Source organism: Pseudoclavibacter sp. JAI123 (genome assembly GCF_013409665.1).
Classification (GTDB): Bacteria; Actinomycetota; Actinomycetes; order Actinomycetales; family Microbacteriaceae; genus Pseudoclavibacter.
Genome location: NZ_JACCCM010000001.1, coordinates 1,710,929 through 1,766,452 on the forward strand (window position 1 = coordinate 1,710,929; position 55,524 = coordinate 1,766,452).

General features: G+C 68.4%; 53 protein-coding genes, 1 tRNA gene and 1 other RNA gene (2 of these 55 only partly in view). 35 read left to right on the forward strand and 20 right to left on the reverse strand.

The genetic code is table 11. The features are described 5' to 3' along the window. Positions 1–538, forward strand: partial view of a DUF817 domain-containing protein gene (locus HDC34_RS08030; RefSeq protein WP_179556490.1) — the 3' portion only. 353 nt of this gene lie to the left of the window's left edge; 538 of the gene's 891 nt are visible here — the last part of the coding sequence; its start codon lies beyond the left edge, outside the window; its stop codon occupies positions 536–538. On the opposite strand, the gene HDC34_RS08035 is transcribed toward HDC34_RS08030, so the two are convergent. Together HDC34_RS08035 and HDC34_RS08040 are read right to left on the reverse strand one after the other, a co-directional pair. Then, the gene (locus HDC34_RS08035; RefSeq protein ID WP_104312276.1) at positions 535–2,064 is read right to left on the reverse strand and encodes a cell wall metabolism sensor histidine kinase WalK; all 1,530 of its coding nucleotides are present in this window, start codon (positions 2,062–2,064) and stop codon (positions 535–537) included. The two genes, HDC34_RS08030 and HDC34_RS08035, sit on opposite strands and share 4 nt — an antisense overlap. Further along, positions 2,061–2,840, reverse strand: coding sequence for a response regulator transcription factor (locus HDC34_RS08040; RefSeq protein ID WP_104253611.1), 780 nt, complete (start codon positions 2,838–2,840; stop codon positions 2,061–2,063). The genes HDC34_RS08035 and HDC34_RS08040 overlap by 4 nt, the downstream gene beginning before the upstream one ends. A 111-nt stretch (positions 2,841–2,951) precedes the next feature. Here HDC34_RS08040 and HDC34_RS08045 point away from each other — a divergent pair, with 111 nt between their 5' ends. Then, the gene (locus tag HDC34_RS08045) at positions 2,952–3,581 is read left to right on the forward strand and encodes a GNAT family N-acetyltransferase (RefSeq protein ID WP_179556491.1); all 630 of its coding nucleotides are present in this window, start codon (positions 2,952–2,954) and stop codon (positions 3,579–3,581) included. Here the strand turns inward: HDC34_RS08045 and dnaE are convergent. Further along, entirely contained in the window at positions 3,500–6,886 is a 3,387-nt protein-coding gene (gene dnaE, locus HDC34_RS08050; RefSeq protein WP_179556492.1) for a DNA polymerase III subunit alpha, read from the reverse strand. The genes HDC34_RS08045 and dnaE overlap by 82 nt on opposite strands. Positions 6,887–6,893: 7 nt before the next feature. Next, the gene (locus tag HDC34_RS08055) at positions 6,894–7,178 is read right to left on the reverse strand and encodes a hypothetical protein (protein ID WP_104312273.1); all 285 of its coding nucleotides are present in this window, start codon (positions 7,176–7,178) and stop codon (positions 6,894–6,896) included. Positions 7,179–7,353: 175 nt separating this feature from the next. Here HDC34_RS08055 and HDC34_RS08060 point away from each other — a divergent pair, with 175 nt between their 5' ends. After that, positions 7,354–8,502 (forward strand): mandelate racemase/muconate lactonizing enzyme family protein, encoded by a 1,149-nt coding sequence (locus HDC34_RS08060; protein ID WP_179556493.1) that lies wholly within the window; start codon positions 7,354–7,356, stop codon positions 8,500–8,502. Positions 8,503–8,598: 96 nt separating this feature from the next. Beyond that, on the forward strand, positions 8,599–9,285 hold the full coding sequence (locus HDC34_RS08065) for a FadR/GntR family transcriptional regulator (RefSeq protein WP_179556494.1): 687 nt from the start codon (positions 8,599–8,601) through the stop codon (positions 9,283–9,285). Positions 9,286–9,346: 61 nt separating this feature from the next. Here the strand turns inward: HDC34_RS08065 and HDC34_RS08070 are convergent, their stop codons facing one another. Then, entirely contained in the window at positions 9,347–10,087 is a 741-nt protein-coding gene (locus HDC34_RS08070; RefSeq protein WP_179556495.1) for an SOS response-associated peptidase, read from the reverse strand. A 69-nt stretch (positions 10,088–10,156) separates the two neighbouring features. On the opposite strand from HDC34_RS08070, the gene hisC reads away from it, so the two are divergent. Both hisC and HDC34_RS08080 read left to right on the forward strand, forming a co-directional pair. Then, positions 10,157–11,224, forward strand: coding sequence for a histidinol-phosphate transaminase (gene hisC / locus HDC34_RS08075; RefSeq protein ID WP_179556496.1), 1,068 nt, complete (start codon positions 10,157–10,159; stop codon positions 11,222–11,224). After that, positions 11,221–12,510, forward strand: coding sequence for an ATP-binding protein (locus tag HDC34_RS08080; protein WP_179556497.1), 1,290 nt, complete (start codon positions 11,221–11,223; stop codon positions 12,508–12,510). Before hisC ends, HDC34_RS08080 begins: the two co-directional genes overlap by 4 nt. 193 nt (positions 12,511–12,703) lie before the next feature. Here the strand turns inward: HDC34_RS08080 and HDC34_RS08085 are convergent, their stop codons facing one another. After that, entirely contained in the window at positions 12,704–13,087 is a 384-nt protein-coding gene (locus tag HDC34_RS08085; protein WP_104312267.1) for a hypothetical protein, read from the reverse strand. A 147-nt stretch (positions 13,088–13,234) separates the two neighbouring features. On the opposite strand from HDC34_RS08085, the gene HDC34_RS08090 reads away from it, so the two are divergent. Then, entirely contained in the window at positions 13,235–14,104 is an 870-nt protein-coding gene (locus HDC34_RS08090; RefSeq protein ID WP_179556498.1) for a carbon-nitrogen hydrolase family protein, read from the forward strand. Between the two features lie 4 nt (positions 14,105–14,108). Here HDC34_RS08090 and HDC34_RS08095 read toward each other — a convergent pair whose 3' ends face one another. Further along, on the reverse strand, positions 14,109–15,314 hold the full coding sequence (locus HDC34_RS08095) for an aminotransferase class I/II-fold pyridoxal phosphate-dependent enzyme (RefSeq protein WP_179556499.1): 1,206 nt from the start codon (positions 15,312–15,314) through the stop codon (positions 14,109–14,111). Positions 15,315–15,454: 140 nt separating this feature from the next. Here HDC34_RS08095 and HDC34_RS08100 point away from each other — a divergent pair, with 140 nt between their 5' ends. After that, complete coding sequence (locus HDC34_RS08100) at positions 15,455–16,771, forward strand: S1C family serine protease (protein WP_179556500.1); 1,317 nt, start codon at positions 15,455–15,457, stop codon at positions 16,769–16,771. A gap of 134 nt (positions 16,772–16,905) precedes the next feature. On the opposite strand, the gene HDC34_RS08105 is transcribed toward HDC34_RS08100, so the two are convergent. After that, complete coding sequence (locus HDC34_RS08105; protein WP_179556501.1) at positions 16,906–17,802, reverse strand: hypothetical protein; 897 nt, start codon at positions 17,800–17,802, stop codon at positions 16,906–16,908. Between the two features lie 131 nt (positions 17,803–17,933). Here HDC34_RS08105 and HDC34_RS08110 point away from each other — a divergent pair, with 131 nt between their 5' ends. From HDC34_RS08110 to HDC34_RS08120, 3 genes are all read left to right on the forward strand, one after another. After that, positions 17,934–18,989 carry an ABC transporter ATP-binding protein gene (locus HDC34_RS08110; RefSeq protein ID WP_306455467.1) on the forward strand — a complete coding sequence of 352 codons (1,056 nt, stop codon included), beginning with the start codon at positions 17,934–17,936 and terminating at the stop codon, positions 18,987–18,989. Further along, positions 18,965–20,536: a hypothetical protein gene (locus HDC34_RS08115; protein ID WP_179556502.1), complete on the forward strand. Its 1,572-nt coding sequence runs from the start codon at positions 18,965–18,967 to the stop codon at positions 20,534–20,536. Before HDC34_RS08110 ends, HDC34_RS08115 begins: the two co-directional genes overlap by 25 nt. A 78-nt stretch (positions 20,537–20,614) precedes the next feature. After that, a complete protein-coding gene (locus tag HDC34_RS08120) occupies positions 20,615–20,905 on the forward strand; it encodes a DUF3039 domain-containing protein (protein WP_104312608.1) in 291 nt (96 codons plus the stop codon). A gap of 95 nt (positions 20,906–21,000) precedes the next feature. Here HDC34_RS08120 and HDC34_RS08125 read toward each other — a convergent pair whose 3' ends face one another. Beyond that, positions 21,001–22,341 carry a nicotinate phosphoribosyltransferase gene (locus tag HDC34_RS08125; RefSeq protein WP_179556503.1) on the reverse strand — a complete coding sequence of 447 codons (1,341 nt, stop codon included), beginning with the start codon at positions 22,339–22,341 and terminating at the stop codon, positions 21,001–21,003. Positions 22,342–22,431: 90 nt separating this feature from the next. On the opposite strand from HDC34_RS08125, the gene murI reads away from it, so the two are divergent. Genes murI through rdgB form a run of 3 tightly spaced genes read left to right on the forward strand, consistent with a single transcriptional unit; the run spans position 22,432 to position 24,679 of the window. Continuing rightward, positions 22,432–23,265 (forward strand): glutamate racemase, encoded by an 834-nt coding sequence (gene murI, locus HDC34_RS08130; RefSeq protein ID WP_104253596.1) that lies wholly within the window; start codon positions 22,432–22,434, stop codon positions 23,263–23,265. Between the two features lie 59 nt (positions 23,266–23,324). Next, positions 23,325–24,056: a ribonuclease PH gene (gene rph, locus HDC34_RS08135; RefSeq protein ID WP_179556504.1), complete on the forward strand. Its 732-nt coding sequence runs from the start codon at positions 23,325–23,327 to the stop codon at positions 24,054–24,056. Next, the gene (rdgB, locus tag HDC34_RS08140; protein ID WP_179556505.1) at positions 24,053–24,679 is read left to right on the forward strand and encodes an RdgB/HAM1 family non-canonical purine NTP pyrophosphatase; all 627 of its coding nucleotides are present in this window, start codon (positions 24,053–24,055) and stop codon (positions 24,677–24,679) included. Before rph ends, rdgB begins: the two co-directional genes overlap by 4 nt. A 107-nt stretch (positions 24,680–24,786) precedes the next feature. On the opposite strand, the gene HDC34_RS08145 is transcribed toward rdgB, so the two are convergent. The 3 genes from HDC34_RS08145 to HDC34_RS08155 all read right to left on the reverse strand — a co-directional run bounded on the left by HDC34_RS08145 (position 24,787) and on the right by HDC34_RS08155 (position 26,965). Next, on the reverse strand, positions 24,787–26,163 hold the full coding sequence (locus tag HDC34_RS08145) for an aspartate aminotransferase family protein (protein WP_179556506.1): 1,377 nt from the start codon (positions 26,161–26,163) through the stop codon (positions 24,787–24,789). Positions 26,164–26,262: 99 nt separating this feature from the next. Continuing rightward, a tRNA-Leu gene (locus tag HDC34_RS08150) sits at positions 26,263–26,344 on the reverse strand. A gap of 99 nt (positions 26,345–26,443) precedes the next feature. Further along, a complete protein-coding gene (locus tag HDC34_RS08155) occupies positions 26,444–26,965 on the reverse strand; it encodes a hypothetical protein (RefSeq protein WP_179556507.1) in 522 nt (173 codons plus the stop codon). Between the two features lie 178 nt (positions 26,966–27,143). On the opposite strand from HDC34_RS08155, the gene HDC34_RS08160 reads away from it, so the two are divergent. The 11 genes from HDC34_RS08160 to smpB all read left to right on the forward strand — a co-directional run bounded on the left by HDC34_RS08160 (position 27,144) and on the right by smpB (position 35,266). After that, the gene (locus HDC34_RS08160) at positions 27,144–28,373 is read left to right on the forward strand and encodes a CpaF family protein (RefSeq protein ID WP_179556508.1); all 1,230 of its coding nucleotides are present in this window, start codon (positions 27,144–27,146) and stop codon (positions 28,371–28,373) included. After that, positions 28,370–29,233, forward strand: coding sequence for a type II secretion system F family protein (locus HDC34_RS08165; protein WP_179556509.1), 864 nt, complete (start codon positions 28,370–28,372; stop codon positions 29,231–29,233). The genes HDC34_RS08160 and HDC34_RS08165 overlap by 4 nt, the downstream gene beginning before the upstream one ends. Beyond that, positions 29,230–30,168, forward strand: coding sequence for a type II secretion system F family protein (locus tag HDC34_RS08170; protein WP_179556510.1), 939 nt, complete (start codon positions 29,230–29,232; stop codon positions 30,166–30,168). Before HDC34_RS08165 ends, HDC34_RS08170 begins: the two co-directional genes overlap by 4 nt. 23 nt (positions 30,169–30,191) lie before the next feature. After that, on the forward strand, positions 30,192–30,368 hold the full coding sequence (locus HDC34_RS08175) for a hypothetical protein (RefSeq protein WP_167516480.1): 177 nt from the start codon (positions 30,192–30,194) through the stop codon (positions 30,366–30,368). A 25-nt stretch (positions 30,369–30,393) separates the two neighbouring features. After that, entirely contained in the window at positions 30,394–30,780 is a 387-nt protein-coding gene (locus HDC34_RS08180; protein ID WP_218854926.1) for a TadE family protein, read from the forward strand. Then, complete coding sequence (locus HDC34_RS08185) at positions 30,770–31,207, forward strand: hypothetical protein (protein WP_104312254.1); 438 nt, start codon at positions 30,770–30,772, stop codon at positions 31,205–31,207. The genes HDC34_RS08180 and HDC34_RS08185 overlap by 11 nt, the downstream gene beginning before the upstream one ends. Positions 31,208–31,245: 38 nt before the next feature. Next, positions 31,246–31,671 carry a hypothetical protein gene (locus tag HDC34_RS08190; protein ID WP_179556511.1) on the forward strand — a complete coding sequence of 142 codons (426 nt, stop codon included), beginning with the start codon at positions 31,246–31,248 and terminating at the stop codon, positions 31,669–31,671. Positions 31,672–31,725: 54 nt separating this feature from the next. Further along, positions 31,726–32,841, forward strand: coding sequence for a peptide chain release factor 2 (gene prfB, locus HDC34_RS08195; RefSeq protein ID WP_104312252.1), 1,116 nt, complete (start codon positions 31,726–31,728; stop codon positions 32,839–32,841). Between the two features lie 107 nt (positions 32,842–32,948). Further along, positions 32,949–33,791 (forward strand): cell division ATP-binding protein FtsE, encoded by an 843-nt coding sequence (gene ftsE, locus HDC34_RS08200; RefSeq protein ID WP_179556512.1) that lies wholly within the window; start codon positions 32,949–32,951, stop codon positions 33,789–33,791. Beyond that, positions 33,788–34,699, forward strand: a complete 912-nt coding sequence (ftsX, locus tag HDC34_RS08205; RefSeq protein WP_179556513.1) for a permease-like cell division protein FtsX — start codon at positions 33,788–33,790, stop codon at positions 34,697–34,699. Before ftsE ends, ftsX begins: the two co-directional genes overlap by 4 nt. A gap of 90 nt (positions 34,700–34,789) precedes the next feature. After that, positions 34,790–35,266: an SsrA-binding protein SmpB gene (gene smpB, locus HDC34_RS08210; RefSeq protein WP_104241539.1), complete on the forward strand. Its 477-nt coding sequence runs from the start codon at positions 34,790–34,792 to the stop codon at positions 35,264–35,266. 98 nt (positions 35,267–35,364) lie between these two features. On the opposite strand, the gene HDC34_RS08215 is transcribed toward smpB, so the two are convergent. Beyond that, positions 35,365–37,473: a hypothetical protein gene (locus HDC34_RS08215; RefSeq protein WP_179556514.1), complete on the reverse strand. Its 2,109-nt coding sequence runs from the start codon at positions 37,471–37,473 to the stop codon at positions 35,365–35,367. Positions 37,474–37,644: 171 nt separating this feature from the next. Here HDC34_RS08215 and ssrA point away from each other — a divergent pair. Then, positions 37,645–38,013: a transfer-messenger RNA gene (ssrA, locus tag HDC34_RS08220) on the forward strand. 86 nt (positions 38,014–38,099) lie between these two features. On the opposite strand, the gene HDC34_RS08225 is transcribed toward ssrA, so the two are convergent. The 3 genes from HDC34_RS08225 to HDC34_RS08235 form a co-directional block, all read right to left on the reverse strand. Then, on the reverse strand, positions 38,100–38,714 hold the full coding sequence (locus HDC34_RS08225; RefSeq protein ID WP_218854927.1) for a DNA-3-methyladenine glycosylase I: 615 nt from the start codon (positions 38,712–38,714) through the stop codon (positions 38,100–38,102). 157 nt (positions 38,715–38,871) lie between these two features. Beyond that, positions 38,872–39,315 (reverse strand): septum formation family protein, encoded by a 444-nt coding sequence (locus tag HDC34_RS08230; RefSeq protein WP_179556515.1) that lies wholly within the window; start codon positions 39,313–39,315, stop codon positions 38,872–38,874. A 9-nt stretch (positions 39,316–39,324) separates the two neighbouring features. Next, on the reverse strand, positions 39,325–39,900 hold the full coding sequence (locus HDC34_RS08235; RefSeq protein ID WP_179556516.1) for a septum formation family protein: 576 nt from the start codon (positions 39,898–39,900) through the stop codon (positions 39,325–39,327). 162 nt (positions 39,901–40,062) lie between these two features. Between HDC34_RS08235 and HDC34_RS08240 the strand changes: the two genes are divergently transcribed. Continuing rightward, positions 40,063–41,607, forward strand: coding sequence for an MFS transporter (locus HDC34_RS08240; RefSeq protein ID WP_179556517.1), 1,545 nt, complete (start codon positions 40,063–40,065; stop codon positions 41,605–41,607). 31 nt (positions 41,608–41,638) lie between these two features. Here the strand turns inward: HDC34_RS08240 and HDC34_RS08245 are convergent, their stop codons facing one another. Genes HDC34_RS08245 through aroA form a run of 3 tightly spaced genes read right to left on the reverse strand, consistent with a single transcriptional unit; the run spans position 41,639 to position 44,989 of the window. Further along, positions 41,639–42,454 (reverse strand): inositol monophosphatase family protein, encoded by an 816-nt coding sequence (locus tag HDC34_RS08245; protein WP_104312183.1) that lies wholly within the window; start codon positions 42,452–42,454, stop codon positions 41,639–41,641. 25 nt (positions 42,455–42,479) lie between these two features. Next, complete coding sequence (rsgA, locus tag HDC34_RS08250; RefSeq protein ID WP_179556518.1) at positions 42,480–43,541, reverse strand: ribosome small subunit-dependent GTPase A; 1,062 nt, start codon at positions 43,539–43,541, stop codon at positions 42,480–42,482. Between the two features lie 2 nt (positions 43,542–43,543). Further along, complete coding sequence (gene aroA / locus HDC34_RS08255) at positions 43,544–44,989, reverse strand: 3-phosphoshikimate 1-carboxyvinyltransferase (RefSeq protein WP_179556519.1); 1,446 nt, start codon at positions 44,987–44,989, stop codon at positions 43,544–43,546. A gap of 149 nt (positions 44,990–45,138) precedes the next feature. Here aroA and HDC34_RS08260 point away from each other — a divergent pair, with 149 nt between their 5' ends. From HDC34_RS08260 to HDC34_RS08270, 3 genes are read left to right on the forward strand one after another with little or no spacing between them, the layout of a single operon-like run. Beyond that, entirely contained in the window at positions 45,139–45,774 is a 636-nt protein-coding gene (locus HDC34_RS08260) for a sigma-70 family RNA polymerase sigma factor (protein WP_104312180.1), read from the forward strand. After that, complete coding sequence (locus tag HDC34_RS08265) at positions 45,771–46,031, forward strand: zf-HC2 domain-containing protein (RefSeq protein WP_104253513.1); 261 nt, start codon at positions 45,771–45,773, stop codon at positions 46,029–46,031. Before HDC34_RS08260 ends, HDC34_RS08265 begins: the two co-directional genes overlap by 4 nt. Positions 46,032–46,062: 31 nt before the next feature. After that, positions 46,063–46,605 carry a hypothetical protein gene (locus tag HDC34_RS08270; RefSeq protein ID WP_104312179.1) on the forward strand — a complete coding sequence of 181 codons (543 nt, stop codon included), beginning with the start codon at positions 46,063–46,065 and terminating at the stop codon, positions 46,603–46,605. Between the two features lie 79 nt (positions 46,606–46,684). Here the strand turns inward: HDC34_RS08270 and HDC34_RS08275 are convergent, their stop codons facing one another. Then, the gene (locus tag HDC34_RS08275) at positions 46,685–50,398 is read right to left on the reverse strand and encodes a multifunctional oxoglutarate decarboxylase/oxoglutarate dehydrogenase thiamine pyrophosphate-binding subunit/dihydrolipoyllysine-residue succinyltransferase subunit (protein ID WP_104312178.1); all 3,714 of its coding nucleotides are present in this window, start codon (positions 50,396–50,398) and stop codon (positions 46,685–46,687) included. Positions 50,399–50,542: 144 nt separating this feature from the next. Here HDC34_RS08275 and HDC34_RS08280 point away from each other — a divergent pair, with 144 nt between their 5' ends. The 5 genes from HDC34_RS08280 to HDC34_RS08300 form a co-directional block, all read left to right on the forward strand. Beyond that, positions 50,543–51,982 (forward strand): GuaB1 family IMP dehydrogenase-related protein, encoded by a 1,440-nt coding sequence (locus tag HDC34_RS08280; protein ID WP_179556520.1) that lies wholly within the window; start codon positions 50,543–50,545, stop codon positions 51,980–51,982. Positions 51,983–52,054: 72 nt separating this feature from the next. Then, a complete protein-coding gene (locus tag HDC34_RS08285) occupies positions 52,055–53,401 on the forward strand; it encodes a hemolysin family protein (protein WP_104312176.1) in 1,347 nt (448 codons plus the stop codon). Then, a complete protein-coding gene (locus tag HDC34_RS08290) occupies positions 53,394–54,437 on the forward strand; it encodes a hemolysin family protein (protein ID WP_104312175.1) in 1,044 nt (347 codons plus the stop codon). The genes HDC34_RS08285 and HDC34_RS08290 overlap by 8 nt, the downstream gene beginning before the upstream one ends. A 66-nt stretch (positions 54,438–54,503) precedes the next feature. Continuing rightward, positions 54,504–55,439, forward strand: coding sequence for an ADP/ATP-dependent (S)-NAD(P)H-hydrate dehydratase (locus HDC34_RS08295; protein ID WP_179556521.1), 936 nt, complete (start codon positions 54,504–54,506; stop codon positions 55,437–55,439). 20 nt (positions 55,440–55,459) lie between these two features. Continuing rightward, positions 55,460–55,524 carry the beginning of a glycosyltransferase 87 family protein gene (locus HDC34_RS08300; protein ID WP_179556522.1) on the forward strand. Its footprint extends 1,291 nt past the window's final position, so the window shows 65 of its 1,356 coding nt (coding positions 1–65); its start codon is at positions 55,460–55,462; its stop codon lies off the right edge, out of view.

Sequence of the window (55,524 nt, forward strand, 5' to 3'; positions counted from 1 at the left end):
GTGGAGCTACGCGTCAGGGGGAGTGCTGCACATCGGCCCCGTGCCGCTCTACACGGGGTTCATGTACGCCGCCGTGGGCTCGTACATGTGCCGCGTCCATCGCCTCTTCGACCTGCGCTTCTCGAGGTACCCGCGCATCTGGCTGACCGTCATCGCTGCCGTCTTGATCTACGTGAACTTCTTCACGCACCACTACGCCTACGACTTCCGCTACGTGCTGCTGCTCTTCGTGGCGGTGCTGTGGGGTCGCACGTGGATGCACTTCCGCGTGTTCCGCAGGACGCTCCGCATGCCGCTGCTCGTCGCGTTCCTGCTCGTCGCGCTCTTCATCTGGTTCGCGGAGAACATCGGCACGCTCGCGGGGGCGTGGGTGTACCCGAACCAGGAGCACGGCTGGGAGCTCGTGTCGATCACGAAGCTGCTCTCGTGGTTCCTGCTCATGATCATCTCGGTGGTCATGGTGACGCTCGCGTACCCGCCGAAACCTCCGCTCGCCGGCGCGGCGGCATCGGGGCGGGAGGCGAGCGCGGCTCGCTAGTCCCAGGCCTTGGCGGCGGGGATGCGCACGATGAAGGCCGCGCCGTCATCTGACTCGACGGCGATCTGTCCGCCGTGGGCCTCGACGATGGACTTCACGATCGCGAGCCCGAGCCCGGTGCTGCCTGAGGCCCGTGTCCTGGCCGAGTCGCCGCGTGCGAACCGCGAGAAGAGGTCCTGACGCAGGGCGGCGGGGATGCCGGGGCCGTCGTCGCGAACCACCAGGACGGCTTCGCGCCCGGTCGCAGACGCGGTGGCGAGTTCGTAGCGGACGGACACGTTGACGTGGGTGCCTTGCGGGGTGTGCTGGCTGGCGTTCGAGAGGAGGTTCACGACGATCTGGTGCAGGCGCTCCCAGTCGCCGAGCACGGAGACCTCGCTCGGGGGGACGGTGGCGCTCCAGTGGCGGTCGGCGTCACTGGCCTGCGCGTCGCTGACGGCATTGATGACGAGCTCGGACAGGTCCACGGTGTCGAGCTGGAGGTCCTGGCCTTCGTCGAGGCGGGCGAGCAGCAGGAGGTCGTTGACCAGCGAGCTCATGCGGGTCGCCTCAGACTCGATGCGGGCCAGGGAGCGCTCGGTGGTGTCCGGCAGGGATGCGGAGTCCTGCCTGGTGAGTTCCGCGTAGCCCTGGATCGCTGCCAGGGGGGTGCGCAGCTCGTGGCTGGCGTCGGTGACGAAGCGGCGCATCCGCTGGTCGGCTGCGGAGCGAACCGCGAAGGCCTCGTCGACGTGCGCGAGGAGCTTGTCGAGCGCCTCGCTGACCTTGCCGACCTCGGTTCGGGGGTCGATGTCGTTGAGCTTCACGGCCTGGCGGAGTCCCACCTCGCCCGATGCGAGGGGCATCTGCGCCACGTTCTCGGCGGCGTTGACGACCCGGGAGAGGGGACGCATCGCGACGCGCATGACCAGGGCGACGAGGAGCACGATGAGCCCGATGCCCAGCGAGGAGAGCACGAGCGTGAGCACGGTCTGGTTGAGGGTCGCCTCTCGGGCGGTGTCGAGCGACACCGCGGAGATGAGGGCGTAGCTGGGGTCGCCCTCCCATTCGTGGATCATGACGCGGAAGTCGCCGGCGACGTCGTCGAGCTTGATGGTCTCGAGCAGGGAGTGCTGGACTGCGAAGTCGTCGGACTGCGCGAGGGCGGCGAGCTCGTTCTTGATGGTCTGGTCGCACTCGACCGCGGAGGTCTCGCTGAAGGACGCCGAGTCGATGATCTCGCCATTGTGCGCGAGGGCGATGATGGTGCCTGGCGCGTGTCCGACGAAGTTGATGAGCGGCTTGACCTTCGGGGCGCTTGTCTCGCCGTTCTTCGGCGGGTGCGGGTGGGTGCCGGGGATGTCGTCCCGGTACTTGTCGACGGAGTTCTCGAGCACCGACATGGAGGCGGCGAGCTGTGTGTTCACGACGCTCGTGATCGCCGAGTTGAGGGTGACGACGTTCATGATGCCGATGACGCTCATGACGAACGCGACCACGAGGGTGACGCCGACGATGATGCGCGCCCGGAGCGTCCACGGTCTCATTCGGCTGGCCTGATCACGTAGCCGACGCCGCGGACGGTGTGGATCATCGGCGTGCGCCCGGCGTCGATCTTCTTGCGCAGGTAGGAGACGTAGAGGTCGACGATGCTGGCCTTGCCGGCGAAGTCGTAGTTCCAGACGCGGTCGAGGATCTGAGCGCGACTCAGCACGCGCTTGGGGTTGCGCATGAAGTAGCGCAGCAGCTCGAACTCGGTTGTCGTGAGGGCGATCGGGTCGCTGCCGCGGCGCACCTCGTAGCTGCTCTCGTCGAGGAAGAGGTCGCCGACCCGGAGCTGCGAAGCGTCATCCGCGACGGCTTCGCCCGCTCGTTGGATGAGTCCGCGGAGCCTGGCGACGAGCTCCTCCAGGCTGAAGGGCTTGGTCATGTAGTCGTCGCCGCCCGCGGTGAGCCCGATGATGCGGTCGTCGATCGAGTCCTTCGCGGTGAGGAAGAGCACGGGCGTGGCGTGTCCTTGACCTCGGAGGTTCCTGAGAATGCTGAGGCCGTCGATGTCGGGAAGCATGATGTCGAGGACGACGACGTCGGGCCGTTCCGCCGTGAACTTCGCGAGCGCGTCGCGACCGTTGCTGGCCACGTCGACCTGCCAACCCTCGTAGGAGAGGGCCAGGCTGACGAGGTTCGTGAGCGTCTCTTCGTCGTCGACAAGCAGCACGCGGATGGGGGTGCCGTCCGGGCGGTGGAGACGGGGGAGCTGGGCGAGGACCGCCCGACGGCGCCCGGGCTCGATGATCGGGTCAGCGGAAGCAGAATCGGGCATTGAATCATCGTGTCACGAGCGGGCCCCGCGGGTGGTATGTGTGCCCGTCCTCATAGGAAGCTCAAATCTTCTCTTACCGAGGGCATGGAGGGAGTTCGTAACCTGCGACGCATGACACTCCAGCGAATTCAGCAGCCCGACCTCGGGAGCCGTGCGCCGGGGGTCAAGAAGGACCTGCAGGGTGGGCTGTTCCACCGTCCACGGTTCCTGCGCGGCCCCCGCACTGAGCGTCCGTTCGACGCGCCCCAGTTGTTCACGGAGCGCCTTGTGCTCCGTCCCCACACCGTCCGCGACGCGGGGGCGTGGCACGAGATCGTGTCGAACGCCGACGTGGTGCGTTACCTGCATTGGAAGCGGCGCGATCTCGCGGAGGCGACGGAGCATCTGAGCCGTCGCACCACGCAGACGCGGCTGTGGCAGTCGGGGGACTTCATGGCCCTCGCGGTCGAGCATGACGGTCAGCTCGTCGGCGACGTGTCCGTGCACCTGCGGGAGGTCGAGCCTGAGCATCGGTCGGCTGAGCTCGGGTGGATCATGCATCCGGGATTCGCCGGGCAGGGCTTCGCCACCGAGGCTGCGGATGCGCTCGTCGAGTACCTGCGCGACTATGTCGGGGTGAAGCGGGTGATCGCGGTCATGGACCTCGAGAACGAGGCGTCCTACGCGCTCGCGAGGCGTCTCGGCCTCACGGAGGTGTCCCGCTCCGACGATTCGAGGACCACGGCGCTCGATCTGGTCTGAGCGGGGTCGCTGCCGCGCATCCGCTGTGCACCGCCTGTGCTCGCGGGGTGCGACGCCGCCATGAGCTGCGCGACCTCCAGGAGGTCCCACGCCATGTCGCCGGTGACGGAGATTCCCCTGGCCCCTGATCTGCGTGTCGTGCCTCGAACGAGCATGTAGTGCGTGCGGAACACGCGATTGCCAGCCCGCTCCTGTGCGTCGTGGAAGAACACGGTCTGCGAGAGGCCGGTGCTGTCGTCGAGGGAGACGAACACCGTGCGGCGGCCCCCGCGCATCGGTGGCGTGTTCGTCGCACGGCGAACCCCGGCGATGAGCACCTCAGTGCCGCCGGGCAGGTCGATGAGCGTGCTCGCTGGCACGACGCCGAGCTGTCGGAACAGCGGGAAGAAGCGCTCCATCTGGTGACGGCTCACGCCGAGGCCGAGCTCCTGCAATTCGAGATCGGTCTGCGTCTTGCCGTGCAGGTCCATGGCGCTCACTCCCCGTAGCTGGGGGACGGGCAGCGCGAACGCGAACGCCTGCTGATGCTCCGGCACGCGTGTCGGGCTGCTGGTGAGCGAGCGGATGAACGCGAGCAGCTCGTGCCGCCTGCGAGGCTCGTAGTCGATGAAGGCGTCGAGCGCTCCGACCCTGGCCAGGGAGTCCAACGTGCTGCGACGGGGCCGCACTCGTGCCCGGAAGTCGGCGAGCGAGTCGAACGGCTGGTGCTCGGCGACCCTGTCGCGTTCCGCCGATGACATGCCGCGCACATCCGCGAGCGACATGCGCACCCCGTCACGCCCGTCAGGGAGCGGCTCGACCGTGTACTCGAGGCCGGATCGCTGCACGTCGATCGGCAGCAGCGGGATGCCGAGGTGCCTTGCCTCGGCGATGATCAGGTCCTTGCCCCACATGCCGGGGTCGTGGGTGAGGAGGCCCGCCCAGAAATGCGCGGCGCGGTGGGTCTTGAGCCACGCGCTCTGGAAGGTGGGCAGGGCGAACGCGGCGCCGTGGGCCTTCGCGAAGCCGAAGCTGCCGAAGCCGGCGAGCACCTTCCACGACCGTTCGATGATCTCGGGCGGGAACCCGCGCTCGGCGGCTTTGCCGCGCACCAGCTGCTCGATGCGCGGGACGAGGTCGGGCTTCGCGAGCCAGCGTCGGTACACGTCGGCCAGTTCGAGGCCGCACCCGGTGAGTTCATCGAAGATGCGCATCACCTGCTCGTGGAAGATGACGACGCCCTTCGTCTCGAGCAGGATGGGCTTGAGTCTCGGGTGGATGTAGTCGGGCATGACCTCCCCGTGGCGTGCCCTGAGGAAGTTGAGGGGCATGTTGTTCTGCATGGGGCCGGGGCGGAACAGGGAGATGTCGATGACGAGGTCGTTGAACACCTCGGGCTGCAGCTTCCCGACGAGTTCCATCTGGCCTGGGCTCTCGACCTGGAAGATGCCGAGGGTCTTCGTCGAGCGGATGGTCTCGTAGGTCGCTTCGTCGTCGAGGGGCAGCGCGTCGAGGTCGAGCTCCTCGCCTCGGGTGCGCTTCAGCTCCTTCACGGCGTGGGCCATGGCGCTCTGCATGCGCACGCCGAGGATGTCGAGCTTGATGAGGCCCATCGGGTCCATGTCGTGCTTGTCGAACTGGCTCATGGGCAGGCCGATGCCGGACATCTGCACTGGTGTGCGGTCGAGCAGGGAGATGTCGGAGAGGATGACGCCGCAGGGGTGCACGGAGATGTGCCTCGGCAGGGAGTCGAGTCGCTCTGTCGCCTCGACGAGCACGTCGAGCTGGCGCGAGCGGCGCACCTCTTCGGCGAACTCCCGAAGCTCCGGCTTCTCGGCGAGGGCCTGTCGGAAGCGCTTCGCGGAGAAGCGCCACAGCTCCTTGGCGATGCGGTCGACTTCCCCGTCGGCGAGCCCGAGCGCGAGTCCGGCGTCGCGTACGGCGCCTCTCGATCCGTAGGTGTTCACCATCGACATGAGTGTGACCCGCTCGCCACCGAACTCGTCGAAGATGCGGTGGTACACGCGGTGGCGTTCGGCGCTCTCCACGTCGAGGTCGATGTCCGGCAGCGTGCGTCGCTCGTCGGAGAGGAAGCGCTCCCAGATGAGTCCGAGGGAGACGGGTTCGACGTGGCTCGTGTACAGGAGGTAGTTGAGGAGCGAGCCGACCCCTGACCCCCTGGCCTGTACGCGGACTCCCATCTCCTTGATGAGTTCGACGACGTGCGAGACGGTGAGGAAGTAGGGGGCGAAGCCCAGCTTCCGCACGGTCTTCAGCTCATGGGCGAGGCGGTCGTGCAGCTCGCGCTCGTGGGCACTGGATGCACCGGGGTAGCGGGCGGGGATCGCGGCTTCGGCCTTCGCCCGCAGCACCTCGAACGGGTCGCCGTCGATGCCGAAGCGCGTGACTTCCGGCATGCGCGGGGTGCCGATCCCCGCATCCCGTTCGAGGTCGATGATGCAGGCTTCGGCGAGCGCTCTCGTCTGCGCGATGAGGTCGTCGGCGGCGGAGGTGTCGTGCCCGCCCGCATCCGCGACCATGCGCGCGACCTGCCGCATGAGGCTCGCAGGCTTGAGCCACGCCTGCGCGGTGGGGGCGAGCTCGATCTCGTCGAGCGCCCGCCGAGCACGGACGGCGTCTGCGATGTCGACCGTCGCCGCTTCCTCGGGGGAGGCGTAGCGGACCGCGTTCGTGAGCACCGCCCGCAGCCTGGACTCCGTGGCGAGACCGAGCATCCGCGTCGCAGCCGTGACCGAACCGGGAGTGCCTGGCTCTGCGAGGTGGCACACGACCTCCACGACCAGCGAGGAGTGGGGGAGTGCGTGCACCCACGCTCGCAGTCGCTCCCGCGCCAGCCCCAGCTGCGCCACGGAAGCCGCCGTGCCGACGTCGCTGCTCGGGCCGAGCATCACCGTCAGGCGGGTGGCCCCCTCTTCGTCCTCGGCGAGCTGGGCCAGGCGGGCGAGTGGGATGCTCGGCTCATGCACCCCCGTTGGGGCGCTCGCGGTGGTCTCGTGCGCTGCGGACACGGCCCGGCACAGTGCCGCATAGCCGGAGCCGCCGTCTCCACCGGTCGCGAGCACGACAACCCGCCCGAGGGGCTCGCCCCGTTCGTCGTGCACGGCGAGCTCGCTGCCGAGCACGGCCCGCAGCTTCGCGTCTCTGCAGGCGAGGAGGTGCTTGACCGCGCCGGAGATGCCGTCGCGGTCGGTGAGGGCGATCGTGTCGAGGCCCCGCTCGACGGCGGCCTGCGCGAGCACCTCGGGAGGGGAGACCGCATAGTGCGCGCTGAAGCCGGACGAGACGTGCAGGTGGGGGAAGCTCATCGTGTCCTCACTCCCAGCTCAGCGCCAGGAGCCAGCCGCCGGAGGCGCGGCAGAGGTCGTAGAGGTGTCCGTCGTGCTGCCCGTGTGCGCTGTCGCGGACCGCGGTGACGCGCCACAGCTCCTGGTCGATGCGCTCGGGGGATGAGCCTCCGTGCCACCACGGCGGGAGCCTGCGGAAGTAGGCCTGGGGTTGGCCCGTGACGGTGTAGAGGAAGCGCTGCCACACGAAGGAGACCGGCTGCCCGTCTGGGCTGACGGCGACGTCGATGGTGTCGTCGATGACGGTTGGCATGGTTCCCTCCTTCGCTGATTCGAATCTGTATTCGAATATGGATCAAGCGTAAATCGCACCACCGACAGTGGCAACCGCAAGTCTCAGTCAGAGGGTGAGGGTGTGCTGCAGCTAGACAGGTTCTAAAGCTGTCTGATAGCTTTCTGCAGAACGTCACCCTCAAGGACGAAGGCATATGACTCACACCCCAGACGCACTCCGCTCGGCAGACTCGATCCGCTCAATACGGCTCTCGACGCTCCGCCTCCCGCTCGCCACCCCCATCTCCGACGCGAAGGTCTTCACGGGCAGGCAGAAGCCCATGACCGAGGTCGTCTTCCTCATCGCCGAGATCCGCACCGAGCAGGGCCTCTCCGGCCACGGGTTCAGCTACTCGAAGCGTGCAGGCGGTGCCGCCCAGTACGCCCATGCGCGGGAGGTCGCCGAAGTCGCCCTCGGCGAAGACCCGAACGACATCCAGAAGCTGTACACCAAGCTGCTCTGGGCCGGCGCCTCCGTCGGGCGCTCGGGCGTCGCCACCCAGGCGCTCGCGGCGTTGGACATCGCGCTCTACGACCTGAAGGCCAAGCGCGCCGGCCTGCCGCTCTCGAAGCTGCTCGGTGCGCACCGCGACTCGGTGCGCACCTACAACACGTCAGGCGGGTTCCTCCACGCGTCGCTCGACGAGGTGCGCGAGCGCGCGACGCAGTCACTCGCAGAAGGCATCGGCGGCATCAAGATCAAGGTCGGCCTCCCGGATACGGCCGAGGACCTGCGCCGCGTCCGCGCGGTGCGCGAGCACATCGGGGCGAGCGTTCCGCTCATGGTGGATGCGAACCAGCAGTGGGACCGGGCGACGGCTCTGCGCATGGGCCGCCGCCTCGAGGACCTCGACCTCACGTGGATCGAGGAGCCGCTCGACGCCTACGACGCGGAGGGGCATGCGGATCTCGCGCGTGCGCTCGACACCCCGATCGCGACGGGCGAGATGCTCGCCTCGGTGGCCGAGCACCGTCAGCTCATCACCGCCCGCGCGTGCGACATCATCCAGCCGGACGCGCCGCGCATCGGCGGAATCACGAACTTCCTCCGTCTCATGACCCTCGCCGACGAGGCGGGCCTCGACCTCGCCCCGCACTTCGCGATGGAGATCCACCTGCACCTGGCCGCCTGCTACCCGCGCGAGCCGTGGGTCGAGCACTTCGACTGGCTCGACCCGCTCTTCGAGGAGCGACTCGAGACGCGAGACGGACGGATGATCGTGCCCGACCGTCCGGGCCTCGGGTTCACGTTCAGCGAGCAGGCGCGGGCCTGGACGACCGACAGCGTGACGCTCTCGGTCTGAGCGCGGGGTGGGGCGTCCAGCATGAAGCCAGCGAGTGGCTGAGCCCGGCACGGCGGGCCAGCTCTTGGCTCGCTTCAGGGATGGCACGATGTCTCCATGAGCATGACGCGCGCCGAGGAGATCGCCAGGGTCCTCGCCGACCGCATCGTCGAAGGAGTCATCGCCCCCGGTGACCGCCTGCCGAGCGAGGGCGGCCTCGTCGAGGAGTTCGGGGCGAGCAGGACGGTCGTGCGTGAGGCGCTGCACCGCCTGCAGTCGCGCGGCCTCGTTCGCACGCGCGTCGGCTCCGGAAGCTACGCGCTCACCCCTCCCGCGCCCACGGCGGGTGACGACTGGCTCGGGGCGCACACCGAGGCTGAGCGCGCGGAGCTGCACGCGTTCCGGATCGCCGTCGAGGTCGAGGCCGCCGCGCTCGCGGCGCGCTCCCCGTCGCCCCAGGAGACCGCCGAGATCGACGCAGCCCTCGACTCCCTCGCGAAGGCCACCCTGCCCAGCGAGACGGTGGATGCGGACTTCGCCTTCCACCGCGCGATCGCCGCTGCATCCGGCAACCGCTACTTTCTCACGGCCCTCGACCGCATGGGCGCACGCGCCATCATCCTGCCGCCGGCGCGCATCTCCGACAGAGAGCGCAACGCCGCGGACTCGGCCGCCGTGCTGGCCGAGCATCGAGCCATCGCCGACGCGATCCGCCTCAAGGACCCCGTCGCCGCCGCGGCCGCGGTGCGCACGCACCTCTCGGCATCGACGGCCCGACGAGCGGCGCGCGAGTCGAGGGCGTGACCCACACGGCGCTTCCGTCGCAAGCGCACCGGCCCGCAGGCCTGTGGAGCCGCGGGTCCGACTAGCCCTGGGACGACACCGGGGCCATGAGCTGCGGCCCTGAGCTCGCGACCCGACCCACCTCAGGGCCGACCTCGCGCATCACGAGTGTCGAGGCCAGCTCCACGCCCGCCAGGCTCGCCTCGTCGAGCAACCCCTGCGTGCCGACCACCGACTGGTCCAGCCACTGATCCCACAGCGCCCGCGGCAGCATGAGAGGCATGCGGTCGTGGATGCTCGCCAGCTCGCCCGTGGACCCTCGCGTCAGGATCGTCGTGGAGAGCACCCAGCGGGACGGGTCGTCGCCGGGCTTCGTCGGGTCAGCCCACCACGAGTACAGGCCAGCAAACGCGATCAGGTCATCGCTCCGCCCCGGGTGGATGAAGAACGGCGTCTTCGAACCCGCCTTCGTGCCATCCGCCGTCTTGCGCCACTCGTAGTAGCCGACCGCTGGCACGATCGCCCGCCGCTGCTTCACCGGGCCGCGGAACGTCGGCTTCTCCAGCACCGTCTCGATACGCGCGTTGAACGCCTTCGACGAGAAGCTCGGATCCTTCGCGAACGGAGGCAGCAGCCCCCACCTGGCGCGCTCGACGCGCCGCACCGCATTCCCGCCGCCCTTCGGCTCCGGCTCGACGACAACCGGCACCGGATCCGTCGGAGGAGTGTTGTACGACGGCTCCGGCAGGTCAGCGCCGAGCGCCTCGATGTCGAAGAGCGCCTCGACGTGCTCGACTGCTGGGGTGACGTAACGACCGCACATGACTCAACGCTACGACGCGGGGACCCACGACGCGCTCTCCAAGCTTCGGATTCTCTGTACGCTCAGATCATGGTCAAGCAGCGCAGCGCCCTCGAGCGCATCCCCGCGTACAAGCAGGGCGCCATGCCCAGCACCAGCGACGTCGTGAAGCTCTCCTCCAACGAGAACCCCTTCCCGCCCCTCGCCTCGGTTCGCGACGCGGTGGCCGCCGAGCTCGAGCGCATCCACCTCTACCCCTCGATGGCCGCCCCCGAGCTGACCGCACGCATCGCTGAGCTGCAGGGCGTCGAGCCGGAGAACATCGTCTTCGGAGCCGGGTCCGTCGAAGTGGCGACGCAGCTCGTGCAGGCCAGCGCAGGAGAGGGCGACGAGGTGATGTTCGCCTGGCGCAGCTTCGAGGCCTACCCGATCATCGCGATCGGGGCAGGCGCGACGCCCGTGCAGGTGCCGCTCACGCACGACGAACGCCACGACCTCGACGCCATGGCAGCGGCCATCACCGAGCGCACCGCCATCATCTTCGTCTGCAACCCCAACAACCCGACGGGGGCGAGCCTCACCCACGCCGAGGTGCGGGCCTTCCTCGACCGCGTCCCGAGCGACGTGCTCGTCGTGATCGACGAGGCCTACGAGCACTTCAACAGGGACGCCGAGACCGCCATCGGCATCGACCTCTACCGCGAGTACCCAAACGTCGCCGTGCTCCACACCTTCTCCAAGGCCTACGGCCTCGCTGGACTCCGCATCGGCTACGCCGTCGCCCAAGCCGACGTCGCAGCCAACCTCCGCAAGGTCGCCGTCCCCTTCGCCGTCTCCGCCCTCGCCCAGACCGCCGCCGCCGCGTCGCTCGACGCCGAAGCCGAGCTCGCCAACCGCATCGACGATATCGTCGCCGAACGCGCCCGCGTCACCTCCGAGCTCCGAGCCCAGGGGTGGAACATCGGAGACTCTCAGGCGAACTTCGTCTGGCTCAGGCTCGGCGACGACACCGCACGCATCGACGCCGCCCTCACCGAGGCCGGCGTCCTCGCCAGGGCATTCCCCGGCGAAGGCATCCGCATCACCATCGGCTCACCAGAGGCCAACAGTCGCGCGCTCGCCGCGCTCGCGGGAGTGCATGCGGGGGCACGGGGATGAGCACCTGGCGCATCCGCGACTTCCAGCCGACCGACATGGATGCGCTGCTGCGGCTCTGGGAGCAGCACCGCAGCTCGGGCAGCGAACCGGTGTACGGGCTGAGCGAGGTCATCGCGTCGACCCGGAAGGACACCGCCGTCGTCGCGGTCGCGGGGGAGAAGATCGTCGGCGTGGCCGTGGCGCGGGCAGCCCACGACCAGGGCTGGATCGTGTTCTTCGCGACTGACGACGAGTGGCGCAGGCGCGGCATCGGCGGCGCGCTGCTCGCCTCCCTCGAGCAGCGGATGGCCCAGCACGGCCTCCAGAAGCTCACGATCCTCGTGCCGGACGAGCAGACCCAGGTCGGCGCGCTCACGAAGGCCGGTTTCGCCGACAAGCGGCACCTGCGCTACTTCGAGCGGGAGATCCGGGTCAAGCAGCAGGAGATGGTCGCGCTGCGCGAGCTCGGCGGTCGCATCCTGCCACCCGACCGCTGGGACGCGATCGGCGGCATGCAGCACGAGAAGGACGTGCTGGAGCGGCGCCTCGTGCTGCCGCTCAGCGACCCAGACCTCGCGGAGGAGTACGGCGTCGTGCCACCACGCGCGATCGTGCTCTTCGGCCCTCCCGGCACGGGCAAGACGACGTTCGCCAAGGGCATCGCCTCCCGCCTCGGGTGGCCGTTCGTCGAGGTCTTCCCGTCCCGACTCTCGGCGTCGCCCAGGGGCCTCGCCGGCGAGCTGCGCGAGACGTTCGAGCAGGTCGAGTCGCTCGAGCACGCCGTCGTGTTCATCGACGAGGTCGAGGAGATCGCCTCGCACCGAGGGGGAGAGCCGCCGTCGCCCACGCAGGGCGTCACGAACGAGCTCCTCAAGATCATCCCGGCGTTCCGTGAGAAGCCGGGGCGTCTTCTCATCTGCGCGACGAACTTCATCCGAGCCCTCGACCAGGCCTTCCTGCGCCACGGGCGCTTCGACTACGTCATCCCCATCGGATTACCGGACGCCGCAGCCCGCCGGGCGATCTGGGAGCGATACGTGCCCGAATCGGTCAGCGACTCGGTCGACGTGCCGGCGCTGGTCGAGCAGACCAGCGGGTACTCGCCGGCTGACATCGAGTTCGCCGCTCGCCGCGCCTCGCAGGTCGCCCTCGAGCGCGCCGTCGCGGCCCGGAACTCGGGGGACGTCGTGCCCCTCGGGCCGACCACGGACGACTTCCTCGTCTCCGTCGCGTCCACGCGCACCACGGTCTCCTCCGACGTCGAGCGCGAGTTCGAGGAGGACATCCAGGCGATCGCTCGCGTGTAGCGCAGGATCGGTGCGAGGCTCGCTGTCCAACTTCAGTGCGATATTGCGGCGAACGCCGCGCTTCCGGGTCAATCGGCCGAATATCGCACTGATGCTGGTCAGAGGTGCGTCGGCCGGGAAGCCAGCGGCCTCTGGCGGGGACAGACGAGGGGCCGGATGCGATGCATCCGGCCCCTCGATCGTGCAGCTGAGGCTAGGCCTTCTTCGCTGCGGAGTCCTCGTCGTCCGAGGTGATGTCGAAGTCGTCGACCTCGTCGTCACCCTCCGGGTCGAGCTCGGCCTCGACGTCGTCGAGGTCGTCGTCTTCGTCGTCGGCGTCTTCGAGTTCGCTCTCGATCTCGTCGATCCACTCGTCGAGCAGGTCTTCAGCGGCTTCGTCGTCTGCGGCGGTCTGCACCTCGAGGGTGCCGTCGCCCCACAGGCGCGAGGAGACGCGGACGTCGTCGGTGTCCTCGACGGCGTCGTGAGCCTCGGATTCGTACTCGTTGGCGATCTTCGCGGCTTCGTCTTCGGATTCGGCTTCGATGACGAGCGCCGAGACGACTTCGTATTTCAAGAGCACGGCGTAGGTAGGCATGGGGCGACTCCTCGTGACTGCGAGCACACCGCTCGCAGAATGAAGGTACTCGTGACGGTGCGCGCAGACAAGCTGGGGTCGGTGCGTCGCGGGTGACGCGTTGGTGAAGACTTCCCGACCGAGCGCACCTCACCGTAGGCTCGCGTCATGCCTTCCGACGCTCGCACCCCCCTCCAAGCACCCCTCGGATCCCCTGACGGTGGGCAGAAGCGTCCGATCCTCGGTGTCGCGGTCGCGCAGTACGCGCCAGGTGCGGACCTTGTCGAGAACGAGCGGCTGCTGCGTGAGCACGTCGCCACGGCGGCCGGTCGGGGCGCGCAGCTCGTCGTCGTGCCCGAGTACGCGAGCTTCTTCCTCCCGGACCTCGGGGAAGAGCTCGTGCGCCAGGCGCAGAGCCTGGACGGGCCGTTCGTCTCGCTCATGCGATCGCTCGCCGTGGAGCATGGCGTTGCCATCGTGGCCGGCCTCGTGGCCGAGTCCGAGGATCCGGGCCGGTTCGCCAACACGCTCGTCGCGGTCGATTCGAGCGGCGAGGTCGTCGCCCAGTACCGCAAGGTGCACCTGTACGACGCGTTCGGCGCGAAGGAGAGCGACTGGGTTGTCCCTGGTGAGATCTCGGTGCCGCAGACGTTTGTCGTCGGCGGCGTGCGGGTGGGCCTGCAGACCTGTTACGACCTGCGGTTCCCCGAGGTGTCGAGGACGCTCGTGGATGCGGGCGTGCAGCTCATCGTCATCCCCGCCGAATGGGTGCGTGGCCCGCTGAAGGAGCACCACTGGAAGACGCTGCTCGCGGCGCGGGCGATCGAGAACACCGTGTACTTCGCGGCGGCCGACCACCCTGCGCCGATCGGCGTGGGGCACAGTGCCGTCGTCGATCCGCGCGGAGCGACCCTCGCCGGTGCGGGTGTCGACCCGGGCGTCTCCATCGGTTGGGTCTCGCTCGACGTGATCGATGCGGTGCGGGAGCAGAACCCGGCGCTCGAGCTGCGGCGATACCGAGTGCTGCCGATCGACTGAGCTTCTACCGGCTGAGTTCGCCGAGCCGGTCGAGGCGGCGCATGCCCTCTTCGAGGATCTGGTCGCTCTTGCAGAACGCGAAGCGCACCAGCGAGCGGTAGTCTCCCTGCCGTTCCGGGGTGCAGAGGGCAGCGACCGGGATGCCGACCACTCCGATCTCCCGGGGCAGGCGGCGGCAGAGCTCGGTGGCGTCGGTGTAGCCGATGCTGGCGGCGTCGGCGATCGCGAAGTATCCGGCGGCCGGGGTCGCCGTCTCGAGACCACGACTGCGAAGCGCGGAGACCAGCAGATCGCGCTTGTGGCGAAGGCGGTCGCGTTCCTGGTCGAAGCGCGCCGCCGGCAGGCGCAGGCCTGCGGCGACGGCGGGTTGGAAGGGGCCACTGCCGACGTAGCTCAGGTACTGCTTGACGGCGAGGACCGCGTCGATCAGGACAGCGGGCCCCGTGACCCAGCCGACTTTCCATCCGGTCACGCTGAAGGTCTTGCCCGCCGAACCGATGCTGAGCGTTCGCGAGGCGGCACCGGGCAAGCTCGCGATGGCGACGTGCTCGCCATCGAAGACGAGGTGCTCGTACACCTCGTCGGTGACGATGATCGCGTCGTGGCGAGCCGCGAGCTCGACGATGAGCTGCAGCGTCTCGCGGCGGAGAACCGCGCCCGTGGGGTTGTGCGGGGTGTTGACGACGATCAGTCTGGTTCGGTCGGTGACGGCTCGCCTGAGCTCGTCGTGGTCTGGCTGGAACTCGGGCCACCGAACGGGCACGGTCACCAGGCGGGCGTCGGCGAGGTGCGCGAGGGCACCGTACGCGTCGTAGTGGGGTTCGAGGACGACGATGTCCTCGCCAGGCTCGACGAGGCCGAGCACTGTGGCCGCCAGCGCTTCCGTGGCGCCCACGGTGACCAGCACCTCGCGGTCAGGGTCGAGCGAGACCCCCCGGAAGCGGAGCTGATGCTCGGCGATGGCAGCGCGCAGGTCGGCGGTGCCCCTGGGCGGCGGATACTGGTTCTCGCCCCGGGAGATCGCGTCGATCGCCTCGTCCAGCAGCTCCTGCGGGCCGGAGTAATCGGGGAACCCCTGGCCGAGATTCACGGACCCGGTGGTCCGCGCCAGCTCGCTCATCTCGCCGAACACGGTGCCCTGCAGCTCGCCGCTCGGGGAGAGGAGGCCAGCACCTTGGGCTGCTCGAAGCCACGGTCCGTCTCTGCGCATGCATCCAGTCTGTCATCGCCTGAGTCACGATCGAATCTCGAACTGCGACGTGCCGCGGAAACCAGAGCGTCCACTCCGCCTGCTCCCTAGACTGGCGCCACCGATGCGCCCCGACGCATGGAGCGAACGTCAGGATTCACATGCTCGACACACCTTCCCCTGCCGGCGCCGACGCGACGAGCGCCGACGCGCCCACGAAGGCTGCGCAGCAGGATGAACATGGGCGTCACCGTGCGGGCGCTCACCTGCATTCCATCCATGACGACGCACCGGTGGTCACGCGTCGAACGGGGCTGCTCCTCATCGCGGGTGTCGCGGTCGTCGCCGCGGTTGTCGGTGGTCTGAGCGGTGCGCTCATCACGGCGAATCTCATCGGCCAGCCGAATCAGGACGCGCAGCGGCTGACGCAGCCCCTGGGGTCCCCGAGCGAACCGGCGGCCCCGTTGCCTGGCGAGGCGAGTTCCGCGATCGCGTTCGCTGCGCCGAGCGTCGTCACGCTCACCGTGTCCACCCCGACTCGAACCGAGACGGGTTCCGCGGTCGTGTACTCGGGTGATGGGCTCGTCATCACCAACGCGCACGTCGTGACGCTCGACGGCACGGTCTCGGACGCACAGATCACGGCGACCACGAGCGACGGTCGGGTCTTCAGCACGAGCCGCGTCGGGCTCGACGTGCTCGCCGACGTGGCCGTGCTGCGGTTGGACGGTGCGAGCGGCCTTCAGCCGGCGAGGTTCGCGGACTCGGACCAGCTGATCGTCGGGCAGTCGACGATCGTGCTCGGCGCGCCGCTTGGCCTCAATGGCACGGCGACGACGGGTGTCGTGTCGGCGGTCAACCGCAGCATCGAGATCGCGTCGGCGGCGGTTCCGCCGACGGTCGACGAGAACGCCGCGACCGACTCTCCGCTCAGCTCGACGACCGATCCGGGCAAGAGCATCGTCCAGTTGCCTGTCGTCCAGACTGATGCCGCCATCAATCCGGGAAACTCGGGTGGCGCGATGCTCAACGCGAAGGGCGAGGTGATCGGCATCAACGTCGCGATCGCCGGCACGAAGCCCGGCGGCCAGGGGCAGGCGGCCTCCAGCGGCAGCATCGGACTGGGGTTCGCGCTGCCGGCGAACTATGCGGTCCAGATCGCGGCGCAGCTCGCAGATGGCCAGACGCCATCGCATGGTGCGCTGGGCGCGACGGTCCGCAACGCGGCGACGGTCGCGACGAGCGGTCAGAGCATCGTGGGCGCCTACGTGGACAGCGTCGTCGAGAACGGTGCCGCCTCCCTCGCCGGTCTGCGTCGGGGAGACATCGTCACGTACATCGGCACGATCCCGGTGTCGAACGCCAACGACCTGATCGCGCACGTGCGCGTATACGAGGCGGGTGAGGATGCGACCCTGACGGTGGTCCGCCAGGGCGAGGTCATCGAGGTCGAGGTCTCGCTCGACGCTGCGGCCTAGGCTTCCGCGTCTTGGTTCTTGTCTTTCCCGCGGGTGAGGGCGAGTGGGACGTGGAAGAACGGGACCTACTCGGAGGTGTCTTGGTTCTTGTCTTTCCCGCGGGTGAGGGCGAGTGGGACGTGGAAGAACGGGACCTACTCGGAGGTGTCCTGGTTCTTGTCTTTCCCGCGGGTGAGGGCGAGTGGGACGCGGAAGAAGGAGAACGGCCCGCGCGTCAGCGCCTTGTGGTCGTCTCCGGTGTCGTCCTTGGGTGCGGCGTAGGTGGGGTGCAGTTCGATGGGGAAGCTGGAAGGTGCGACGCCGAACGCCTCGCGTGCGGTGCGGACGACCTCGTTGCTGAGCATCCGGTTGCCGGCTCCGCCGATGACGGCGCCGATGCCGAACGGGACGAGTCGTCCGACGGTGCTCGCCGACTGCCGCACGACGAACCTCTTGAGGAACATCGACTGGATGCGTCCGGACAGTTCGCCGACCATGGCGCGGGGGAGGCTCTTCGTCACCATCTCGCCCCAGAAGACCTGCTTGGTCGGGCCTTTCCCGAAGACCTGGCCCGCGAACTGCTGGATGAGGTTCTTGCTCGCTTTGCCGAGCATGAGCGACTGGATGAGGGTGCGTGCGCGGACGGGGTCCGAGATGGGGAGGCCGTGGATCTCGGCGACCGCCTGCCCGAAGAGGGAGGTCATCTCGAGGAATCCGGCGGTCTCGACACCGGTGACGGCGAGCGAGGCGGCGGTTCCGACTCCGGGCACCATGGCGGCGGCACCGGCTGCACCGCCGCTGACGGTGGTCGCGTTGAGGTACTGCTGCTCGATCTTCTTGATGAGCTCGCTCGGCGTCGCGTCAGGGTACTTGCCACGGAGGATGCGGATCTGCCGGACCACGATGGGTCGCTGGATGGCCATGAGGCGGTCGAGCCAGATCTTGTCCTGTTCGCCGGGCGCCGCGCCGGTCTGCTCCTCGCGAGGCGGCAGGGGCGCGTAGGCGGTCGCGTCTGCGGCGTCGTCGAAGCGCTGCGTGCTGGAATCGGACACTTGACCTCCTCGTGGTGGCACCGCCCCGGGTCTTGCAGAGGGCGACGCGAGCAGTGTATGAGGGGCCGCCTGGGGAGAGCTTGAAGCTGGGGCGGCGGCGCGCCACGCCGGATCGTTGGTACGGTTGAGCGATGTCTTCGAAGAGCTCGGACGTCGGCGATGGCACCGCCGACGATGTGAACGAGAGTGCTGCCAGCCCCGACGTGCCGGAGGGCGACGCGAGTCGACCTCAGCCGATCATGGTCGAGGCGATCGTCGTCGACGACACCGTGACCGTCTCCTCGCTGGCAGAGGAGGCGACTGCGGAGCAGGAGACCGGCCTCCCGGCCGCCGTCAGGAACCCGGTGCTGGGTGCCGCGACCGCCGAGGGGCTCTCGACGATGACGCCGGTGACCCGCGTCACGGAGGCTCCGGATCGTGAACTCGGCGACACCGTCCTGTCGGTCAACGGGCTCACGAAGCGCTTCGGTTCGGATGTCGCGGTGAACGATGTCACGTTCGAGGTTCGTCGCGGCTCCTTCACGGGCATCGTTGGACCCAACGGTGCGGGGAAGACGACGACCCTGTCGATGGCGACGGGGTTGCTGAAGCCCACGAGCGGCAACGTGGAGGTCCTCGGCCTCGACGTGTGGAAGAACCCGAAGGCCGCGCATCCGCACATCGGCATCCTGCCCGACCGTCTGCGCCTCTTCGATCAGCTCACGGGTGGGCAGCTTCTCTACTACTCCGGACTCCTTCGGGGGTTGTCGCCTGCTGATTCGCGGGCGCGCACGGAGTCGCTGGTGCACGCGTTCGAGCTCGAATCGGCGGCGAACCGGCTGGTCGTGGACTACTCGGCCGGCATGTCGAAGAAGATCTCGCTCGCCGCGGCACTGATCCACTCGCCGGAGCTTCTGGTGCTCGATGAGCCGTTCGACACGATTGACCCGGTGTCGGCGGGACAGCTCATCGACATCCTCCTCGAGTACGTGCAGCGCGGCGGCACCGTGCTGCTGTCGAGCCACAGCATGGACCTCGTCCAGCGCGTCTGCGACCACGTCGCGGTGATCGTGCGGGGGGAGCTGCTCGCTTCCGGCACCGTCAGTGACGTGCGCGGCAACATCACGCTCGAAGAACGCTTCCGCGACCTGGTCCGCGGCACGCCACAGATGGAGGGGCTGGATTGGCTGGACATCTCCTTCAACTGAAGCTGCAGTCGATCCGCAACGGTGCGCGACGCGACTCGCAGCATCGGGGGGCGTGGATCGGCACGCTGCTGCTCTCGATCGCCCTTGCGGTCTTCGCGGTGCTCACGGTCGTCTCGATGCTGGATTCGGATATCGAGGCGAAGCGCGAGAGTGCGATCATCGTCGGCTCGCTCGTCACGATCGCGACCGGCCTCGTGAGCGTCTTCGTGACGCCTGTCGCGGCCATCGACCCTCGGTCGCTGACCGTCATGGGCTTCTCGCCCCGCCGTTCCGCCTGGCTCGCGCTCGGGACCGCCTTCGTGAGCGTGCCGTCGTTCGCGATCACCATCGTCCTCCTCGCGGGTCTGCTTCTGTGGGCGAGTGCTGGCACGGCGCTCCTGGTCGGCGTGGTCGGGTCTGCAGTGGTGCTCGCGACGCTGGTCGTGCTCTCCCGCCTGGCTGGGCTCGTGGGTGAGGATCTGCGGGCCAGGCGGCTGGTCAGCGATGCTCGCGCCGCCCTCGTCCTGGTGCTGCTCCTGCTCGCCTCGCCGCTCGTCTTCGTGGCCGTATCCGTCGACTGGCAGCTCGGTCAGCACGAGGCGATCAGCGCCGCGCTCGAGGTGCTCTCGCTGTCCCCGATCGCCGCACCGTGGGCCGCCGCGGCCAGCGCCGCCGGGGGAGACCTGCAGCTCGCGTTCGCGCAGCTCGGCATCGGCGCCGCGACCCTCCTCGTCCTGCTCGTCCTCTGGCAGGTCATAGCCGGTCGGGTCGCGTCGGCGGCACTCGGCGGTGACGAGACCGAGCTGGTCGACCTCGGCGTGTTCGGTGCGTTCGGTCGGTCGCCGGCCCTCGTCGTCGCCGCCCGCACGGTCACGTACTGGATGCGCGACCCGCGGTACGTCGTCGTGAACGTCTCGATCATCCTCATCCCGCTTCTCGCGCTCATCCCGCTCGCTGTCGTCGGCGTCGAGCCGAGGCATCTCGCGCTCCTGCCGCTGCCGCTGCTGGCGTTCTTCATCGGGTGGACGCTCCACAACGACCTCGCCTTCGACGGCTCGGCGGTGTGGATGCACGTGACGAGCGGCATGTCGGGGCTATCAGACCGCTTCGGTCGCGCCCTGCCGACCCTGGTGTTCGGCTCAGTCGTCGTTCTGCTCGGTGCGGTCATCACGTGGCTGATCGTCGGCGACTGGGGCACGATCCTCGCGCTCGTCGGGCTCTCGCTCGGTCTGCTGTTCTCGGCGACCGGGTTCTCGAGCATCGGCAGCGTGCTGCACCCGTATCCGGTGGCGCGCCCGGGCGACTCGCCGTTCAGCCAGCCGGTCCGCTCCTGGGGGTCCGGCGTGTTCTGGCACCCGACGACCGGCTTCATCGCGATCCTGCTCATGGGCCCCGCCGTCTACGCGGGCCTCGTGGCGCTCAACGGCGGCGAGTCGTGGTGGAACTTCGTGGCTCTCGGCTGGGGTCTTGTCGTCGGGCTCCTCGTGCTGCTCGTCGGCCTGCTGGCCGGAGCTCGCCAGTTCGAGCGTCGTTCGAGCGAGATCATGGCCTTCGCGCAGAGCGCGTAGACCTCGGCTGTTCTTCGAGAGGCGTCACCGGGTCGTGCATCCGGTGACGCCTCTGTTTTGCGCTCTAAGATGTTCGGCATGACGTTCTCCAGCACCCCAACCGGCCCGGGTGGGCCAGACGAGACCGGCGGCGGCACGGCGATCCTCGATCGCGAGCTCGAGAAGCTCCTCAACGAGGAGCAGACCGACGACCCCGGCGACCACGACAAGTTCTCGCACTACGTGCGCAAGGAGAAGATCCTCGAGTCGGCAGTGACGGGCAAGCCCGTGCGCGCGCTGTGCGGGAAGAAATGGCTGCCGAACAGCAACCCCGACCGCTTCCCGGTCTGCCCGAACTGCAAGGCCGTGTACGAGAAGATGAAGGGCTGAGAACCCTCACCGGTGTCGTCGGCTTCTGCCGGATGCACAACGGCCGCGAACCCGGAGACGGGTCGCGGCCGTTGTGCGTGGTGGCGTGGCTGGAATCAGACCCAGACGGTCTCGCGGCCGTCCTGCTCGACGAACACGGTGGGCAGCGCCGCTTCACCGGCGTGGAGGCGGAGGGCACCGATCGGCAGCTCGTCGATGGCCGTTCGGTGGTGCTCGCGGGCGCGCTGCACGCCGGCCTCGCCGGTGAATTCATCGTTGATGACGCCGTCGACGACGAGGTCGACGAGCAGGGACCTGTCGCTCTTGTCGGAGACGGGTGGTGCGCCGATGCCGACGACCTCGGCTTCCGCCACGCCGTGCTCGTCGCGGCGGCGGACGGGGAACTTCTCGCCGCCGACGCTCGCCTTGCCAGCGGAGCGCTTCGCGACGGAAACCCAGTCGCCGTCTTCACCGCGGCGGGCGACGAGCTTGTAGACCATGCCGGAGGCGACGGCGCCGGAGCCGGTGACGACGCTCGTGCCGACCCCGAAGGAGTCGACCGGGCTCGCGCCGAGGCCGGCGATGGCGAACTCGTCGAGGTCGTTGGTGACCGTGATGCTCGTCTCGGTGTTGCCGAGCTCGTCGAGCTGCGCGCGCACCTCCGCGACGAGTGTGGGGAGGTCGCCGGAGTCGAGGCGGACGCCGCCGAGCTCGCGCCCCGCGACCTCCACGGCGAGCCGGACTCCTTCCCGGACGTCGTACGTGTCGACGAGGAGGGTCGTGCCTGCGCCGAGCGTCGCGACCTGCGAGGCGAATGCCTCGCGCTCGGAGTCGTGCAGGAGCGTGAAGGAGTGCGCGGCGGTTCCCATCGTCGGGACGCCCCAGCTGCGGCCCGCCTCGAGGTTGCTCGTCGCCTTGAAGCCCGCGATGTAGGCGGCGCGCGACGCGGCGACCGCCGAGCGCTCGCCCGTGCGGCGTGATCCCATCTCGGCGAGCGGGCGTCCGCGGGCGACCGAGACCATGCGTGCTGCGGCGGAGGCGACGGCGCAGTCGTAGTTGTAGATGCTGAGCAGCAGCGTCTCGAGGATGACACCCTCGGCGAAGCTCGACCGGACCTCGAGGATGGGGGAGCCGGGGAAGTAGATCTCGCCTTCGCGGTAGCCGCGGATCGTGCCGGAGAACCGGTAGTTCGCGAGCCAGTCGAGGGTCTCGGGCGAGACGATGGAGTGCGCACGCAGGTGCTCGAGCTCCGCGTCACCGAAGCGGAAGTCGCGCAGCAGCTCGAGCGCGCGGCCCACCCCCGCCACGACCCCGTAGCGGCGTCCGCTCGGCAGTCGCCTCCCGAAGAGCTCGAAGACGCTGTCACGATCGGCGGTGCCCGCGTGGATCGCGGCATCGATCATCGTGAACTCGTACTGGTCGGTGAGGAAGCCGGTGGACGGGCGTTCGGAAGTCACCGCCCCAGCCTAGGCCCCACCGTGGGGAGCGCACGCGATCTCGGCGCGCGCATCCACGCTCGAAGGTGCCTGGGAGTAGACTCGGCACCCATGAGCGAGGCACCGATCGGCGTATTTGACTCTGGTGTCGGCGGGCTGACGGTGGCGAGGGAGATCCGGGCGCAGCTGCCGGGGGAGTCGCTCCTCTACGTCGGTGACACCGAGCACACGCCGTACGGACCGAAGCCGATCGCCGACGTCCGGCGCCTGTCGCTCGCGATCCTCGACGAGCTTGTCGAGCAGGACGTGAAGATGCTTGTGATCGCCTGCAACACGGCCTCTGCCGCCGTGCTGCGGGATGCCCGCGAGCGGTACGACGTGCCCGTCGTCGAGGTCATCGCCCCCGCCGTCCGCGCAGCCGTCAGCGCCACCCACAACAACCGCATCGGCGTGCTCGGCACCGAGGCGACCGTGTCATCTCGCGCCTACGACGACGCCTTCGCGGCGGCCCCTCACCTCGAGATCTTCTCGCAGGCCTGCCCGATGTTCGTCGAGTACGTCGAACGCGGCGACACGACGAGTCCCGAGCTCGTCCGCTACGCCGAGGAGTACCTCGCCCCCATCAAGGCCGCTGGCGTCGACACGGTGGTGCTCGGATGCACGCACTACCCGTTCCTGAAGGGTGTGCTCGGCTACGTGCTCGGCCCGGGCGTCCGCCTCGTGTCGAGCGACGTCGAGACGGCCCAGGACGTGTACCGAGTCCTCGCCTCCAACGGGCTGCTCAACTCGAGCGGGCGCGCCCCGCAGTACTCGTACCGCGCGACTGGCGAGAACACGGAGGCGTTCGTGAACCTCGCCGGCCGCTTCCTCGGGCCCGATGTTCGCCACGTCGAGCGCCTCATGACGGAGGCCATCAACCTGCCGCCGTCGATGCGCCGCGCCTGACGCATCCGCCCGCCAGCTCCCACCGCTTTCCCGTACCCATCAGACTCCTTGGAGGACCAATGACCGAAGCACGCGCAGACGGCCGCACCCACGACCAGCTCCGCCCCGTGACGATCGAGAAGGGCTGGAGCGAGCAGGCAGAGGGCTCCGCCCTCATCTCGTTCGGGAAGACGAAGGTGCTCTGCACGGCGTCGTTCACGCCCGGCGTGCCGCGCTGGCTGAAGGGCCAGGGCAAGGGCTGGGTCACGGCCGAGTACGCGATGCTCCCGCGAGCCACGAACGACCGCAACAGCCGCGAGTCGGTCAAGGGCAAGATCGGCGGGCGCACGCACGAGATCTCGCGTCTCGTTGGGCGCTCCCTGCGGGCAGCCGTCGACATGTCCGCGCTTGGAGAGAACACGATCGTCATCGACTGCGACGTGCTGCAGGCCGATGGCGGCACCCGCACGGCAGCGATCACGGGCGCCTACGTGGCGCTCGCGCAGTCCATCGAATGGGCGAAGGCCAACAAGCACGTTCCGGCGAAGGCCGACGTGCTCACGCGTTCCATCGCCGCGATCTCGGTGGGCATCGTCGACGGCGTTCCGCTGCTCGACCTCGCCTACGTGGAGGACGTACGGGCTGGCACGGACATGAACGTCGTCGCGACCGGCGACGGCAAGCTCATCGAGGTGCAGGGCACCGCCGAGGGGCAGCCGTTCGACCGCGAGGAGCTCGACCGTCTCCTCGACATCGCCCTCGCGGGCACCGCGACGCTCACCGAGCTGCAGAACGAGGCGCTCACGGCATGAGCGAGCCCGTCCGGGTCGTCCTCGCCTCCCACAACGCGCACAAGCTGGTCGAGCTGCGGCGCATCCTCGGCAACCAGCTCGACGGCATCGAGCTCGTCTCCTACGACGGGCCAGAGCCACGCGAGACCGGTCTGAGCTTCGAGGCCAACGCGCTGCTGAAGGCCCGCGCCGCCGCCGAGCACACGGGGCTCCCGGCGCTCGCCGACGACTCCGGCATCTCGGTGGATGTGCTGGGCGGGTCGCCCGGCATCTTCTCCGCCCGGTGGTCCGGGCCAGCGAAGGACGCCACCGAGAACCTCGAGCTGCTGCTCTGGCAGCTGAGCGACGTCTCGCATCCGCACCGCACGGCCCAGTTCGTCGCCGCGGCTGCACTTGTCGTGCCGGCCACAGCTTCATCGACGGGCGAGGAACAGAGCGAGGCCGTGCTGGGTGTGTGGCCCGGTCGCATCCTGGAGCAGCGGAGCGGGGACCACGGCTTCGGCTACGACCCGATCTTCCAGCCCGATGGGGCGGAAGGTTCGGCGGCCGACCTCACCGACGCGGAGAAGGACGCCGCGAGCCACCGCCGTCGCGCCTTCGACGCGCTCGCGCCCAAGCTGCGCACCGCCCTCGGTCTCGAATAGCGACTCGGGATGGCAAACTCGCTTCGTGCTGGAGAACGTTCCAGCACGAAGCGAGTTCGCCATCCCGAGCTTTTCGGGTTGCCGTCGGTGACGACGACGAGCCCGTGTCAGAGGAGCGAGCTCGCCTCGGTGAGCACGCCGCGCAGCGTCTGCTCGATCTCGTCGAACTCGGCCTGGCCGATCGTGAGGGGCGGGGCGAGCTGGATGACGGGGTCGCCGCGGTCGTCGGCGCGGCAGTACAGGCCGGCGTCGAAGAGCGCCTTCGAGAGGAAGCCGCGGAGCAGGCGCTCTGACTCCTCGTCGTTGAAGGTCTCGCGCGTGTCCTTGTCCTTGACGAGCTCGATGCCGAAGAAGTAGCCGTCGCCGCGCACGTCGCCGACGATCGGGATGTCGAGGAGCTTCTCGAGGGCAGCACGGAAGTGCGGCGAGTTCTCCTTGACGTTCTGCGTGAGCCGCTCCTCCTCGAAGATCCTGAGATTCTCGAGCGCCACGGCCGCCGACACCGGGTGGCCGCCGAACGTGTAGCCGTGCGAGAACGACGTCTGGCCGTGCTTGAACGGCTCGTAGATGCGGTCGCTGACGATGGTGGCGCCGATTGGCGAGTAGCCGCTTGTCATGCCCTTGGCGCACGTGATCATGTCGGGCTGGATGTCGTAGGTCGTCGATGCGAACATGTCGCCGATCCGGCCGAAGCCCGTGATGACCTCGTCGGCGACGAGCAGCACGTCGTACTTCGTGCAGATCTCCCGCACGCGCTGGAAGTAGCCAGGGGGAGGCGTGAAGCATCCGCCCGAGTTCTGGACGGGCTCGAGGAACACGGCGGCGACCGTCTCGGGGCCTTCGAAGAGGATCATCTCCTCGATGCGGTTCGCGGCCCACTGGCCGAACTCGACGAGGTTGTCGCCGTGCTCCGGTGCACGGTAGAAGTTGGTGTTCGGCACGCGGAAGCCGCCGGGGGTGAGGGGCTCGAACATCGCCTTCATGGCGGGGATGCCCGTGATCGCCAGTGCACCCTGCGGCGTGCCGTGGTAGGCCACCGAGCGAGAGATGACCTTGTGCTTGGTGGGCTTGCCCTGCAGCTTCCAGTAGTACTTGGCCAGCTTGAAGGCGGTCTCGACGGCTTCGCCGCCGCCCGTCGAGAAGAAGACGCGGTTGAGGTCACCAGGTGCGTAGTCGGCGAGGCGATCGGCGAGCTCGATGGCGTTCGGGTGCGCGTACGACCAGATGGGGAAGAACGCGAGCTCGGCGGCCTGCTTGGCGGCGGTCTCGGCGAGACGCGTGCGGCCGTGTCCCGCGTTGACGACGAAGAGGCCGGAGAGGCCGTCGAAGTACTTCTTGCCCTTCGAGTCCCAGATGTGGTGCCCGTCGCCCTTGACGATGATCGGCACGCCGGCGCCGTCTTCCATCACGGACTGGCGCGAGAAGTGCATCCAGAGGTGGTCTTTCGCCTTCTGTTGCAGGTCGGCTTCGTTGAACTCGGTCATCGTCGATGCTCCTTCGCAGTGCTGGTACTGGAACCGTACCCGTTGGTCGGGGGAGACGGACCAGACAGTCTGTCGAGTCGGAGGAGCCTGACACTCCAGTGCGGAAGGCGGGACTTGAACCCGCACGCTCGAAAGCACAGGAACCTAAATCCTGCGTGTCTGCCAATTTCACCACTCCCGCGGGCATGGGCGAACCCGTGTGCGGGAACCAGTCTAGGGCGGGAGTGACAGCCCTCGAATTCGGGGCGCGTCATCGGAGGCCGACAGGCGGCGGGCGCGGCTACCCCAGGAGCGCCTGGATCGTGAGTGCGATCGCTGCGCCGAGGATGCACAGGCCGATGGCTCCGCCGGCAGTCCACAGTCCGATCAGCACGGACCTGCTCAGGCCAGGCTTCAGACCGAGCTCCTGCCCGATCGCCGTGATGCGGGCGCGTTCCTCCTCCGGGCTGAACGCCACCTCGAACCCGCCCGGTGCAAGGCCGAGCTGGATGACCCGGCCGTACTTCACCCGACCCGACTGGAAGGACATCGAGAAGCCGACTCGCGGGACCATCCCGGACACCCCTGCGCTCCAGCTGATCCGGCGGAGGGTGTCGTTGATGCTGAACTTCCCAGCACGCTCGTTGACCCGAACGTTGTAGGTGATGCTGTCGCGAACGTCGTTGACGGCGAGGATGCTCACCCATCGGGCATCTGCGAGCGCGAACCCGACGTAGAATCCGCCTGGCACGCGCACGACCGCCAAGGGCTTGTCGGCGAGTTCGGCTTCGACGAGGTCGGCGAATCGTTCGGTGGTGGGCACCGGCTCAGCGTAGCCGTGCGTGGACCGTCGGGGTGCGGTCTGCGAAGGAGCCGGCGACTCATGCTCTGTGAGCTGGATGAGCGCCGGTGTCCCGTGACACGTGGTCGGCCGTTTCCCTGCATTTGCTGGCCTGTGGATAACTTCTGCGGGGTTCTCTGGTTTTCGGCATGCTGACGGCGTGAGCATCGCGGTAAGCACCATCACCGACCGAATCCGTCGTCGGGTCCTGCTGGAGGGCATCGACCTCGGCGGCGACCGCGCACGGGCCGCGGACATCGCACGGGAAGAGGTGCGCGGCTACGCCGAGGAGGCCCTCGGGTCCTCGTTGCCGCTCGTGCACGACGAGGAGTCGACGACGCGCGAGGTCCTCGCGCGGGTCACCGGCTTCGGCGTGCTCCAGCCGTACCTCGACGATCCGGAGATCGAGGAGATCTGGATCAACGCCCCGTCACGCGTGTTCGTCGCGCGCGGCGGCGTCCCCGAGCTCACGCCGACGGTCGTCCCCGAGGGCGACCTGCGCGACCTCATCGAGCGGATGCTCCAGTCGAGCGGCCGGCGCGTCGACCTGTCTTCCCCATTCGTCGACGCTTCCCTCCCCAACGGCGAACGCCTGCACGTGGCTGTGCCGGAGGTGACGCGCCGGTACCCGTCGGTGAACATCAGGAAGTTCACGCGCCGCATCCGCGATCTCTCTCACCTCGTCGAGCGAGAGGCGCTCACCGCCCAGGCGGCGGAGTTCCTGCAGCTCGCGGTCCTGGCCGGATGCAACATCCTCGTCTCCGGCGCCACGCACACGGGCAAGACGACCATGATCAATGCGCTCCTCTCCTCCGTGCGCAGCGAAGAGCGCATCGTCACCGTCGAGGAGACATTCGAACTCGATCTCGTCGCGCGCGACGTGGTCGCGCTGCAGTGCAGGCAGGCGAACCTCGAGGGCACCGGGGAGATCACCCTTCGCCGACTCATCAAAGAGGCGCTTCGGATGCGACCCGACTGGCTTGTGGTCGGCGAGGTGCGGGAAGCCGAGAGCCTCGACCTGCTGATCGCCCTCAACAGCGGTATGCCGGGCATCTGCAGCATCCACGCCAACTCGGCTCGGGACGCGCTCATCAAGCTGTCGACGCTGCCGCTCCTGGCTGGGCGCAACATCGACAGCGCGTTCGTCGTGCCGACGGTCGCCAGCTGCATCGACCTCGTGGTGCACCTGGAGATGACTGCCTCGGGGACTCGACACGTGGGCGAGATCCTCGCACCCACGGGTGTCGCCACGGGCCAGGTCATCGAGGCGGCGACGCTCTTCCGCCGCGGTCGCGGGCAGCTCGAATCCACGGGGTCACCGCCGCCACGCATCGCGAAGTACGAGGCGCACGGTCTCGATGCTGCTCGGATTCTGCGGAGGTCGCTGTGAACGTGCTGCTCGCGCTCGTCATGGGAGCGGGTGTCTCCAGCATCGTGAGTGCGTGGCTCTGGCCCCCGAGCGCCGAGCGCGTCGAGGTCCGTGGCTCCCGCATCGACGACTTCCGCGCAGATTTGAGGCGCGCAGGCTTCGAACGTGTTCCGGTGGCCGTGTTCGCGGGCGCCGCCGTTGTCCTCGGCCTCACGCTCGGCGCCGCCGGACTTGCGCTCACCGGTGTGTTCGCTGTTGCTGTGCTGGCCTTCCTGGCGGGCTGCGCCGGTCCTTTCCTGATCGTCCGAATGCGTTCCGTGCAGCGGCGCAGCCGCAACCGTCTCGTCTGGCCGGATGTCATCGACCATCTCGTCGCTTCCGTCCGGTCCGGCGTCGCCCTGCCGGAGGGAGTCGCGAGCCTCGCGGAGTCTGGCCCGACCGTGCTACGGGAGGACTTCGCCGCCTTCACGAGGCAGTACCGCCTCACGGGAAGCTTCCGGGTCGCGCTGGACGACCTCAAGGAACGGCTCGCAGACCCAACCGCCGACCGCATCCTCGAAACACTCCGCATGTCCAGGGACGTCGGCGGTGCCGAACTCCCCACGGTGCTCAAGAGCCTCGGCAGCTACCTCCGTGAGGAGCAAGCGGTGCGCCACGAAGTCGAGGCGAAGCAGTCCTGGGTCATGAACGCCGCCAAGCTCGGATCCGCCGCACCCTGGATCGTCCTGCTCATGCTGGGCACGCGGCCGGAGGCCGCCGCCGCATTCAACAGCTACGAAGGCGCCGTCGTCATCCTCATCGGCCTCGGGACGACAGTCCTCGCCTACCTCGTGATGCTCCGGATTGCGAAGCTGAAGGACGACCGCAGGTGGTTCGCATGAACGAGACCCTCGGCTGGGCCGTCCTATGCGGACTCGGTCTGGGCATCGGCCTCTGGACGATGCTCGCCGCCGTGCCCCGACTCTCCAGACCGAATCTCGCCGAACGCCTCGCACCGCACCTCCTCGACGTGTCGGCAGCCGCTCGCGCCGACGTGCAGAAGACCGCGACCGACCCGCTCCCCGTCCTCGGCACCCTCGCCGCCCCGCTCATGGCGAAGGGGCGCGCACTACTCGGCGAAGTTCTCGGCGGCAACGACCGCATCATCGGCCAGCTTCGCCAAAGCGGCTCCTCCGCCAGCGTCGAACGCTTCCGAGCCGAACAGCTCACCTGGGGGCTGGTCGCGGCAGGAATCGGACTCGCCACAGCCCTGATGCTCGGCGTGACCCGAGGGATGCCGGTCATCGCCCAGATCCTGCTTCCCCTCCTCCTCGGCGGCGTCGGAATCTTCGCCCGTGACCAGGCACTCGGGCGTGCAGCGCACCGCCGGCATCGGCAAGTGGCCAGCGAGTTCCCGACCGTGATCGAGTTCCTCTCCCTCAGCATCTCGGCCGGCGAGGGAGTCTTCGACAGCCTCAGGCGCGTCGCGAGCGTCAGCACCGGCGAACTGGCCAAGGAATTCGCACGCGTCGTCCACCACGTGAACACGGGCGTCTCGCTCGCCGACGCGCTCCACGAGATGACCAGGGGCGTCAAGTACCTGCCACTCGACCGCTGCGTCGAGCACATGATCTCCGCACTGGAACGCGGCGCGCCCCTCGTCGAAGTGCTCCGCGCTCAGGCAAGCGACGCCCGAGAGCTCGGGAAGCGCGAGCTCCTCGAAGCGGCGGGGCGCAAAGAAGTGCAGATGCTCGTCCCGCTGATCTTCCTCATCCTGCCCACCACCATCCTGTTCGCGCTCTACCCGGCAGTCTTCGTGCTCCGCACGAGCTTCTAGAGCCCCACCCGAAAGGCACGACCATGCAGTTCCTGCACGCACTCCGAACCAGAGCCGCCTCCGAACGCGGAGACGTCCCCGGCTGGGTCTTGATCACGATCATGTCCGCCGGAATCGTCATCCTTCTCTGGACCGTCGCCGGCGACCTCCTCGTCAACGTGTTCGAGAACGCCATCACCCGAGTCAGTGACTTCAGCTGACAAGCCGGTCCGCTCACGCCGACCCATGATCCGAGACGACCGAGGGTCGGCGGTCGCCGAGTGGGTCATGGTCTCGGCGATGCTCGTGCTGCTCACCGTGACCGTCCTGCAGATCGGCTTCGCGTTGCACGTGCGCACAACGCTCCTCGATGCGGCAGGAGAGGGCGCGAGGCATGCGGGACTCTTCGGTGCCGGTCTCGAAGCGGGCGAGGAACGAGCCGCAGACCTCATCGCCATGAGCATCGGCGGCGGGTACGCCGAGTCCGTGGTGGCGAGCACGACCGAGCTCGACGGGGCCCCCGTCGTCGCCGTCACCGTGCGCTCGCCGCTTCCGCTCATCGGCCTCCTCGGGTTGCCGGACGCGCTGGAGGTGACCGGACATGCCCCGCAGGAGACGCTGGATGCCGAGTGACGATCGCGGGTCGGCCTCGCTCGAGTTCCTGACACTCGGCACACTGCTGATCGTGCCACTCGCCTACCTCATGCTCACGCTCTCCGCGCTGCAGGGCGCGAGCATCGCCGGAGAGTCGGCGGCGAGAAGCGCGGCACGTCTGCTGGCGTCCGACCCCGAGTCGGTCGAGACGCAGGCGCTCGCCGCGGCGGCGATCGACCTCGCCGCTGCCGACCACGGCTTCGAGGCCGGCACCGTCGCACAGCACGTCGAATGCAGCAGCACGGCCGGTGCCTGCCAGGCAGCGGGTGCCGTCGTCTCCGTCACCGTCACGATCGACGTGCCCCTGCCGTTCGCGCCGAACCTGACCGGGGAAGCAGCTCCGCTGTCCATCCCGACCAGCGCCACGGCCTCGTTCGCCGTCACCAGGTTCGGGCTCTCCTCGTGACGGGCGCTCGAGCACGACTGCGCGACAGCCTGCGCCGGATGCACGGCGAGCGCGGCAGCGTGCTCCCGCTCATCCTGGTCTTCCTCATGATCGGGCTCACCGCCGCCTACGTGCTGGTCGCCGCCACGTCGCTGTCCATCGAGCGCAAGCGACTCCTCACGATCGCGGACGCGGTGGCGCTCTCCGCCTCGGAGAGCTTCGCGGCGGCGGACGTCACCTTCGTCGATGCTGAGCTGCAGCCGGTCCTCGACCCCACGAAGGTGCACGAACGCGCCCTCGCGACGCTCGAGGACCTCGCCGGGGCGAGCCCGGACAGCGTTGCGCTCGTCTCCGCGTCGACGCCAGACGGCGTCACGGCCGCCGTCGTCATCACCGGCCACTGGACCCCGCCCCTCACCCATGCGCTGCTCCCATCCGGGCTCGAGATCACCGTCTCCAGTGACGCCAGGGTGGTGCTCTCCTGACGCCACGCGCGCCCAACAGCGCCGCCCAGCCCTGGCGGCTAGTCTTGGGGGATCATGATCAACCTTGACCTCGCTTCGGAGATCGCCGCCCTGCGCAGCACCTTCGGAGACATCAGCGCCGTGCTCAACCCCGACAAGCTCCGCGCGAAGGTGGTGGAGCTCGAAGCCGCAGCATCCGTCCCCGACCTCTGGAACGACACCGAGAACGCGCAGAAGGTCACCTCCGCACTCAGCCACGCGCAGGCAGATCTCAAGCGCCTCGACGAGATCGAACGACGCCTCGACGACCTCGAAGTGCTCGCGCAGATGGCCGTCGAGATGGAAGACGAGGACACGGCCGAGGAAGCCCGCGCCGAGCTCAAGTCGATCACCAAGGTCATCGGCAACCTCGAGGTCCAGACGCTGCTCGACGGCGAATTCGACCCGCGCCCCGCGGTCATCACGATCCGCGCCGGCGCCGGCGGCGTCGACGCCTCCGACTTCGCCGAGATGCTCCTCCGCATGTACCTCCGCTGGGCCGAGCAGCACAGCTACAAGGTCTCCGTCCTCGACACCAGCTACGCCGAGCAGGCCGGCATCAAGTCGGCCACCATCGAGATCGACAGCCCATACGCCTTCGGCACCCTCTCCGTCGAAGCCGGAACCCACCGCCTCGTGCGCATGAGCCCCTTCAACTCAGCCGGAAGCCGCGAGACGAGCTTCGCCGCCGTCGAGGTCGTCCCGCTCATCGAGCAGACCGAGTCGATCGAGATCCCAGACAACGACATGCGCGTGGACGTCTTCCGCTCCTCCGGCCCGGGCGGCCAGTCCGTCAACACGACCGACTCGGCCGTCCGCATCACGCACCTCCCAACCGGGATCGTCGTGAGCTGCCAGAACGAGAAGAGCCAGATCCAGAACCGCGCCGCCGCACTCCGCGTCCTCCAGTCACGCCTTCTCCTGCTCCGCCGCGAAGAGGAGAACGCGCAGAAGAAGGAGCTCGCGGGCAACATCACCGCAAGCTGGGGTGACCAGATGCGCTCCTACGTCCTCGCGCCATACAAGATGGTCAAGGACCTCCGCAGCCAGCACGAGACCGGCAACACCGACAAGGTCTTCGACGGCGACATCGACGCGTTCATCGCCGCCGGCATCCGCTGGCGCAAGCGCGGCGAAGCCGACGCCGCCTAGGAACACGAAGAAGGCGCCAGGGAGCATCGAGCCGGGACACCCACGTCTGACGTGTTCTGCATGTCGCGCCGGGCTGCGGCCACTCCGGTGCCTACCCTGTTAGCGCCATGATCAGATTCGATAACGTCGCCAAGGTCTACCCTGGCACCGCCGCCCCCGCACTCGACGACATCACCTTCGAGGTGCTGCGCGGTGAGTTCGTGTTCCTCGTCGGCCCCTCCGGGTCCGGAAAATCCAGCGTCCTCCGCCTCATCCTCCGCGAGGACGCCCCGAGCCGCGGACAGGTGCACGTGCTCGGCCAGGACCTGCGCCGCATCTCCAACCGCAAGGTGCCGTACTACCGACGCAGCATCGGCATGGTGTTCCAGGACTTCCGCCTCCTCGCAGGCAAGACCGTGTTCGAGAACGTCGCCTACGCGCTCGAAGCGCTCGGCAAGTCCCGCGGCCACGTCGCGAAAGCCGTCCCCGATGTCCTCGAGACCGTGGGCCTCGGCGACAAGGCGAACCGCTTCCCCCACGAACTCTCCGGCGGCGAGCAGCAGCGCGTCGCGATCGCCCGCGCCGTCGTCAACAAGCCGGACATCCTCCTCGCGGACGAGCCGACCGGAAACCTCGACCCCGTCACGAGCCGAGGCATCATGCGCCTCCTCACCCGCATCAACGCGAACGGCACCACCGTCGTCATGGCCACGCACGACGTCTCGATCGTCGACGAGGAGCGCAGGCGCGTCATCGAGCTCGACGGCGGCGTCATCATGCGCGACGAGTCCGATGGCGTCTACCAGCCGGGCATCGTGCCGCTCACCGAAGCGGAGACCGCCAACCAGCTCGAGCAGAACGACGACACCGAAGCTCAGGTCGCGTCGCAAGCCCCCACATCCATCGCCGACTCGATCGCCTCGCGCGTCGCCGGCGAGAAGACCACGAAGAACTCTGGAGACGTCAAATGATCGGCCGCGTATTCGCCGAGATGTGGCAGGGACTTCGCCGCAACTCGAGCATGGTCATCTCCGTCGTGCTCGTGACCTTCGTCTCCCTGACGTTCGTCGGCGCCGGAATCCTCATGCAGCAGCAGATCAGCAGCATGAAGGCCTTCTGGTACGACCGCGCTCAGGTGTCCGTCGACCTCTGCTCGTCCGTCTCGACCGCCCCGAACTGCGCAGGCGGCCAGGCCAGCGACACCCAGCGCGACGCCGTCGAGGCGGCCCTGCAGGGCGCCGTCCTCACCCCGTACATCAGCGAGTACGAGTTCGAAGACCAAGAACAGGCCTACGAGAACTTCCAGCAGCAGTTCGCCGGCGACCCCATCGTGTCCTTCGTCGAGCCCGAGTTCCTCTCGGAGAGCTTCCTCATCACGCTCACCGACCCCGACCAGGCCGACATCATCATCGAGCAGCTCTCCAACTACGACGGTGTGGAGGCGGTCACCGACCAGCGCCAGTACCTCGAGAGCATCTTCGAGCTCCTCAACGTCGCCAGTCTGTCTGCGATCGGAGTCGCGGTGGTCATGCTCGTCGCGGCGGCGCTCCTCATCGCGACCACGATCCGCCTGTCTGCGATCAGCAGGCGCCGCGAGATCGGCATCATGCGCCTCGTCGGCGCATCCAACCGCTACATCCAGGCGCCCTTCATCCTCGAAGGCGTCGTCGCGGCCCTCATCGGTGCCGTGCTCGCCTCGGCAGCAACCGTCGCCATCGCGCACTTCTTCGTGCAGGGCTACCTCGGCAGGCAGCTGCCGTTCGTCTCCCTCATCGGAGTCCCGGAGGCGTTCCTCGCGATCCCCGTCCTCCTGATCGTCAGCGTGCTGCTCGCCTGGGTCTCCGCGCGCATCGCGATCAACAAGTACCTCAAGGTCTGACCCGCACGCAACAGCAAGGTAGACCGATGGACAGCCCGTGTCGTAAGATAGCGGGCTGCCCATCGTCTGCCGTCGAGAGAGGAAGAGGCCATGCCAAAGGAGCAAGGGACGAAGCCTGTCGCGACGAACCGTCGAGCCAGGCACGACTACCTGATCGAGGACACCCTCGAAGCGGGCATCGTGCTGAACGGAACCGAGGTGAAGTCGCTCCGGCAGGGGCGCGCCTCCCTCGTCGACGGATACGCGTACATCGACCGCGGTGAGGCGTGGCTCGACGCCGTGCACATCCCCGAGTACCTCGAGGGCACGTGGAACAATCACGCACCACGCCGCAAGCGGAAGCTGCTGCTGCACAAGGAGCAGATCCGCAAGCTCGCCATGAAGACCAAAGAGGGCGGCTACACGCTCGTCCCGCTGACGCTCTACTTCCTCAACGGCCGTGCAAAGGTCGAGCTGGCCGTGGCGAAGGGCAAGCGCGAGTTCGACAAGCGCCACGCACTGCGTGAGCGCCAGGACAAGCGCGAGGCCGACCGCGCCGTCGCGTCCCGCAAGTACATGGGGGAGTAGATCGCGCCTCGAGCACCGATGCGCTGCACGCCCCGAATAGCGATGCGGCCCCCGATCCAGTGGATCGGGGGCCGCATCGCTGTGTGTGCTTGGAACCGCTAGCGCACGCTCTCGACGAGCGTCGCGATGGAGCTCTCGTGTGCGGAGAGCAGCGTCTTCAGGCTTCGCGACTGCCAGCCACGGTCCGTCTGCCCGTCTGACGACGGGTCGGCGCTCCACCAGGCCGTCTGCACGGCCGCGTCGGCCGCGTCGAACGTGTCGAACATCGCGGTGAACAGCGTTGACGAGTTGGCGAACGGAACGGCCCCGACGGTGAGGCTCAGCGTCTCAGAGCGGTACGAGTCGGCGGCGGCCTGCGCAGCATCCGCGGCCTTCCCGAACTCGGTGCTGTAGCTCGTGCAGACGTCCGCGAGCTCGTCGAGGAAGCACTCCGATGCGGCCAGGTCCGCGATGCCACGGTAGAAGTCGACGTAGGTCGACTTGATGCCGTCGGCGATCGTCGTGCCGATGTTCGGGTTGCTGTAGTCCGGGCATCCCGTCGACACGTTGCACGGGTAGTACAGGTTGTTGCCGAGGTCGATGTTCTGACCGTCCGGGATGGTGAAGATCGTCGACGAGAACGACGCGAGCTGCGTGCCGAACGTGTTGTAGATCGAGTTGTACTTCGGGAACGCCTCGCAGAACTGCTGCAGCGCCGCGACATCCGCGCTTGCCGTGTCAGCGAAGTTCGCGACGATGTCGCGTCGCTCGCTGAGGCCGTCGCTCTCGGTCTGAGCGGCCTTGTATGCCTCGGAGGCGTCGGCACCGTCCTCGACCGCAAGCGAGGGCACGGTGGACCCGGCGAGATCGTTGATCGTCGTCTCCGCCGTCGCGACGTTCCCGCAGCGAGTCGAGAAGTCGGTCATCTGGGCCGCCGACTGCGAGAAGAAGTCGGTGTTCTCGCCCAGTGAGGCCGAGATGGTGACGTTGGCGGCAAGGTCGAGGTTCTCGGTCGTCCAGTCCGCGTAATGCGCGTCGAGGTCCGTCTGGAACGCAGCCGCGAGCTCGTCGCCGCGGTTCACGTTGTTGTTGTGGATGGTGACGGGGATCGCTACGGCGGCTCCCACCAGGACCACGACGCCGATGATCGCGGGGATGAGGATCGCGGGCTTCCGGAACCAGGGCTTCTTGGCGGGGGCTCCGTTGCCGAAGTCGTTGGGGCCGGACGGTCCGCCGCCCTGGTAGCCACCGCCACCGTTGCCACCGAACGCGGGTGCCCCGAACTCCTGGCCGGGTGCCTGGCCGGGAGCGTAGGGGGCTGGGGTCTGGTTCTCCGGAGCGCCGTTCCACGCGCCTGCCTGCTGCTGCGCGCCATAGCCGACGCCGAAGGCAGCGGCACCCGCCTCGGGGGCGGTCGAGCCGAACGCGGGCGACTCGTTCTGGCCGCCGTAGCTCGGCGCGCTGTTCACCTCGCCGTACGCCGGCGCCTCGAGGCCGCCGCTCGCCTGACTCGGGTCAGCCTGGCCGGCACCCGGTGCGTTCCACGCCGGAGTCTGCGTCGTCTGGGCGTCCTGCGCGTCCGGAGCCGACTGGCCCCACGCCGGAGCGGAGGGCTGCTGGTCCCAGGATGCGGGAGCCTGGGCTGGTGCGCTCTGGTCGTTCCAGGCGTTGGGGTCGTGCTGGGCCGTCTGGTCCCAGCCAGTTGGAGCCGGGGTGGATACGCCCTGGTCGTTCCAGGTGCTCGAGTTCTGCGGGGGAGTCTGCTCCCAACTCGGGGCGGCCGGCGCACCGGAGTCGAGGATCTCCGTCTGGTTGTGGTCTCCGCGACCGAGCACAGCGGTCTCGTTTCCCTCGCCGAAGCCGAGGACCTCGGTGCTGTTCTCGTCGGGGTGAGACTGGTCGCCGCTGGCCGGTTCCACGCCTTCGCCGACTGCATCGGCGGCTGGTGCTGACTCGGCATCACGCGGCCAGGTGGGCGCCGCGGGCGCCTCGTACTGGACCGGCGCGGGTACCTCGCCGTCGCTCACCTCTGGCTGGCCGGGCCCATCCTCGGAGGGCGCGGGAGCGTCCGGCTCCTCAGCCGGCCTGCCGAAGTGCGCACCGAAGCCTTCGTGCCCAGAGGTCTGGTCTTCCGAAACGGAGTCCCCGGATTCCTGGGCGTGCTCGTCGCCGTTCTCGGGCTTCTGCCAATTCGGGCGCCCGAATCCTTCAAAGTCATTGCCGCTCATGGGGTTCAGGTTACTGGTCCTCCCGGGAATCGCCTCCAGGCTTGCCCTGAGCACGCCAGGACGTGGATTTTCCGGCCGTCTTGACGTATGTTTAGGAGCTGCCAGTTCTTCTGGCAGCTGCAACTCAACAGAGCTCATGACGTGGAACGCCGCCGAGGAGACTCGGCTCACGGGGATGATCGGTTTCGACATGACTGGTGAATCGGCGTGAAGCGGGTCGAGGATGCGGGGTTATCTCGTAAACGCCCCTCGCAAAACATAGGTGCTAACGCTAAGCGCACCGACTTCGCCCTCGCTGCTTAAGCGAGTCCGATAGTCCGTCAGCCCGGGGGTGTTCCCGCTCCGGTAGCTGGCGTCATTAAGGGAACTTGCTGTGGTGTTGTGTTTCAGGGCACCACGGGACTTGCACTGGAACTGGGCTCGTCGATCAAGGTGTCTGTCCCCATGATCGGAGCCAAGTAGAACAGTAGACAGACTGCACCCGGAGAAGCCGCGGTTTCGTAGTTGTGGACGGGGGTTCGATTCCCCCCATCTCCACGAAACCCACGTCATGAGCGAAGGCCCCGACTGCCCAGTTGAACACTGGGGAGTCGGGGTTTTGTTGTCTGCAGTGTGCGGTGCCTGGGTCAGTCCGCCGGCCACACGCCGGATGTACCGCGACGATGGCTGCCGACGAGGTGCGTGTCGACGATGCCGATGGCCTCCATGAGGGCGAAGAGGTTGGTTGGGCCGACGAAGCTGAAGCCGCGCGCCTTGAGACTCTTCGTGAGCTGTCGCGACTCGTCGCTGGAGCTGGGCACGTCTGCCGCTGACGCGGGTCTCGGCGTTGTCGTCGGCTTGGCGCCCCAGACCAGTTCGTTGAGTGGCTCGCTCTCGCGCAGCGCGACCGTCGCGCGAGCGTTCCTCATGACCGACGAGATCTTCAGTCGGTTCCGGATCACTCCGGGGTCGCTCATCAGTCGCTCGAAGTCGTCATCGCCGAACCCGGCCACCGCGTCGACGTCGAAACCTGCGAACGCCTCGCGCAGCAACGGCCTCCGCTGCAGGATGAGGCGCCAAGAGAGCCCGGACTGGAAGATCTCGAGGCACAACCGCTCGAAGACGCCACGCTCGTCGGTGACGGGCATGCCCCATTCCGTGTCGTAGTACTGCATGAGCAGCTCGTCGCGGCTCGCCCACAGCGGCCGGGCGAGGCCATCCTCGCCGACGACGAGGTCAGGGGTGATGCTGGTAGCTGGCAAGGGCTTTCCTCTCCGGATGCGGAATCCTGCAATCTCCGCGAACCGGAAGGGACACGGACGGCGCTGATCGAGAACCTGCTGTGCGCAGAACGCTACCCGGCACCTCCGACACGCGCCGCCGCTGTCCACAGGCGGCAGCCCCGGCAGGAAACGGAACCTAGCCGTTGGCCGCCAGGCGTGAGCCGCTCAGCTCGTCACCCTCGCTGCTTGCAACGAGGCACACCAGGTTGCGGTCGCCCTCGCTCCAGCTCCGTTCGCTCGGAACAAGATGCAGCGCGGTGAGGCCCGCGACCGCGTCTCGCCCGAGCTCGGCGAACTGAGCTGAGCAACGTGCATCCGCTTCGGAGGCCAGAGCGTCATCGCCCGGGAACGCCTCACCGAGTTCGCTCGGTGCCACCGAGAGCACCTCGTAGAGGTGTGGGTCCGCGCACGAGGCCGCAAGCGTCGCAACGGTGAGGTCCGCGTCCGACGAGAAGCAATCGCCAGCGCTCACTTCCGTGATCGGAACCACGCGGGGCGTCTCCGGGGAGCTCGCACAGGCCGTCAGCGTTCCGCTGACGACGAGCACGGCCAAGAGCGTTGCGGGGATTCGGGAGGACACCCCACCAGGCTAGCTGGCGGAACCCGCAGCCGTCCCCGCAGTGGCCTGGCCGTCGAGGGGCGTCACAATGCACAGCACTTCTCGGTCGCCGCTGGCCCATGACTCGGCGCTCGGCACGATGCCCGTGTAGTTCCATTCGGTCAGGAACGGCTCCGCCCCGATGAAGCCCGTGAACGCCGCGGAGCAGATGTCCTCGAGGGCAGTATCGATCGCCGAGTCGCCGGGGAAGGTGTCACCGCCCGACATGTTCTCGGAGTGATACGCCTCGTACGTGTGCAGCGAGTCGCAGTTCGGGAAGAGCTCAGCGTCGTCGGAATCCGATTCGAGGTCGAAGCAGTCGCCGACCGCGAGGTCCTCGATGCCGGTCATCGTGCCGGCCACCGCGGTTGGTGTTGGTGTTGCGGTCTCGGATGCGGTGGGCGTGGCCGACTCGGTCTCCTCGGCAGTGGACGTCGACGTCGTCGTCACCACGGGGTCGGAGCCCCCACTGGCCAGTGTCGTCACGAGGGTGCATCCACTGAGGAGCAGGAGGGCGGCGAGCCCCAGGGACGCGCCAGCGGCGCTTCGTACGGCGGCGGTTCGCATCGTTGCTCCTCTTGGGGGTGAACATCGGTTCAGAGCTCCTGTTGCCGCTCCTGCAGACGCGACGCGACCAGTGTATTGCCGTGTTCCCGAGGATCACCACTGAGGCGTTCGCAGTTGCTTTCACCCTGGCGTGTCGTCCCGCGGGCGTAGCATTGGCTCCCTATGTCTGCAGACGCGAGTTCCCCCACCCAGCAGTCGACCGTCCGGCAGGGTGGACCCTCTTCCTCCGCCACAGCACCACAGGAGGCCTCCCGCTGGCCCGCCTTCGCGGTGTGCGCGGCGGTCGCCGTGCTCACGATCCTCGATCTGGCCAAGGTCAACGTCACGCTCGGCCCGATCGAGCACACGCTCGGCGCGGCCTCCTCCGACGTGCAGCTCATCGTCGCCGGCTACGTGCTGGCGTTCGGAATCCTGCTGGTTCCCTCGGGGCGACTCGGCGACCTGTGGAATCGCAAGCGCCTGTTCCTGATCGGTCTCGTCGCCTTCGGGCTCGCGTCGCTCGTGTGCGCGCTGAGCGTGAGCACCGAGATGTTGATCGGCGGCCGCATCCTGCAGGGCTTCGCCGCCGGCATCCTGATGCCGCAGGTGCTCGGCCTCATCCAGCAGCTCTTTACGGGCCAGGAGCGTGGGCGGGCCTTCGGGATCTTCGGCGCCATCGTCGGGCTCGGCACGGCGTTCGGTCCGACGATCGGCGGCTTGCTCATCGGCCTGCTGGGGGAGGAGGCCGGCTGGCGCTGGACCTTCGCGATGAACGTGCCCCTCGCCCTTGTCGTGCTGCCGTTCGCCTGGCGGCTCCTCCCATCGAGGCAGGAAGTGGCGAAGGGGCAGACGCTCGACCTCTTCGGCGTCGCCCTCCTCGGGCTGGCCGTGCTGACGACGATGCTCCCATTCGTGCTGACGTCGGGGCGGGACACTGACGACCCGGCCCGGTGGTGGCTGCTCGCCCCAGCGCTCGGCTTCTTCGTCGCGTTCATCCTCTGGGAACGGCGCTACCTCCGGATCGGGAAGACGCCCGTCGTCGACTTCGCGCTCTTCCGCACGCCCTCGTATCGCTACGGGGTGCTCATCACGACGCTGTTCTTCGCCGCGATGCCCGTCGGCTTCCTGCTCGTGACGCTGTTCCTGCAGCAGGGGCTCGGACACCCGGCCGTGCTGGTCGGCGCCGTCTCGGTCCCGTACGCGCTCACCTCGGCGGTCGTGGCAGCCGTGTCGGGCAAGTGGACGTTCCAGCACGGGGCCACGCTCGTCGCCGTCGGTGTCGCGCTCTTCGTTGTGGGCTACAGCGTGGTGCTCGTCGTGACCCAGCTGGCTGAGCCGGCGCTGTCGCCCTACCTGGTCAGCGCGTCGCTGGTCATCTCGGGTGCGGGCGCGGGGCTGGTGATGGGGGCGAACCAGATGCGGATGCTCCTGCACGTCCCCGTCGAGCAGGCGGGCATCGCGGGCTCGTTCGCGCAGGTCGGGCAGCGCCTCGGCAACGCCATGGGCTTGGCGATCGGCAGCTCCGTCTTCTTCGCGGGGGTCGCCGCCCTGCAGGTCACGGGAGCCGTGCAGGACACGAGTTCGCCTGTCGTGCAGGAGGCCTACAAGACGTCCGTCGCCGGCGGCCTGCTCGTGGTCATCTGCCTGGCCTGTCTCACGCTTGTGGTCGCCGTCGTGGACCTTGTCGGGCATCGGCGACGCCAGCGCGAGCAGCAAGTGGGGGAGTGACGTCTGATCTCCGGCCGAGTCGCGAACCGGATCAGCGGGCTGCGAGGGCCTTGAGCGCCTGATCGTGCAGAAGGCCATTCGTGGCGAGCGCACTGCCGTGCCACGGTCCTTCTTCCCCGTCCATGCTGGTGAACGTGCCGCCTGCCTCCACGACGATCGGCACGATCGCGGCCATGTCGTACGGCTGCAGATCGAACTCTCCCGCGATCTCGAGCGCGCCCTCCGCGACGAGCATGTAGGACCAGACCTCGCCGACGGCGCGCGTGCGCCAGATGGCTCGGCTGAACTCGAGCAGCTGCGCTGAGCGGCCCGCGTCATCCCAGCCCTTGAGGCTGTTGTAGCTGAGGGATGCCCGTTCGAGCTCGTCGACGGCGCTCACCTGAATGCGCCGGTCGGTGGCGACATCGCGGTCGCTGAGGTCGTCGTCGAGGTACGCACCCTGGCCGGTCGCGCCCCACCAGCGCCTGTTGAGGCCGGGTGCCGAGACGACACCCACCTCGGGAACGCCGTCGATGACCAGCGAGATCAGGGTCGCCCAGATCGGGATGCCGCGCATGAAGTTGGCGGTGCCGTCGATCGGGTCGATGATCCACTGCCGGCGGGAGGTGCCCTGCGAGCCGTACTCCTCGCCGAGGATGGAGTCGCTCGGGCGGGTCTCCGCGAGGCGCGCGCGCAGGGCCTGCTCGACGGCCCGGTCCGCGTCGGTCACCGGCGTCCGGTCCTCTTTCTCGTACACCCCGAGCGAGCGCGAGTTGAAGTGCTGCATCGAGACCGCATCGGCGATGTCGGCGAGCTCCCGTGCAAGGCGGAGGTCGGAGGAGAGCGGGTGCAGGAGTTCGGTGGCCACACGGTCAGCCTAGGCCAGGGGCCAGCTAGTAGCTCGCGTCGGCCGCCTGGTCGAGCGACATGAACAGGCGTCGCAGCGAGTCGAGCCTGGCGATGCCAGCCTCGTCGAGCTCGCCGTCACGCGCAGCGTCGTCGAGCGCGCAGTCCGGAGCGTCGGCCCGGTGCGTGCATCCGCGCGGGCAGTCCTCGGCTATGTCGGCGAGTTCGGTGAAGCCGCGCAGCACGTTGTCGCGATCGACGTGCCCGAGTCCGAATGACCGGACTCCGGGTGTGTCGATGATCCAGCCGGTGCGGCCCTCGGCGTCCTCGATCCGAACGGCGAGGGTGGATGAGGAGGTGTGCCTGCCGCGACCGGTGACGGCGTTGACGACTCCCGTCTCGCGGAGCGTGCCGGGTACGAGCGCGTTCACGAGCGTCGACTTCCCGACGCCGGAATGTCCGACGGCGACGGTCGTGTGCCCGGTGAGCGCCGCTCGGAGCTCGTCGATGGGCTCGCCTCCCGGGCGAGACTCGAAGACCTTCACGCCGAGGGGCTCGACGAGCGCGCGCAGCTCGTCAGCGGGCGCCACGTCCGTCTTGGTGAGCACGAGGAGGGGCTGGATGCCCGCGTCGAGGGCCGCCACGAGATAGCGGTCGATGAGCCGTGGTCGCGGCTCCGGCTGCGCTGTCGCCGCGACGATGAGCATCTGGTCGGCGTTTGCGACGATGACGCGCTCGACCTGGTCGGTGTCGTCCGCGCTGCGGCGGAGGAGCGTCTTGCGTTCGACGATGCGCACGATGCGGGAGAGGCTGCCCGCGTCGCCGGTGGTGTCGCCGACGATGTCGACGAGGTCTCCCGTGACGATGGCCGTTCGGCCGATCTCTCGCGCCTTGGCAGCGGTGACGGTCCGTTCCTCTGGTGTCCCCTCGTCGAGGAGCACCGTGTAGCGTCCGCGATCGACGGTCACGACGCGCCCGGTCACGGCATCGGAGTGCTTCGGCCGCTGCTTCGAGCGGGGCCTGTTCGCCTTGGGGTTCGGGCGCCCCCGGAAGTCGTCCTCGTCCCAGTCGCCGTAGGCGTCGAACGCGTCGCCGAGTGAGCGAGCCACGGTCAGATGCTGAAGGCGGTGAGGTCGACGCTGCCGTCGTCCTCGCCCTCGTCCGGGTCGCCGACCGCGCCCTGGTCCAGCATGTCCTGCCAGAGCTGGGTGAACTGGGGGAGCGTCTTGCTCGTGGCGTGGATGTCGTCGACGGTGACGCCCTCGATCCCGAGGCCGACGATGGCGCCGGATGTCGCCATGCGGTGGTCCTCGTAGCTGCGCCACTCGTGGGCCGTGCGCGGTCCGGGAACGATCTCGAGCCCGTCGTCGAGCTCGGTGACCTCGCAGCCGATGCCGCGCAGCTCGGCGGCGATGGCCGCCACGCGGTCGGTCTCGTGGCCCCGGAGGTGCGCGATGCCCGTGATGCGGCTCGTGGTGGTGCAGAGTCCGCAGAGCGCCGCGAGGTTGGGGGCGAGCTCTCCCGCCTCTGAGAGATCGAGGTCGACGCCCGGCAGTTCGGCGCCCTCGGCGATGCCGCGTTCGACCGTGCACGTGAGCACGCCGTCCGCGACCGAGATCTGCGCGCCGAAGAGCGGGAGGAGGTGCTCGAGGTGAGATCCGACCTGGGTCGTGGTCTCCGGCCAGTCCTCGATGGAGACGCTGCCGCCCGCGACGATCGCCGCGATGAGGAAAGGCTCGGCATTGGAGAGGTCCGGCTCGATCGTGAGCTCCCGCCCGTCGATGACGCCGGGCGAGACACGCCACGTGCCCGCCTCCGAGTCGTCGATCTCGACCCCGCGGTCACGCAGGGCGGCGAGCGTCATGTCGATATGCGGTTGGCTCGGGACCCGATCGCCCGAGTGGATGAGCGTGAGCCCGTCCTCGAAGCGTGCGCCGGCCATGAGCAGCCCTGAGACGAACTGGCTGGAGGCTCCAGCGTCGATCGTGACCTCGCCACCTGTCACCTCACCGGTGCCGTAGAGCGAGAAGGGCAGCCCGCCCCTCCCGTCGTCGCGGACCTCGACGCCGAGCGCCTTGAGCGCATCCACCGTGCCCTTCATCGGGCGACGGCGGGCCGCCTCGTCGCCGTCGAAGGCGACGGGGCCGAGGGCGAGGGATGCGAGGGGCGGGACGAAGCGCATGACGGTGCCCGCGAGGCCGCAGTCGATGGAGACGCCGCATTCGAGCTCGCCTGGCGTGATCTCGAGATCGTTCCCGAACCGACCGTCGCCGGGGACTTCGACGATCTTCGTGCCGAGCTGCCTGAGCGCCTCGATCATGAGCTCGGTGTCGCGAGCCCACAGCGGGTGCCGAAGCAGCGACGGTGCGTCGGCCAGTGCGGACAGCACCAGTTCGCGGTTCGTGAGGCTCTTCGACCCAGGGATCTGGAGGCGCGCGTCGATCGGCGCAGTCGCCGTCGGGGCCTCCCACGGGCCGTCGCCGAGGGTCAGGGGCTCGCTGCCCTCGTCGTCTCGGTACAGGTCGAAGCGTGGTCCGGAATAGCCAAAGATCTCCATTGGTTGACAACGATACCGCCAGTGGCGCTCGCATCACCCGGAAAGACGATTCCGGCAGACAACGAAGGGGAGGGCAGCCCTTGCAGACAACCCTCGCGCCGCCGAGGCGTCAAGCCGCCGAGAGGCGCACGGCAGTACACTCACGCGTAATGAGTGAGCAGAAGTCGCCTCAGGCGACCCCAGATCAGGACGAACTCCGGCAGCTGTTCGAGGAGCAGGCGCTGCAGTACATCGACCAGTTGTACGCGGCAGCCATGCGCATGACTCGAAACCCCGCAGACGCGCAGGACCTCGTGCAGGAGACCTTCGTGAAGGCCTTCGTGGCCTTCGCGCGCTTCGAGCAGGGCACGAACCTCAAAGCGTGGCTGTATCGCATCCTCACGAACCTCTTCATCAACTCGTACCGCAAGAAGCAGCGGGAGCCGTACGCGAACGCGCTCGAGGACCTCGAGGACTGGCAGCTCGGCGGCGCCGAGTCGGCGACGGCCCAGACCTCGTCGCGCTCGGCCGAGGCCGAGGCCATCGACCACCTCCCCGACTCGACGGTGAAGGACGCCCTCCAGGCGATCCCGGAGGACTTCCGCCTGGCGGTGTTCCTCGCCGACGTGGAGGGATTCTCCTACAAGGAGATCGCAGACATCATGAAGACCCCCGTCGGCACCGTCATGTCGCGGCTTCACCGCGGCAGGCGACTGCTTCGCGAGCGCCTCACCGGCTACGCGCGAGAGAACGGCATCATTCCGGCCCTGGACGGGGACGAGCAGGAAACAGGGAGCAAGAAATGACCGATTGCGGCTGCGAGAAAGCCAAGGACGCCCTCGAGGAGTACCTGCGCAACGAACTCGCCAGTACGGACGCGAGCGATATTCGCGAGCACCTCGAGCACTGCAAGGACTGCGAGAGCGAGCTGCACGTGAACCGCTCGCTCATGGAAGTCGTCCAGCGCGCTTGCAAGGAGCGCGCCCCCGAAGAGCTGCGCCTGCACGTCCTCGACCAGCTGCGCAACATCCAGCGTTCGCACGGCACGCCGGTCGCGAACTGACACGGGGCGCCCGCGAACTCGTGTCCTGCCCATGACTCCGGATCCCGAGGAGGACGCCTGGCGCCTGCTCTCTGCCCGCGTCGACGAGGCCATCTCCGAGCTGCGGGAACGGGATGCCAGGCGGGAGACGCTCGCCGAGCTGGTCGAGCGTCGCCCCGTCCTCGGCGTCCGTCGGGGCCCCGTCCTGCGGCGCGTCTCTAACGTGTGGCGGTTGCGTGAGCTGCTGCTCGACGAGAGCGGCGGGCTGTTCCGCGTCGGCTCCGTCATCCGGGTCGCGAAGCAGCCAGACCACTACAGCGAGCAGTCGGCGCTTGCGGCCGAGCGACGTCGCGTGCAGCTGGCCGCGCTGAAGTCCGGGTTCGCCCTTGGCGAGGTCGTCAACTACGGCGCGGCGCGTATCCAGCTCTCCGACAGCGGGGGTGCCGACGCGCATCCCGGCCTCGAGGTGGTGGGCGGCGAGGTGGTCCTGCACTGGGGAGCTGTCCCTGGCGCGCAGGCCGGTCTCGGCGCAAGCAGCTCGACGCCACTCGCCGCGTACCTCGACGACGCCGTCGCTCTCCTGACCGGGCGCTAGCAGGCCGTTCAGACAGCACACGAAGGCGCCCGCCCCGATTGCTCGGGACGGGCGCCTTCTGCGTTCGCGGAGGACCTGCCTAGTCGGCCAGCACTCCCTCGATGAGCTCGGCCTGCTGACGCTGGTGCGCCTTCATCGTGCCGACCGAAGGTGCCGACGACTCCGGGCGGGTGACCGCGCGGATCGTGCGTCCTTCGAGCATCGGCGCGAGGTGCGTGCGGATGAAGGGCCAAGCACCCTGGTTCTCCGGCTCGTCCTGCGCGTAGATGATCTCCGCGTTCGGGTACTCGGCGAGGATGCGGTTGATCTCCTCGCCCGGCATCGGGTAGAACTGCTCGAGCCGCACCAGGGCGACCGTCGAGTCCTCGCGCTTGTCGAGCTCCGCACGGAGGTCGTAGTGCAGCTTGCCGGCGTGCAGCACGACGCGCCGAACCGCGGCCTTGTCGGTGATGCGCTCGTCGTCCAGGACGGGCCGGAACGCGCCGTTCGTGAAGTCCTCGACCGGCGAGACGGCGCTGCGCAGGCGCAGCATCGACTTCGGCGTGAAGATCACGAGCGGCTTGCGCGGACGCGCGTAGGCCTGACGGCGTAGCAGGTGGAAGTGCGACGCGGGCGTCGATGGCATCGCGACCGTCATGTTCTCCTCTGCCGCGAGCGTGAGGAAGCGCTCGATGCGCGCCGAGGAGTGGTCGGGACCCTGACCCTCGTAGCCGTGGGGGAGCAGCAGCACGACGCTCGAGCGCTGGTTCCACTTCTGCTCGGACGCCGAGATGAACTCGTCGATGATGGTCTGTGCGCCGTTCACGAAGTCACCGAACTGTGCCTCCCAGAGGACAAGCGCGTCGGGACGCTCAACCGAGTAGCCGTACTCGAAGCCGAGCACCGCGTACTCGCTCAGGAACGAGTCGTAGATCGAGATGGGTGCCTGGTTGTCGCTCAGGTTGGAGAGCGGCAGCCAGTTCTGGCCGTTGAGGCGATCGTGGAAGAGCGCGTGACGCTGCACGAACGTCCCGCGGCGCGAGTCCTGGCCGGACATGCGCACGGGCGTGCCCTCCATGAGCAGCGAGCCGAGGGCGAGGAGCTCGCCGAAGGCCCAGTCGATGCCGCCTTCGCGGCTCATCTGCTCGCGCTTCGACAGCACGGCCTTGAGCTTCGTGTGCACCGAGAAGCCCTCTGGCGGGTTCCCGTGCGCGTCGCCGATGGTCTCGATGACCTCGCGGGCGACAGCCGTCGACTCCGGCTCGGAACGGTGGTTCTCCTCGCGGGAGCCCACTGCTGAGAGCTCGGCGGCCGAGATCGGGGTCGACTGCGTCTGGGCCTGGTGCGTCTCCGCGAAGGCGCGCTCGAGGCGGTCGTGGAAGTCCTTCTGCGCCGCGTCGAACTCGTCCTGTGTGATGTCGCCACGTCCGACGAGCGCCTCGGCGTACAGCTTGCGCACGGAGCGCTTCGCCTCGATGAGGTTGTACATGAGGGGCTGCGTCATCGAGGGGTCGTCGCCCTCGTTGTGGCCGCGGCGGCGGTAGGAGATGAGGTCGATGACCACGTCGCGCTTGAAGCGCTGGCGGTAGGCGAACGCGAGCTCGGCGACGCGCGCCACGGACTCGGGGTCGTCGCCGTTCACGTGGAACACGGGAGCCGAGATGGCCTTGGCCACATCGGTCGAGTACATCGACGAACGGGCGTCGCGAGGCGTCGTCGTGAAGCCGACCTGGTTGTTGATGTTCACGTGGATCGTGCCGCCCGTGCGGTAGGCGCGGAGCTGCGACATCTGCATCGTCTCGTAGACGACGCCCTGACCCGCCATGGCGGCGTCACCGTGGATGAGGATCGGCAGAACCGCATCCCGGCCGTCGGCCTTGCGGTCGAGCTTGCCGCGCACGATGCCCTCGAGCACGCCATTGACGGCCTCGAGGTGCGAGGGGTTGGCGGCGAGGTAGACCGGGATCGTCGCGCCGGAGGCGGCCGTGAACGTTCCCTCGATGCCGAGGTGGTACTTCACATCGCCCGAGTTGCCGCGGCCCGAGCTGGACTGCACACCCTCGAACTCGCGGAAGATCTGGCCGTACGTCTTGCCGGCGATGTTGGTGAGCACGTTGAGGCGGCCGCGGTGGGCCATGCCGATCGCGACCTCGTCGAGGTCTTCCTCGGCGGCACCCTGGATGATCGTGTCGAGCAGGGAGATGACCGACTCGGAACCCTCGAGCGAGAAGCGCTTCTGGCCGACGTACTTCGTCTGCAGGAACGTCTCGAACGCCTCAGCCTCGTTGAGCTTGTTGAGGATGCGCATCTGCTCTTCGTGCGTGGGCTTCGTGTACGGGTGCTCCAGCTCGTCCTGGAACCAGGCGCGCTGCTCCGGGTCCTGGATGTGCATGTACTCGATGCCGATGGTGCGGCAGTAGGAGTCGCGGAGGATGCCGAGGATGTCGCGGAGCTTGAGCATCCGCTGGCTTCCGCCGAACCCGTCCGCGACGAACTCGCGCTCGAGGTCCCAGAACGTGAGCCCGTGGTTCTCGATCTCGAGGTCCGGGTGCGTGCGCTGCACGTACTGCAGCGGGTCGATGTCAGCCATCATGTGGCCGCGCACGCGGTACATGTTGATGAGCTGCTGCACGCGAGCCGTCTTGTTGATGGCGGCGGCGAGGTCGACGTGGACGTCCTGCGACCACACGACGGGCTTGTACGGGATGCGCAGCGACGCGAAGATCTCTTCGTAGAAGTTGTGCTGGCCCGTGAGGTGCTCGTGCACGATCTTCAGGAACTCGCCGGAGCCAGCGCCCTGGATGACGCGGTGGTCGTACGTGCTCGAGATCGTGAGGCGCTTGGAGATGGCGAGATCGTCGAGGACGTGCTGCGCCATTCCCTGGTAGGGGGCCGGGTAGTCGAGGGCGCCGGCGCCGATGATCGCTCCCTGGCCCTTCATGAGCCTCGGGACGGACTGCAGGGTGCCCATTCCGCCCGGGTTCGTGAGCGAGATCGTCGTGCCCGCGTAGTCGTCGCCGCTGAGCTTGTTCTGGCGACCGCGCTTGATGAGCTCCTCGTACGCGCCGAGGAACTCGCGGAAGTTGAGCGTCTCGGCCTGCTTGATGCTCGGGACCACGAGGGCGCGGGTTCCGTCGGGCTTCGGCACGTCGATCGCGATGCCGAGGTTGACGTGGGCGGGTTCGATGGCGGATGGCTTGCCGTCGACCTCGTCGTAGTAGACGTTCATGCTCGGGAACTTGATGAGCGCCTTCACGAGGGCCCAGCCGATGAGGTGCGTGAACGAGACCTTGCCGCCGCGGGTGCGGCGAAGGTGGTTGTTGATGACGATGCGGTTGTCGATCATGAGCTTCGCAGGGATCTCGCGGTAGCTCGTCGCGGTCGGCACCTGCAGCGAGATGTCCATGTTCTTGGCGATGGCCTTCGCCATGCCCTTCAGCGGCGACACGATGTTCTCGCGTGACGGCGCCTTCTCCTTGTCAGCTGCCGGCGCATCCGCGGGGATGAGCTTCTCCTGCGGGGCCGCGGCAGTGGTCTTCGCCTGCTTTCGCGCTTCGCCGTCGGCGGCCGGCTTCTTCGCCTCTGCCTCAGCGGCTGGAGCTGCCTGCGCCTTCGCGGGCTGGGCTGCCGGTGCCGTCTTCGCCGGGGCAGCGGTCTGCTGCTTGGCGTACTGCTCGAGTGTCGGCCACCAGGCCTCGTCGACACTCTTCGGGTCCTTGACGTACTTCTCGTACATCTCTTCGACGAGCCAATCGTTGGCTCCGAAATCGGACTTTGCTTCGTCTGTACCCGCACTGGTCAAATGACTCGCCACCTGAGTTTGTCTCGCGTTCGTCTGTTGATGCGGGACACGCCGAATCTGGGCGGCGGCCCCATCGAGTGACCAGCCTAACGCCCTTGGCGAGCGCTCTGCGCGAAAGTGGCCGGTTCGGCGTCTGGGCAACGTATTCTGGAGGCCATGCACTTCTCTGGTCCCGCCCCACACCACGAGCTCACGTACTCGGACGTCTTCCTGATTCCGAGCAGGTCGGATGTGGGATCGAGGCTGAATGTCTCGCTCGCCCCGGATGACGGCACCGGCATGACGATCCCGCTGGTCGCCTCGAACATGAACGCGGTGACCGGTCCCCGCATGGCGGCGGCCATCGCACGGCGAGGCGGTCTCGGCGTGCTGCCGCAGGACATGTCCCTCGAGGCTCTGCAGACCGCGATCGCCTGGGTTAAATCGCAGGACCCGGTCCTCGACACGCCCTTCACCGCGTCGGGCGACGTGACGGTGGGCGCGGTGCTCGAAATCGTCCCGCCCGTCGCCGGGTTCGGGGTCTCCGTGCTGGCTCCCGATGGGGAGGTGCTCGGTGTACTGCAGGCGTCGACGCTGGCGCGTGTCCCGAGCGACGCCGTGCTGGCCGATCTGAGCCACCACTTCGTCGACGAGGTGCCGCTGGCCCTCGCCCGCGACTCCCGCGCGGTCTTCAACTCCTTCGCCGAGGCTGGCGAGAGCTTCGCGCCCGTGCGGACCGAGCGTGGTGAGATCGCGACGGTCACGGCAAGCGGCGCGCTGCGCAGCACGATCTACCAGCCGGCGCTGGATGCTCAGGGGCGCCTTCGTGTCGCGGTCGCCGTCGGCGTGTCGCGCAACGCGCTCGAGCGTGCACGCGCGCTTGTCGAGGCCGGCGCCGATGTGCTGGTCCTGGATACCGCGCACGGACATCAGGGCAGCATGCTGCGAGCGATCGAGGCGGTGCGTGGGGCGGAGCTCGGCGTTCCGATCGTCGCGGGCAACGTCGTCTCCGGAAGCGGCGTCCACGACCTCGTCTCGGCGGGGGCGAGCATCATCAAGGTCGGCGTCGGCCCCGGCGCCATGTGCACCACGCGCATGATGACCGCGGTCGGTCGTCCGCAGTTCTCCGCGGTGCTGGAGACATCGGAGACCGCGCACGCGCTCGGCGCGCGGGTCTGGGCGGACGGGGGAGTGCGCTATCCGCGTGACGTCGCCCTCGCGCTCGCCGCCGGTGGGTCCGCCGTCATGATCGGCTCATGGTTCGCCGGCACGGTCGAGGCGCCGGGAACGGTGCGGACCGACGATGCTGGCAACTGGTTCAAGGAGTCGTTCGGCATGGCATCCACGAAGGCGGTCGAAGCGCGTTTCGGGGACCTCGAGCCCTACGAGCGCGCGCGAAAGCTCCTCTTCGCGGAGGGCATCTCGTCGTCAAAGATCATGCTCGACCCCAAGCGACCTGGGCTCGACGACCTGATCGACATGATCACGACCGGCGTCCGCTCATCGTTCACCTACGCGGGTGCTGACTCACTCCCCGAATTCCGCCAGCGGGCCAAGGTCGGCATCCAGTCGGCGGCCGGCTACGAAGAGGGCAAGGCCCTCCCGGTGTCCTGGTAGACGCGGCCGGCTGACGGGGGTCTCGGATATGTGTGCTCGACAGGGTGGTGACGTGGCGTGAACGAGTGGCTCATGCTCGGGGTCGGCGTCCTCCTCACCCTGGGAACCGGCGTCTTCGTCGGCTCGGAGTTCTCGCTCGTCAACCTCGACCGCAACGATCTCGAGAAGCGGCGGGAACGAGGAGAGAAGCGCCTCACCCCGACGATCAACGCGCTCAAGCACACGTCCACGCACCTCTCGAGCGCGCAGCTCGGCATCACGCTCACCACGCTCCTCACCGGCTACACGATGGAGCCGGCGATCTCGTCGCTGCTCGCGACGCCGCTCGGCGCGGTCGGACTGCCGGAGGACGCCGTGCGCCCCGTCGGAGCCGTGCTGGCCATCGTCATCGCGACGGCCCTGTCGATGGTCGTCGGCGAGCTCATCCCGAAGAACTTCGCGCTCGCCGTGCCACGGACGACGGCGAAGTTCCTCATCCCGCTGCAGGTCGCCTTCACGACGGTGTTCAGGCCGGCGGTCGCGGTGCTGAACGGCAGCGCGAACGGACTCATCCGCTCCGTCGGCATCGAGCCGAAGGAAGAGCTCTCCGGCGCGCGCACCGCGGAGGAGCTGTCGAGCCTCGTGCGGCGCTCAGCGCTCGTCGGCATCCTCGAAGGTGAGCGGGCCGTGCTGCTGAGTCGCACGCTGCGCTTCGCCGACCACATCGCAGCGGATGTGATGACGCCGAGGCCTCGAGTGCAGTCCATCGCCGTCGACGCGCCGGTGCAGGACCTCATCGATCTCGCGAAGTCGACGGGGCACTCGCGCTTCCCGGTGACCGGTGAGGACATCGACGAGATCGTGGGCGTGGCGCACCTCAAGAACGCCGTCTCGCTTCCGCTCGACCGGAGGCGCTCCGTGCCGGTCGGGGCGATCAAGACCGACGCGCTGCTCGTCCCCGAGACGCTCGGCTTGGACGCGCTGCTCGCCGAGCTGCGATCCGGCGGCTTCCAGCTGGCGGTTGTGCTCGACGAGTACGGCGGCACGAATGGCGTCGTGACGCTCGAGGACCTCGTCGAGGAGATCGTCGGCGAGCTCGTCGACGAGCACGACCGCGCACATCTCGATGTGGTCCGCGCCAAGGGACGGACCACGTTCGACGGCATGCTCCGACCAGACGAGGTGCGTGACCGGCTCAACATCGAGCTCGACGACGACGGACCGTACGAGACGGTCGCAGGCTTCATCATGAACGCCCTCGAGCGCATCCCCGCCGTGGGTGACGAGGTCCAGGTCCCCGTCGGCACGTTCCGGGTCGAGCGGATGGAGGGCCGCCGCGTCGACCGCGTCGCGTTCACCCCCAACGAGTCCTACGAGTCGAGGGAGGCGCTCATGCAGCGCCTCGCCGACCAGCACGCCGAGAAGGAGAACCGTGGCTGAGTACTGGTCTGGACTCGCCTGGCTTGTCGTCCTCCTCGCGGCGAACGCCTTCTTCGTCGGGGCGGAGTTCGCCGTCATCTCCGCGAAGCGCTCGCAGATCGAACCCAGGGCGGAGCGGGGCAGCAAAGCAGCCCAGCAGACGCTCTACGCGATGGAGCACGCGACCGGCATGCTCGCGACGAGCCAGCTCGGCATCACGGTCTGCTCGCTCCTCATCCTCAACGTGTCCGAGCCCGCGCTCCACCACCTCCTCGAGATCCCGCTGTCGGCCACGGGTCTCAGCGAGGAGATGATCTCGACCATTGCGTTCGTCATCGCGCTCGTCGTCGTCTCCTACCTGCACGTCGTCCTCGGCGAGATGGTGCCGAAGAACATCTCGTTCTCGGTTCCCGACCGCGCGGCCCTGCTGCTCGCGCCGCCGCTCGTGTTCTTCTCGCGCCTGTTCGCGCCGGTCATCTGGGCGCTGAACGGCATCGCGAACACGACCCTGCGCCTCTTCGGCGTCGAGCCGAAGGCCGAGACGACCAGTGCCTTCACCTTCGACGAGGTCGCCGGGATCGTCGAGCAGTCGAAGCGAGAGGGGGTGCTCATGGACCGCGCGGGCACCCTGTCGAACACCTTCGAGTTCACGGCCAAGAAGGTCGCCTCCGTCGCGATCGCCGGAGACCAGCTCGTCGTGCTCCCGCCGGACGCGACGCCGGAGATGCTGCAGCGCGCCGTCTCCGAGCACGGCTACTCGCGCTACATCATCCTCGACAGCGAGGGCGGGTACGCGGGCTACGTGCACCTGAAGGACGTGCTCGACCTCGACGAGCCGGGCGAGTTCGACCAGCCGATCCCGGCCAAGCGCATCCGCTCGCTCGACGGGGTCCATGACGAGGCCGACCTCGAGGACGCCCTCGCGATGATGCGCCGCACAGGCAACCACCTGGCGCGGGTGCTCGACCGAGAAGGCAGCACGCGCGGCGTGCTGTTCCTCGAGGACATCATCGAGGAGCTTGTCGGCGAGATCCGGGATGCGACCGCCCGACACTGAGGTCCGGACCCCCTGAGCCCTCTCCATCGACTTGGCGTGTCGCCGAAGAGCGACCAGGATGGCCGGGTGAGGGAATTCGAAGCTCAGGACGCCGCGGCCAGCGTGTTCGCGCCGCGCGAGGACGACCACAAGTACCGAAGGGGCGTCGCCGCGTTCGTCACGGGCTCGACGCACTACCCCGGCGCCGCCGTGCTCGGCACGAGAGCCGCCCTCGCGACCGGCATCGGCATGGTGCGGTACTCGGGCGGCGAGGCCGAGACGAAGGCCGTGCTATGGCAGAGTCCTGAGGTCGTGGCCGACCTCGCGTCGTTCGACGCGCTCATCGTGGGCTCCGGTGTGGACCCGAAGGACGTGCGACGCACCAGCGAGGCACGCGAGGCCCTTGACCGTGCGCGTGAGCTCGACGCGACGGTCATCGCCGACTCGGGGGCCCTCGGGCAGATCGCCAAGCGCGTCCTCGGCGGGCACCATGTGCGCCGGTGCATCCTCACACCGCACGCGGCTGAGCTCGCAGCGCTCATCACGAAGCTCGAGAACACCGAGGTGCATGCGAGCGACGTCATCAAGGAGCCGGAGCAGGCCGTCCGCCTCGTCACCGACCGCCTCGGATGCACGCTTGTGCTCAAAGGGCACCGCACCCACATCGCAGGTGACGGCCCCACGATCATCGTGGATGCGCCCGGCGCCTGGCTCGCGACTGCAGGCACCGGAGACGTGCTCGCGGGCGCCATGGGGGCGCTGAGCGCCGTCGCCTCCAAGCGCGAGGTCAGCGAGCAGCCAGAGCCCCAGCAGCTCGCCGCCGCCGCCGTCTGGCTGCACGCGCGCGCCGGCTGGTTCGCCTCGCAGATCAACGCGGGCAACTCGGCCGCCGCGGCCGACCTCCTTGCGCCCATCGACCAGCTCCAGCGGCACGGGCCCGGCTCTCCCATCAGGGCGAGCGACGCGACCGCAGTCCTGCCTCGGCTGGTCGGCGCACTCGTGGCGTCCAAGATCCACGCCTGAGCTGGGGTAGCTTGTCCCGCATGACTACGTCGTGGATCGCCCGTCACTGGCGAGGCCCTCTCTCGATCGTGACGCTCTGGCTGGC

Excerpts from the sequence above, each read along its gene's own strand:
- HDC34_RS08285 (WP_104312176.1), top strand. The coding sequence starts at position 52,055 with ATGCTCGGGGTCGGCGTCCTCCTCACCCTGGGAACCGGCGTCTTCGTC.
- HDC34_RS08240 (WP_179556517.1), top strand. The coding sequence starts at position 40,063 with ATGTCTGCAGACGCGAGTTCCCCCACCCAGCAGTCGACCGTCCGGCAG.
- HDC34_RS08085 (WP_104312267.1), bottom strand. The coding sequence starts at position 13,087 with ATGCCTACCTACGCCGTGCTCTTGAAATACGAAGTCGTCTCGGCGCTC.
- aroA (WP_179556519.1), bottom strand. The coding sequence starts at position 44,989 with ATGGAGATCTTTGGCTATTCCGGACCACGCTTCGACCTGTACCGAGAC.
- HDC34_RS08120 (WP_104312608.1), top strand. The coding sequence starts at position 20,615 with ATGACGTTCTCCAGCACCCCAACCGGCCCGGGTGGGCCAGACGAGACC.
- HDC34_RS08215 (WP_179556514.1), bottom strand. The coding sequence starts at position 37,473 with ATGAGCGGCAATGACTTTGAAGGATTCGGGCGCCCGAATTGGCAGAAG.
- HDC34_RS08095 (WP_179556499.1), bottom strand. The coding sequence starts at position 15,314 with ATGCGCAGAGACGGACCGTGGCTTCGAGCAGCCCAAGGTGCTGGCCTC.
- HDC34_RS08100 (WP_179556500.1), top strand. The coding sequence starts at position 15,455 with ATGCTCGACACACCTTCCCCTGCCGGCGCCGACGCGACGAGCGCCGAC.
- HDC34_RS08070 (WP_179556495.1), bottom strand. The coding sequence starts at position 10,087 with ATGTGCGGTCGTTACGTCACCCCAGCAGTCGAGCACGTCGAGGCGCTC.
- HDC34_RS08145 (WP_179556506.1), bottom strand. The coding sequence starts at position 26,163 with ATGACCGAGTTCAACGAAGCCGACCTGCAACAGAAGGCGAAAGACCAC.
- HDC34_RS08280 (WP_179556520.1), top strand. The coding sequence starts at position 50,543 with ATGCACTTCTCTGGTCCCGCCCCACACCACGAGCTCACGTACTCGGAC.
- hisC (WP_179556496.1), top strand. The coding sequence starts at position 10,157 with ATGGTCAAGCAGCGCAGCGCCCTCGAGCGCATCCCCGCGTACAAGCAG.
- HDC34_RS08235 (WP_179556516.1), bottom strand. The coding sequence starts at position 39,900 with ATGCGAACCGCCGCCGTACGAAGCGCCGCTGGCGCGTCCCTGGGGCTC.
- rdgB (WP_179556505.1), top strand. The coding sequence starts at position 24,053 with ATGAGCGAGCCCGTCCGGGTCGTCCTCGCCTCCCACAACGCGCACAAG.
- HDC34_RS08060 (WP_179556493.1), top strand. The coding sequence starts at position 7,354 with ATGACTCACACCCCAGACGCACTCCGCTCGGCAGACTCGATCCGCTCA.
- HDC34_RS08185 (WP_104312254.1), top strand. The coding sequence starts at position 30,770 with ATGCCGAGTGACGATCGCGGGTCGGCCTCGCTCGAGTTCCTGACACTC.
- HDC34_RS08260 (WP_104312180.1), top strand. The coding sequence starts at position 45,139 with ATGAGTGAGCAGAAGTCGCCTCAGGCGACCCCAGATCAGGACGAACTC.
- HDC34_RS08045 (WP_179556491.1), top strand. The coding sequence starts at position 2,952 with ATGACACTCCAGCGAATTCAGCAGCCCGACCTCGGGAGCCGTGCGCCG.
- HDC34_RS08035 (WP_104312276.1), bottom strand. The coding sequence starts at position 2,064 with ATGAGACCGTGGACGCTCCGGGCGCGCATCATCGTCGGCGTCACCCTC.
- HDC34_RS08180 (WP_218854926.1), top strand. The coding sequence starts at position 30,394 with ATGATCCGAGACGACCGAGGGTCGGCGGTCGCCGAGTGGGTCATGGTC.
- HDC34_RS08065 (WP_179556494.1), top strand. The coding sequence starts at position 8,599 with ATGAGCATGACGCGCGCCGAGGAGATCGCCAGGGTCCTCGCCGACCGC.
- rph (WP_179556504.1), top strand. The coding sequence starts at position 23,325 with ATGACCGAAGCACGCGCAGACGGCCGCACCCACGACCAGCTCCGCCCC.
- HDC34_RS08175 (WP_167516480.1), top strand. The coding sequence starts at position 30,192 with ATGCAGTTCCTGCACGCACTCCGAACCAGAGCCGCCTCCGAACGCGGA.
- HDC34_RS08170 (WP_179556510.1), top strand. The coding sequence starts at position 29,230 with ATGAACGAGACCCTCGGCTGGGCCGTCCTATGCGGACTCGGTCTGGGC.
- HDC34_RS08055 (WP_104312273.1), bottom strand. The coding sequence starts at position 7,178 with ATGCCAACCGTCATCGACGACACCATCGACGTCGCCGTCAGCCCAGAC.
- murI (WP_104253596.1), top strand. The coding sequence starts at position 22,432 with ATGAGCGAGGCACCGATCGGCGTATTTGACTCTGGTGTCGGCGGGCTG.
- ftsX (WP_179556513.1), top strand. The coding sequence starts at position 33,788 with ATGATCGGCCGCGTATTCGCCGAGATGTGGCAGGGACTTCGCCGCAAC.
- HDC34_RS08090 (WP_179556498.1), top strand. The coding sequence starts at position 13,235 with ATGCCTTCCGACGCTCGCACCCCCCTCCAAGCACCCCTCGGATCCCCT.
- HDC34_RS08040 (WP_104253611.1), bottom strand. The coding sequence starts at position 2,840 with ATGCCCGATTCTGCTTCCGCTGACCCGATCATCGAGCCCGGGCGCCGT.
- dnaE (WP_179556492.1), bottom strand. The coding sequence starts at position 6,886 with ATGAGCTTCCCCCACCTGCACGTCTCGTCCGGCTTCAGCGCGCACTAT.
- HDC34_RS08080 (WP_179556497.1), top strand. The coding sequence starts at position 11,221 with ATGAGCACCTGGCGCATCCGCGACTTCCAGCCGACCGACATGGATGCG.
- ftsE (WP_179556512.1), top strand. The coding sequence starts at position 32,949 with ATGATCAGATTCGATAACGTCGCCAAGGTCTACCCTGGCACCGCCGCC.
- HDC34_RS08110 (WP_306455467.1), top strand. The coding sequence starts at position 17,934 with ATGTCTTCGAAGAGCTCGGACGTCGGCGATGGCACCGCCGACGATGTG.
- HDC34_RS08265 (WP_104253513.1), top strand. The coding sequence starts at position 45,771 with ATGACCGATTGCGGCTGCGAGAAAGCCAAGGACGCCCTCGAGGAGTAC.
- smpB (WP_104241539.1), top strand. The coding sequence starts at position 34,790 with ATGCCAAAGGAGCAAGGGACGAAGCCTGTCGCGACGAACCGTCGAGCC.
- prfB (WP_104312252.1), top strand. The coding sequence starts at position 31,726 with ATGATCAACCTTGACCTCGCTTCGGAGATCGCCGCCCTGCGCAGCACC.
- HDC34_RS08270 (WP_104312179.1), top strand. The coding sequence starts at position 46,063 with ATGACTCCGGATCCCGAGGAGGACGCCTGGCGCCTGCTCTCTGCCCGC.
- HDC34_RS08190 (WP_179556511.1), top strand. The coding sequence starts at position 31,246 with ATGCACGGCGAGCGCGGCAGCGTGCTCCCGCTCATCCTGGTCTTCCTC.